The organism is Microbacterium sp. AC132, assembly GCF_979258525.1.
The window spans coordinates 2,146,476-2,202,406 of sequence record NZ_OZ409862.1 but is presented as its reverse complement, the minus strand read 5'-3'; the positions used below and the strand labels follow the sequence as shown (position 1 = coordinate 2,202,406).

General features: G+C 66.0%; 50 protein-coding genes, 1 tRNA gene and 3 pseudogenes (2 of these 54 cut by a window edge). 23 read left to right on the top strand and 31 right to left on the bottom strand.

Going from position 1 to position 55,931, the window contains the following annotated elements:
- A protein-coding gene (locus ACZZZQ_RS10425; protein WP_463499049.1) for an MFS transporter crosses the window boundary here: on the bottom strand, window positions 1–1,197 show its 5' portion. It extends 117 nt beyond the left edge of the window; 1,197 of the gene's 1,314 nt are visible here — the first part of the coding sequence; it begins with the start codon at window positions 1,195–1,197; its stop codon lies off the left edge, out of view.
- A 39-nt stretch (window positions 1,198–1,236) separates the two neighbouring features.
- Window positions 1,237–2,100 carry a nitrilase-related carbon-nitrogen hydrolase gene (locus ACZZZQ_RS10420; protein WP_463499047.1) on the bottom strand — a complete coding sequence of 288 codons (864 nt, stop codon included), beginning with the start codon at window positions 2,098–2,100 and terminating at the stop codon, window positions 1,237–1,239.
- A gap of 130 nt (window positions 2,101–2,230) precedes the next feature.
- On the opposite strand from ACZZZQ_RS10420, the gene ACZZZQ_RS10415 reads away from it, so the two are divergent.
- Window positions 2,231–3,310: a LacI family DNA-binding transcriptional regulator gene (locus ACZZZQ_RS10415; RefSeq protein ID WP_463507497.1), complete on the top strand. Its 1,080-nt coding sequence runs from the start codon at window positions 2,231–2,233 to the stop codon at window positions 3,308–3,310.
- Window positions 3,311–3,535: 225 nt separating this feature from the next.
- Here the strand turns inward: ACZZZQ_RS10415 and ACZZZQ_RS10410 are convergent, their stop codons facing one another.
- On the bottom strand, window positions 3,536–3,961 hold the full coding sequence (locus ACZZZQ_RS10410; protein WP_311258482.1) for a PAS domain-containing protein: 426 nt from the start codon (window positions 3,959–3,961) through the stop codon (window positions 3,536–3,538).
- Window positions 3,962–4,182: 221 nt separating this feature from the next.
- Here ACZZZQ_RS10410 and ACZZZQ_RS10405 point away from each other — a divergent pair, with 221 nt between their 5' ends.
- A complete protein-coding gene (locus ACZZZQ_RS10405) occupies window positions 4,183–4,986 on the top strand; it encodes an MBL fold metallo-hydrolase (protein ID WP_311258481.1) in 804 nt (267 codons plus the stop codon).
- Window positions 4,987–5,014: 28 nt separating this feature from the next.
- On the opposite strand, the gene ACZZZQ_RS10400 is transcribed toward ACZZZQ_RS10405, so the two are convergent.
- Both ACZZZQ_RS10400 and ACZZZQ_RS10395 read right to left on the bottom strand, forming a co-directional pair.
- The gene (locus ACZZZQ_RS10400; RefSeq protein WP_463508114.1) at window positions 5,015–5,194 is read right to left on the bottom strand and encodes a hypothetical protein; all 180 of its coding nucleotides are present in this window, start codon (window positions 5,192–5,194) and stop codon (window positions 5,015–5,017) included.
- Between the two features lie 192 nt (window positions 5,195–5,386).
- Window positions 5,387–5,731, bottom strand: a pseudogene (locus tag ACZZZQ_RS10395) (winged helix-turn-helix transcriptional regulator); the annotation flags it as partial.
- Window positions 5,732–5,897: 166 nt separating this feature from the next.
- Between ACZZZQ_RS10395 and ACZZZQ_RS10390 the strand changes: the two are divergent.
- Entirely contained in the window at window positions 5,898–7,676 is a 1,779-nt protein-coding gene (locus ACZZZQ_RS10390; RefSeq protein WP_463499044.1) for a helix-turn-helix domain-containing protein, read from the top strand.
- A 70-nt stretch (window positions 7,677–7,746) separates the two neighbouring features.
- On the opposite strand, the gene ACZZZQ_RS10385 is transcribed toward ACZZZQ_RS10390, so the two are convergent.
- Window positions 7,747–9,210 (bottom strand): APC family permease, encoded by a 1,464-nt coding sequence (locus ACZZZQ_RS10385; protein ID WP_463499947.1) that lies wholly within the window; start codon window positions 9,208–9,210, stop codon window positions 7,747–7,749.
- A gap of 247 nt (window positions 9,211–9,457) precedes the next feature.
- Window positions 9,458–10,192 carry a type 1 glutamine amidotransferase gene (locus tag ACZZZQ_RS10380; RefSeq protein WP_463499043.1) on the bottom strand — a complete coding sequence of 245 codons (735 nt, stop codon included), beginning with the start codon at window positions 10,190–10,192 and terminating at the stop codon, window positions 9,458–9,460.
- A gap of 192 nt (window positions 10,193–10,384) precedes the next feature.
- On the opposite strand from ACZZZQ_RS10380, the gene ACZZZQ_RS10375 reads away from it, so the two are divergent.
- The 5 genes and pseudogenes from ACZZZQ_RS10375 (at window position 10,385) to ACZZZQ_RS10355 (ending at window position 14,945) form a co-directional block, all read left to right on the top strand.
- Entirely contained in the window at window positions 10,385–10,891 is a 507-nt protein-coding gene (locus ACZZZQ_RS10375; RefSeq protein WP_463507496.1) for an alcohol dehydrogenase catalytic domain-containing protein, read from the top strand.
- Window positions 10,888–11,496 carry a zinc-binding dehydrogenase gene (locus tag ACZZZQ_RS10370; RefSeq protein WP_463507495.1) on the top strand — a complete coding sequence of 203 codons (609 nt, stop codon included), beginning with the start codon at window positions 10,888–10,890 and terminating at the stop codon, window positions 11,494–11,496. Before ACZZZQ_RS10375 ends, ACZZZQ_RS10370 begins: the two co-directional genes overlap by 4 nt.
- Complete coding sequence (locus ACZZZQ_RS10365) at window positions 11,496–12,962, top strand: aldehyde dehydrogenase family protein (RefSeq protein WP_311258806.1); 1,467 nt, start codon at window positions 11,496–11,498, stop codon at window positions 12,960–12,962. The genes ACZZZQ_RS10370 and ACZZZQ_RS10365 overlap by 1 nt, the downstream gene beginning before the upstream one ends.
- A 50-nt stretch (window positions 12,963–13,012) precedes the next feature.
- A pseudogene (locus ACZZZQ_RS10360) lies at window positions 13,013–13,375 on the top strand (HtaA domain-containing protein); the annotation flags it as partial.
- Window positions 13,376–13,589: 214 nt separating this feature from the next.
- The gene (locus ACZZZQ_RS10355) at window positions 13,590–14,945 is read left to right on the top strand and encodes an aminotransferase family protein (RefSeq protein WP_311258474.1); all 1,356 of its coding nucleotides are present in this window, start codon (window positions 13,590–13,592) and stop codon (window positions 14,943–14,945) included.
- On the opposite strand, the gene ACZZZQ_RS10350 is transcribed toward ACZZZQ_RS10355, so the two are convergent.
- On the bottom strand, window positions 14,935–16,023 hold the full coding sequence (locus ACZZZQ_RS10350; RefSeq protein WP_311258473.1) for a C45 family peptidase: 1,089 nt from the start codon (window positions 16,021–16,023) through the stop codon (window positions 14,935–14,937). The genes ACZZZQ_RS10355 and ACZZZQ_RS10350 overlap by 11 nt on opposite strands.
- Window positions 16,020–17,342: an MFS transporter gene (locus ACZZZQ_RS10345; RefSeq protein WP_311258472.1), complete on the bottom strand. Its 1,323-nt coding sequence runs from the start codon at window positions 17,340–17,342 to the stop codon at window positions 16,020–16,022. Before ACZZZQ_RS10345 ends, ACZZZQ_RS10350 begins: the two co-directional genes overlap by 4 nt.
- 111 nt (window positions 17,343–17,453) lie before the next feature.
- On the opposite strand from ACZZZQ_RS10345, the gene ACZZZQ_RS10340 reads away from it, so the two are divergent.
- From ACZZZQ_RS10340 to ppsA, 3 genes are all read left to right on the top strand, one after another.
- Window positions 17,454–18,323, top strand: coding sequence for a LysR family transcriptional regulator (locus tag ACZZZQ_RS10340; RefSeq protein ID WP_311258471.1), 870 nt, complete (start codon window positions 17,454–17,456; stop codon window positions 18,321–18,323).
- A 161-nt stretch (window positions 18,324–18,484) separates the two neighbouring features.
- Window positions 18,485–19,306, top strand: a complete 822-nt coding sequence (locus tag ACZZZQ_RS10335; RefSeq protein WP_311258470.1) for a pyruvate, water dikinase regulatory protein — start codon at window positions 18,485–18,487, stop codon at window positions 19,304–19,306.
- A gap of 20 nt (window positions 19,307–19,326) precedes the next feature.
- A complete protein-coding gene (ppsA, locus tag ACZZZQ_RS10330; protein ID WP_463499036.1) occupies window positions 19,327–21,708 on the top strand; it encodes a phosphoenolpyruvate synthase in 2,382 nt (793 codons plus the stop codon).
- 67 nt (window positions 21,709–21,775) lie between these two features.
- Here ppsA and ACZZZQ_RS10325 read toward each other — a convergent pair whose 3' ends face one another.
- The 9 genes and pseudogenes from ACZZZQ_RS10325 to ACZZZQ_RS10285 form a co-directional block, all read right to left on the bottom strand.
- Window positions 21,776–22,114 (bottom strand): hypothetical protein, encoded by a 339-nt coding sequence (locus tag ACZZZQ_RS10325; protein WP_463507494.1) that lies wholly within the window; start codon window positions 22,112–22,114, stop codon window positions 21,776–21,778.
- 188 nt (window positions 22,115–22,302) lie between these two features.
- Window positions 22,303–23,397: pseudogene (locus ACZZZQ_RS10320) on the bottom strand (flavodoxin domain-containing protein); the annotation flags it as partial.
- Window positions 23,398–23,432: 35 nt separating this feature from the next.
- A complete protein-coding gene (locus ACZZZQ_RS10315) occupies window positions 23,433–24,803 on the bottom strand; it encodes an aldehyde dehydrogenase family protein (RefSeq protein ID WP_311258467.1) in 1,371 nt (456 codons plus the stop codon).
- Window positions 24,804–24,954: 151 nt separating this feature from the next.
- Window positions 24,955–26,103 carry an NAD(P)/FAD-dependent oxidoreductase gene (locus ACZZZQ_RS10310; RefSeq protein ID WP_311258466.1) on the bottom strand — a complete coding sequence of 383 codons (1,149 nt, stop codon included), beginning with the start codon at window positions 26,101–26,103 and terminating at the stop codon, window positions 24,955–24,957.
- Window positions 26,100–26,306, bottom strand: a complete 207-nt coding sequence (locus ACZZZQ_RS10305; protein WP_311258465.1) for a ferredoxin — start codon at window positions 26,304–26,306, stop codon at window positions 26,100–26,102. Before ACZZZQ_RS10305 ends, ACZZZQ_RS10310 begins: the two co-directional genes overlap by 4 nt.
- Complete coding sequence (locus ACZZZQ_RS10300; RefSeq protein WP_311258464.1) at window positions 26,306–27,481, bottom strand: cytochrome P450; 1,176 nt, start codon at window positions 27,479–27,481, stop codon at window positions 26,306–26,308. The genes ACZZZQ_RS10305 and ACZZZQ_RS10300 overlap by 1 nt, the downstream gene beginning before the upstream one ends.
- Window positions 27,474–28,193 (bottom strand): gamma-glutamyl-gamma-aminobutyrate hydrolase family protein, encoded by a 720-nt coding sequence (locus ACZZZQ_RS10295; protein WP_311258463.1) that lies wholly within the window; start codon window positions 28,191–28,193, stop codon window positions 27,474–27,476. Before ACZZZQ_RS10295 ends, ACZZZQ_RS10300 begins: the two co-directional genes overlap by 8 nt.
- Window positions 28,193–28,957, bottom strand: coding sequence for an SDR family NAD(P)-dependent oxidoreductase (locus ACZZZQ_RS10290; protein ID WP_463499029.1), 765 nt, complete (start codon window positions 28,955–28,957; stop codon window positions 28,193–28,195). The genes ACZZZQ_RS10295 and ACZZZQ_RS10290 overlap by 1 nt, the downstream gene beginning before the upstream one ends.
- Window positions 28,958–29,004: 47 nt before the next feature.
- Window positions 29,005–30,393 carry a glutamine synthetase family protein gene (locus ACZZZQ_RS10285; protein ID WP_311258461.1) on the bottom strand — a complete coding sequence of 463 codons (1,389 nt, stop codon included), beginning with the start codon at window positions 30,391–30,393 and terminating at the stop codon, window positions 29,005–29,007.
- Between the two features lie 429 nt (window positions 30,394–30,822).
- On the opposite strand from ACZZZQ_RS10285, the gene ald reads away from it, so the two are divergent.
- A complete protein-coding gene (gene ald, locus ACZZZQ_RS10280) occupies window positions 30,823–31,941 on the top strand; it encodes an alanine dehydrogenase (protein ID WP_311258460.1) in 1,119 nt (372 codons plus the stop codon).
- 124 nt (window positions 31,942–32,065) lie between these two features.
- Here the strand turns inward: ald and ACZZZQ_RS10275 are convergent.
- Together ACZZZQ_RS10275 and ACZZZQ_RS10270 are read right to left on the bottom strand one after the other, a co-directional pair.
- Window positions 32,066–32,156: transfer RNA gene (locus ACZZZQ_RS10275), tRNA-Ser, on the bottom strand.
- 57 nt (window positions 32,157–32,213) lie between these two features.
- The gene (locus ACZZZQ_RS10270) at window positions 32,214–33,260 is read right to left on the bottom strand and encodes a hypothetical protein (protein ID WP_463507493.1); all 1,047 of its coding nucleotides are present in this window, start codon (window positions 33,258–33,260) and stop codon (window positions 32,214–32,216) included.
- Between the two features lie 127 nt (window positions 33,261–33,387).
- On the opposite strand from ACZZZQ_RS10270, the gene ACZZZQ_RS10265 reads away from it, so the two are divergent.
- Window positions 33,388–34,164, top strand: a complete 777-nt coding sequence (locus tag ACZZZQ_RS10265) for a hypothetical protein (protein ID WP_463507492.1) — start codon at window positions 33,388–33,390, stop codon at window positions 34,162–34,164.
- 332 nt (window positions 34,165–34,496) lie between these two features.
- On the opposite strand, the gene cydC is transcribed toward ACZZZQ_RS10265, so the two are convergent.
- The 5 genes from cydC to ACZZZQ_RS10240 form a co-directional block, all read right to left on the bottom strand.
- Entirely contained in the window at window positions 34,497–36,170 is a 1,674-nt protein-coding gene (cydC, locus tag ACZZZQ_RS10260; RefSeq protein WP_463507491.1) for a thiol reductant ABC exporter subunit CydC, read from the bottom strand.
- On the bottom strand, window positions 36,167–37,834 hold the full coding sequence (cydD, locus tag ACZZZQ_RS10255) for a thiol reductant ABC exporter subunit CydD (RefSeq protein WP_463507490.1): 1,668 nt from the start codon (window positions 37,832–37,834) through the stop codon (window positions 36,167–36,169). The genes cydC and cydD overlap by 4 nt, the downstream gene beginning before the upstream one ends.
- Window positions 37,835–37,897: 63 nt before the next feature.
- On the bottom strand, window positions 37,898–38,962 hold the full coding sequence (gene cydB / locus ACZZZQ_RS10250; RefSeq protein WP_463507489.1) for a cytochrome d ubiquinol oxidase subunit II: 1,065 nt from the start codon (window positions 38,960–38,962) through the stop codon (window positions 37,898–37,900).
- Between the two features lie 14 nt (window positions 38,963–38,976).
- Window positions 38,977–40,392: a cytochrome ubiquinol oxidase subunit I gene (locus tag ACZZZQ_RS10245; protein ID WP_053097727.1), complete on the bottom strand. Its 1,416-nt coding sequence runs from the start codon at window positions 40,390–40,392 to the stop codon at window positions 38,977–38,979.
- Between the two features lie 92 nt (window positions 40,393–40,484).
- Window positions 40,485–41,165 (bottom strand): ArsR family transcriptional regulator, encoded by a 681-nt coding sequence (locus tag ACZZZQ_RS10240; protein WP_053097728.1) that lies wholly within the window; start codon window positions 41,163–41,165, stop codon window positions 40,485–40,487.
- A gap of 100 nt (window positions 41,166–41,265) precedes the next feature.
- Here ACZZZQ_RS10240 and radA point away from each other — a divergent pair, with 100 nt between their 5' ends.
- On the top strand, window positions 41,266–42,633 hold the full coding sequence (radA, locus tag ACZZZQ_RS10235) for a DNA repair protein RadA (RefSeq protein WP_463507488.1): 1,368 nt from the start codon (window positions 41,266–41,268) through the stop codon (window positions 42,631–42,633).
- A 280-nt stretch (window positions 42,634–42,913) separates the two neighbouring features.
- On the opposite strand, the gene ACZZZQ_RS10230 is transcribed toward radA, so the two are convergent.
- The 4 genes from ACZZZQ_RS10230 to ACZZZQ_RS10215 form a co-directional block, all read right to left on the bottom strand.
- The gene (locus tag ACZZZQ_RS10230; RefSeq protein ID WP_053097730.1) at window positions 42,914–43,324 is read right to left on the bottom strand and encodes a hypothetical protein; all 411 of its coding nucleotides are present in this window, start codon (window positions 43,322–43,324) and stop codon (window positions 42,914–42,916) included.
- A gap of 279 nt (window positions 43,325–43,603) precedes the next feature.
- The gene (locus ACZZZQ_RS10225; protein ID WP_463507487.1) at window positions 43,604–44,263 is read right to left on the bottom strand and encodes a hypothetical protein; all 660 of its coding nucleotides are present in this window, start codon (window positions 44,261–44,263) and stop codon (window positions 43,604–43,606) included.
- A gap of 9 nt (window positions 44,264–44,272) precedes the next feature.
- On the bottom strand, window positions 44,273–44,776 hold the full coding sequence (locus ACZZZQ_RS10220) for an amino-acid N-acetyltransferase (RefSeq protein WP_042539928.1): 504 nt from the start codon (window positions 44,774–44,776) through the stop codon (window positions 44,273–44,275).
- A gap of 124 nt (window positions 44,777–44,900) precedes the next feature.
- Window positions 44,901–47,426: an ATP-dependent Clp protease ATP-binding subunit gene (locus ACZZZQ_RS10215; protein WP_053097733.1), complete on the bottom strand. Its 2,526-nt coding sequence runs from the start codon at window positions 47,424–47,426 to the stop codon at window positions 44,901–44,903.
- Window positions 47,427–47,652: 226 nt separating this feature from the next.
- On the opposite strand from ACZZZQ_RS10215, the gene ACZZZQ_RS10210 reads away from it, so the two are divergent.
- From ACZZZQ_RS10210 to ACZZZQ_RS10190, 5 genes are all read left to right on the top strand, one after another.
- The gene (locus ACZZZQ_RS10210) at window positions 47,653–48,273 is read left to right on the top strand and encodes a DUF2975 domain-containing protein (RefSeq protein ID WP_053097734.1); all 621 of its coding nucleotides are present in this window, start codon (window positions 47,653–47,655) and stop codon (window positions 48,271–48,273) included.
- 2 nt (window positions 48,274–48,275) lie between these two features.
- Window positions 48,276–48,911, top strand: a complete 636-nt coding sequence (locus tag ACZZZQ_RS10205) for a hypothetical protein (protein WP_463507486.1) — start codon at window positions 48,276–48,278, stop codon at window positions 48,909–48,911.
- Window positions 48,908–49,138 carry a helix-turn-helix domain-containing protein gene (locus tag ACZZZQ_RS10200; protein WP_400341424.1) on the top strand — a complete coding sequence of 77 codons (231 nt, stop codon included), beginning with the start codon at window positions 48,908–48,910 and terminating at the stop codon, window positions 49,136–49,138. Before ACZZZQ_RS10205 ends, ACZZZQ_RS10200 begins: the two co-directional genes overlap by 4 nt.
- A 129-nt stretch (window positions 49,139–49,267) precedes the next feature.
- Entirely contained in the window at window positions 49,268–49,606 is a 339-nt protein-coding gene (locus tag ACZZZQ_RS10195) for a hypothetical protein (RefSeq protein ID WP_053097737.1), read from the top strand.
- Window positions 49,607–49,747: 141 nt separating this feature from the next.
- Window positions 49,748–51,175 carry a dicarboxylate/amino acid:cation symporter gene (locus tag ACZZZQ_RS10190; protein ID WP_053097738.1) on the top strand — a complete coding sequence of 476 codons (1,428 nt, stop codon included), beginning with the start codon at window positions 49,748–49,750 and terminating at the stop codon, window positions 51,173–51,175.
- A gap of 63 nt (window positions 51,176–51,238) precedes the next feature.
- On the opposite strand, the gene ACZZZQ_RS10185 is transcribed toward ACZZZQ_RS10190, so the two are convergent.
- Together ACZZZQ_RS10185 and ACZZZQ_RS10180 are read right to left on the bottom strand one after the other, a co-directional pair.
- Window positions 51,239–52,969 (bottom strand): cation:proton antiporter, encoded by a 1,731-nt coding sequence (locus ACZZZQ_RS10185; RefSeq protein ID WP_463507485.1) that lies wholly within the window; start codon window positions 52,967–52,969, stop codon window positions 51,239–51,241.
- 75 nt (window positions 52,970–53,044) lie between these two features.
- On the bottom strand, window positions 53,045–53,329 hold the full coding sequence (locus ACZZZQ_RS10180; protein WP_053097740.1) for a MerR family transcriptional regulator: 285 nt from the start codon (window positions 53,327–53,329) through the stop codon (window positions 53,045–53,047).
- 123 nt (window positions 53,330–53,452) lie between these two features.
- Between ACZZZQ_RS10180 and ACZZZQ_RS10175 the strand changes: the two genes are divergently transcribed.
- The 4 genes from ACZZZQ_RS10175 to ACZZZQ_RS10160 all read left to right on the top strand — a co-directional run.
- Window positions 53,453–53,875 carry an Hsp20/alpha crystallin family protein gene (locus ACZZZQ_RS10175; protein WP_053097741.1) on the top strand — a complete coding sequence of 141 codons (423 nt, stop codon included), beginning with the start codon at window positions 53,453–53,455 and terminating at the stop codon, window positions 53,873–53,875.
- 64 nt (window positions 53,876–53,939) lie between these two features.
- Window positions 53,940–54,176 (top strand): DUF2795 domain-containing protein, encoded by a 237-nt coding sequence (locus tag ACZZZQ_RS10170; protein WP_072591882.1) that lies wholly within the window; start codon window positions 53,940–53,942, stop codon window positions 54,174–54,176.
- Between the two features lie 63 nt (window positions 54,177–54,239).
- A complete protein-coding gene (locus ACZZZQ_RS10165; RefSeq protein WP_157538247.1) occupies window positions 54,240–55,280 on the top strand; it encodes an LLM class flavin-dependent oxidoreductase in 1,041 nt (346 codons plus the stop codon).
- A gap of 438 nt (window positions 55,281–55,718) precedes the next feature.
- On the top strand, window positions 55,719–55,931 hold the 5' portion of the coding sequence (locus ACZZZQ_RS10160) for a hypothetical protein (protein ID WP_463507484.1). It continues 708 nt past the right edge of the window; 213 of the gene's 921 nt are visible here — the first part of the coding sequence; its start codon is at window positions 55,719–55,721; its stop codon lies off the right edge, out of view.

The following is a 55,931-nucleotide window of genomic DNA, read 5'->3' as shown; positions in this document are numbered from 1 at the left end:
ATACGGAGCGGTTCCACCGAACAGGACATAGCCCGCGTTGTAGCCGATGCCAGCGCCGCTGAGCCGATTCTTCACAGGGAACAACTCGATGAACGCGACGCCGAAGGGGCCGAAGAACACGCTGATCGCAAGGGCCAGGAGGAGCTGCCCTGAGATGGCCCCGACAGCTGTGCCATTGCTCGCGAGCAGATAGGCCGGGACAGCGACGATTGCGGAGAGTGCCGCGCCCGTGATCAGGACGGGCTTACGACCGATCCGATCGGACAGCAGTCCCGTGAGCGGCATCGCGAAGAAGACTGCGAGCAGGGCGATCGCGTTGGACGCCAGAGAGACGCCCTGATCGAGGTTGACCGTTTCGCTGAGATACGTCGGCAGGTACCCGGTCAAGGTGTAGAAGCCGAGGCTGGAGAGCGATGCCAGCGCGAATGCGTAGAAGACAGCACGAGGAGATTCTTTGATCGCCGTCCACAGGGGGAAGCTTCGTTTGCCGCCCAGCGCCGGAGATTCGCCCCTGCGCGTGGCCTGGAACTCGGGGGACTCGTCGACCTTCTGTCGGATGTAGAGCCCGACGAGAGCGAAGACGCCACCCAGTAGGAACGGAACCCTCCACCCCCACTCACCGTACGCGTCACTCCCCAACCCGCTCGAAAGAAGGAGGATGAGCAGTGAAGCGAACACAGCGGGAACAGTCGAAAACGACAGAGTGAATGCGACCGCCAAGCCACGACGGTGAGCAGGTGCATGCTCGGCCACCAAGGTGTTCGAGCCTGTCGTCTCCGCCCCTGCGGAGAGACCCTGCGCCAATCGGCACACAACCAGAAGAACGGTGGCGATGACTCCGACCTGGCCGTACGTCGGGAGCAGACCGATTGCGACCGTCGCTCCACCCATGATCAGAATCACCGCGGCGAGTACATTGCGCCGCCCGACGGTGTCCCCGATATGACCGAAGATGATCGCGCCCAGGGGACGCATGACGAATCCGGCTGCGTACACCGCGAACACCGCGAGCAGGGAAGCCACACGGTCCTCCGCCGGGAAGAACAGAGTTGCAATGACCGTGGCAGAGTACGCATAGACGACGAAGTCGTACCATTCGACGAACTGCCCAATGGCAGCTGAAGCGAGGACTCTACGCAGTTGCGTTCGATCCGGGGTTTTCGATGCCGACAGCTCATCAATGTTCTTGGACGTCATTATCCGAGTACTCCTTCTAACTTGTGCGAGGGGGAGATATCAGCGCGAATGACCTGTCAGTCGATAGCGCTGATTCGTTTCCACGGGCTGAGCGATTCGAGCTCGCCGCAGAACGTCTGGATCGAGCGTGGCGATGGCGAGCCCCTGGTCCGTGAGCACTTCTGCCATGCGCTGGCCATGTGGGTTGATGACAGCGCTCTCGCCCGTCGAGGCTGCGCCGGCCTGATTGCTCAGCAAGAAGTACGAGGTCGTTTCGATCGCCCTGGCCGAAGCCAGAGTACGCAGTTGGAACGCCTTACTCGGCCCCTCGGCCCACGCGGAGCTCATCGAGATGACGTCGACTCCTCTCTGGAAGAGCCCGAGGCTCAACTCAGGAAAGCGGAGGTCGTAGCAATTCAACAGACCTACGCGCCAGCCGGCGATTTCGACAACCGAGAGTTCTGAGAAGTCCCCCAGTACAGGCCCAGGTGAGATGTACTCCGATTCGCGATACTCGAACGCATCGTAGAGATGAACCTTGTCGTATGACGCCGACACCTCACCGTCGGGGGTTACGGCGAGCAACCGGTTGTACGGCCGCTCGTGCGCGGCGTCCGGCGCGTACGTACCGAAGATGATGTGGATCTCGTGCCGGACAGCTATGGAGCGCATCCGATCGACGAACGACTCCGAGTGCTGAGCGGCGACGAGTCGAATCTCGGCAGGATCCGACGTCCACTCGATAATCGACGACTCCGGCAATGTGAGCAAAGACGCACCTTCCGCAGACGCTCTCATGGCGAGGAGATCGATCGCCCTGAGATTCTCTGCAACATCGGACGTCGAAGTGAACTGACCGGCGGCAACCGTGATCGATGTGGTCGGCATCTTGTTCTTCATGCCAGTCAAATCGTTGTGGCCCATGATGGAAAGCTAGATCAACTGGCCATCCGTGTCAATATGGAAACGTGAAGCCCCTGCGGGCCATGGCGATCGCTTGGCTCACCACAAGTTCGGAGCTCCTCTAAAGCGATCAGCGAAGGAGTTGCAGGAGATGGCGGGATCATCGCCCGCGCGGGACCGCCTCGGCCGCCAAGTCACCATCAAAGATGTCGCAGCGCTGGCTGGCGTCTCACCGGCCACCGTGTCGCACGCGCTATCAGGGCGTCGAAAGATCTCAGAGTCCACGACTCAGAGAATCAGGGAGGCCATCGACGCCCTGGGGTACGCGGCAGACCCCGTCGCGACGGCCCTGCGACGCGGCTCGACCCGCCTCATCGGCCTGGTGTTACGACCCCGCGATGCAGTGCAAGGCTCGCTCCAAGGCGCTGCGGGGTTCCTGGAGCTCATGGGGACAGCAGCCATCGCATCACTCGAGCAGGGATGGGGACTCGTCCACGTGCCCAACACAGCGAGCGAGTGCGACCTGTCCCTACCGGTTGACGGCTATATCGTTGCCCACCCCTTTCGGGACGATCCCGTCCTCGCTCAGTTGCATCGAGCTCGAAAGCCGGTCGTGACCATCGACGGGTTCGACGATCAGGACGACCAGTTCGACGTGCGGATCGATCACGCTCACGGAGTGCTGGAGCTTCTGGGCGGTCTGGACCATCGCGCCCGCACTCACACGGCGCTCGTCACCGGCACGGAACCGAATCGGTGGAACGAAGAGGTCAAGAAGAGCGTCATCGAAGTTTTCCACGAAGAGGGCAGCCCGCTCGATGTCATCTCCCTGTACGAGGGCGAGGGAGTTCAGGGAGCGCGAAAGTTGATAGAGGGATTGATCCGCGATGGGGCGCGCCGAATCCTGGTCGGGCCGAGCCGCTTCGCTCTCGGCGCGTTGGACGCTTCGCGCTCACTCGGCTTCGCCGTTCCCGAGGAGGTCGAGGTGGCCGCCTTCACGGACAGCCCTCTGGCAGCCCACGCGCAGCCGGGGATCACCGCGATGGATGTGCAGGCCGCGGAGGCCGGCAAGAGAGCTGTCGAAAACCTCCTCGGACAGTTGAGCGGGTCAGCGCACGAAGGCCGGAAGATCGTCCCTGCGGTTCGCTGGCGTGGATCAACAAGAGGTCAGGCCCCGGAATCAGGGTCGCAGGCGACGAAGCCGGGGATGAGCGCTCCGACCTCGTCCTAGACGCCGCTGGTTCTGCGCACTCGTGAACGCGTCGAGTTGCGTAGCAACCGTGAGAACGCAGCCTCTTGCGCCAGATGAGCGGGGAGAAGAGACTGCGTTCGTCACCGGAACCGGGCGCTCCGGCCAGTACTCGTACGAGATGGTTCCCGTGCATGCACTGGTCTGCACGTGACGGCGCGCGGGCGTGAGGCCCCGATTCCACGGCACTTCACCACTGCGCGCAGCTCACACCTGATCGGCGAGGATCTGCGCCGTCACGTCATTCGCACCATGCAGGACGAACTCCACACTCCCGTCGGCGGCGACCACCGGGAGGAATGTCGGCTGCCAGTAGCGGATGTCGAAGGAACCGTCCGGCTGCTCCATGTCATATCGCACCGGCGGCACGATGGCCTCCTGCCCTGTCTCAATCACCGTGCTGATCGCGCCGTGGAGCACCTCAGTCCCCTTCGCGTCCGGGTCATCGGGGTTGTCGGGGAACACCAGCAGAATGTCGACGCCCAGAGCGCGCTCACGGGAAGAGCCGGTCGCGGCGAAGAACGAGTCGGTCGCCGCCACGATCACCCCCTCGCGATCAACCACGACGTAGGACTCCGGAAGCGCGTTGAAGATGCGCCCGAGCTGGGCGGTGTCGACGGTGGTCGGTTCCATGTTCTTCTCCTTCTCAATGGGGATGCAGTGCTTCCAGACTCCACCCGATCGTCACAGCGCAACCAGTCGCGAATCTGTACTGCGTGATTCAGCGGGAAGAGGTACAGATCATGCACTGCCGTGAACGCATAGCGAGGAGTGGAATGACCTTGAACATCCGATCGCCGCGGGCTCCGATAGAAGGCCGCGGCACATGACGGCAACAGCAGAAGGAGTACGCAATGAAGATCCGCCAGATCCGCAACGCCACACTGGTCCTGGACATCGGTGACGCCCGTATCCTCGTGGATCCGTGGCTGTCCGTCGAGGCCACCACCGTGTTCCCCGGTCCGACCGTCTCGTTGGTCGTCCCGATGGAGGAGATCGTCAACGTCGATGCCGTCATCCTCACCCACCTACACCCCGACCACTGGGACCCGACGGCGATCGAGAATCTCGCGAGCGAGGTTCCGATCTTCACTCAGCACGCTGCCGACCGCGATCGAGTTCACGACGGGCAGGCGATGATCGTGGAAGCTACCGGAGAGGTCTGGTACACGCACGTCGAAGGCAAGAGGTTCGAGAATGCCACGGTCCTCACGGGCAACCCCGAGTTCAAGGGCGTGAAGATGAAGAAGGTTCCCGGCCAGCATGGTTCTGACTTCGCCGTGCAAGCCGCGTACCAGATCCTCGCCGAGGTGATGGGTGTCGTCCTCTCCTCCCCCGGCGAGAAGACCCTGTACATCGCAGGCGACACCACGTGGAACCAATACGTCGAGGCGAACATCGCCGAGTACAAGCCGGACATCATCGTGGTCAATGCCGGCAACGCGAAGCTCCCGGGCATCGACGACTCGATCATCATGTCGCCGGAAGACGTCGTCAAGGTCTGCGAGGCGGCCCCGGGTGCGATCATCATCGCGAGCCATCTGGATGCCGTCGCCCACGCGACGACCTCCCGCGCTGAGCTTCGCGCCCACCTCGAAGCAATGGGCCTCGCACACCGCGTCCTTATCCCCGCCGACGGCGAGACCATGACGCTCTGATTCCGAACGCAACCTGAAAGGGTGTGAGTCAGGCCGTGAGTGTTGCGGGGCGGAACCAGCCGGTGTACGACGCGGCCAGATCAGGTGCGCCTTCGAACCCGACATCGCCGCGCGCGATCGCGTCCGCGCAGGCGCGCTTGCCCCACCACAGCTCATTGAGCACGCCCGCGTCGACGATCACCGTCAGATCGGGCTGCCGCTCCGGCACTCCGACAGACGCCCGCGAGCCCTCCCGGCCCACATGAATCCAGGCGCTGGAGAGTCGCGAGTCAGGAAACCGGAACGCGAGCGTGAGCTCACTCAGAGGCAGAACCTCTGGGACGATGCCCTGGTACATCTGCCAGATCAACGTCGCGACGTTAACCTCACCGACGGACGTCGGAGGGAGGTGCCAGTCGCGCGCCCATACACCCAGAGCCTCCAGGACCGGACGCAATGCAAGTCCTGACTGCGTCAACCTGTACTCACTCCGACTCCCGGGTGATGTCGCGCCCAGGTGCGAGATCACCCCGATACGCTCGAGGTATCGGAGCCGCGATGACAGCAGCGTTCGCGACAGGGCCGGCAGTCCTCGATGGATCGCGTTGAATCCGGTCGCACCGACGAGAATCTCCCGGATGATGAGGACCGTCCATCGATCGGCGATGAGTCGCGCGCCAAGCGAGACAGGATAGTACTCAGTCGGCGGGAACCAGCCATCAGGGCCACCCTCGGAGTTCGGAACCGCACCACTCGACTCGACCATGAGGAGCCCTCTCTCGGCAATCGCCGCGACGGCGCATCCGGGCCAGAGGCGATCTTATGAGAATCTCACGATCGACCTCGGATAAGATGTGCATCGCGCACACATTGGAGTCGTTGCAAGTGTCAGTCGCACATGTCCGAGACATATCGACGACGTAGATTCTCCGATGGGCCTCGACCTCGGAGGCGCTAGATCAGAAGGTGACACCGTGCCCGAAGCAGAACGCGGAACCCTCGCCGAGCGCCGAGCCGCCGTCCTTTCGCAGCTCGTGGTGTTGCTCACGCAAGGGCGCAGTCCCGCCGAACTCGCCGACGAAGCCGTTCGCCTGGTCGCCGCAGCAACCGACACCGCAGCTGTGTTCCTCTATCTTTGGGACGAGGAGCAAGAGCGGCTCGTGCTCCGCGTCGCAGGGGCGGTTCCGCAGCAGATCGGGGTCAACGAGGTTCGACTCCGACTCGGCGAAGGCATCGCCGGTTGGGCTGCCCTGAGACAGAAGTCTGTGATCATCAACGAACGGCCAGAGGATGACCCGCGTTATGTCGGTGTCGATTGGATCGACGAAGAGGAGTTCAGTTCGGTCCTCGCTGCGCCGATCGCCGATGAGCAGAGTCAGCTCCGCGGTGTTTTCGCCCTCTACTCGCGGAACGAGAATGCCTTCGGTGATGACGAGCTCGCCATTGCCGTTGAGGTCGGGAGGCTCCTCGCCTCAGGGTTGGTGCGTGCCGAGACCGTGACGAGCCTCGCCCGGCAGTCGGCGAGCTCCCACTTCCTTCTGGACTTCCCTACGGCCTCGCGCACATCTCTCGTCCCTGCCCTGGAGTTCGCGGCCGGCCGGCTGCTCGAGCTCCTGAGCGCGGATGTATGTGTGCTCGAGTACATGAGCAGGCGGGAAAGCGGGGCCGCGCCGATCATGTTCGCCTTCCGCTCAGAAGACGGCTCGCATCGCCTGTGGTCTACCCATGCGCGCGCCACTGCGCAGGCGAGTATCGACGAGCATTGCGCCAGCATGGAACGCGCATCTGTCGCACTCGGGATGGGGGCGTCGAGGGGCGTCCTCTCCTTTTACAGGACTTCTCGCTTCCGCGCAGACGACTTCGACCGGCTCGGCGCCCTCGCGATGCAGCTGAGCGTGCTTCTCGAAGCAGTCGACCTCAACTCGGTCGGATCGACTCTGGCGACGCGCCTGCGGTTCACCCAGGATGACGTGGAAGCCGGGAGCATCATCGGCGAGTTGGGGATCGAGGGCTCGATCTGTCCGATTCTGGTTCGCGTCCACTCGGTGCGTGGCGATTGGGGCACTGCGAGCCGCACCCTCAAAGATTCACTCGTGGTCGCGGCGGGGAGCAGATCGGTCGTGCTGCTGGACTCGACCTGGGGTTTGGTGCTCGCCGACGCTCCCGGCGGACGCATCGCGCCCGAGCTCTCCGCCCGCATCCTTCAGACGACACGCCGTGTGGCAGCCGAGGCGGGTCTCGTCGCTTCAATCGGCGTAGGCAGCGTTGCACACTCGTCTGGTCATATCCGTCAATCCCTCACGCACGCACGCGAGGCCCTCGATTGGACCGAGGCATACGACTCCGATGAGGCAGTGACACTCGCTGTCTACGAGGAGGTCAAAGATGCCCTTCCTCTGACGCGCATCGTCGGAAAACTCGCCCCCTCGCTGCTGGACAGACTGAGGACGCTGGAGCCGTTGACGAGGTACGACATCGATCAAGGCTCGCAGCTCGTTCGCACTCTTTCTGTGCTGGCGGGGTGCGGCGGATCCGTGAACGAGACGGCATCACAGTTGGTGATACACCGCAATACGCTACGTCAGCGCTTGCAGCGCATCGAGCAGATTCTCGGGACACCCATCGATCCAGCGATCGACTGGACGGTACTTTCACTCGCGACTCTCGTCGCTGCGGATCGTGTAGACGCGATGCGTGCTCAGCGACACTAGCCGTAAAAGCGCGCATCCCCTGCTCCACCCACAATGAAGGGCAGATCAGGGGACGCGCCTGGCGTGCGGATCAGGCTTCGACGTCTGGACCGCGAGTCGGAACGTCCATCGCGTCCGGCATCTCGTTCTCGTCGTAGATCTGACCGATGCGTTCGTATCGCGAAGGGCTTCGCTTGCGCAGGTAGAGCGCGAATCCGACCCCTGCGAGAACGATCGCGGCGACATACACGGGGATCAAGTTGACGACGACCTCATCAGCACCGGCGAGGAACGGAATGTACGTCACAAGCAGGATCAGCACGATGGCCTGCGCGACCGCCCCGACGACGGGCGCGACCAGCGTCTTCCAGATATCGCCGGCCCCGCTGCGCCCGACCCGGTTGAAGTAGGCGATCACTGCCAGCGATACGAGGAACTGCACGAACACCACACCCGCGGTGCTGAAGATGGGCAGCCACGTGCCCAGTTGCAGAAGCGGGTCCGCACCAACCAGCGCGAACAGCGCGACCACGACCATCGCCACGACAGCCTGCACGCCGTTGGCGACGTAGGGCGACTTGTGCTGTGGGTGCGTGCGCCCCAGCCGTTCGGTCAGGATCCCGTCACGACCCATCGAGAAAAGGTACCTCGACGCGTTGTTGTGGAAGGCGAAAGCGCAGGCGAAGAAGCTGGTGATCACGAGGAAGTCGAGCATGATCCGGATCGGGTGCCAGGTGTACGCATCAGCCAGAACGAAGAAGTAGTCACCCAGCAGGCTTTCGGCCTGACTCATCGACTCATCTCCGAACCCCACGAGCCCGGCATACGCGACGAACGTGTAGAACACGCCCAGCGTGATCACCGCGATGTACGTCGCACGAGGGACCGCCTTCTTCGGATCGGTGGTCTCCTCGCCGTAGATCGCCGTCGTCTCGAAACCGATCCACGACCAGAACGCGAAGAAGAACCCGATGCCGATCGCCGGAGCGACGAGGAACCCGGACGGGTCGAAGACTTCGGGCATCTGCCCCTGGGCACCGCCTTGAACGATGATGGAGGTGGCCAGGATGAAGATCACGAAGATCTCCAACGAGAGCGCGATTCCGAGAACGCGGCCTGCCACGGTCACCTTGAAGTACGAGATGAGCCACATCAGCCCGATGCCGAGGATGCTGCAGATCCACCAGGGCACGTCCCAACCGAGGTAGGTCTTCATCGTCAGGGCAGTGAAGTAGCCGAAGCCTCCGCTGATCGCCGGCACGATCATGCTGTACGCGGCCATCACCGTCCAGCCGGCGCCCAGACCGAGGGGCTTACCCAGGCCCTGCGTGGTGAAGTTATAGAACGCTCCGGCGGCCGTGATCCGCTTGGCCATCTGAGCGAAGCCGACGGAGAACACGAGGAGGATCAACGTCGCGGCGACGTACGTAAGCGCTGTTGCGAATCCCGACCCGTAGGCATACGAGATCGGAATGTAGGTGGAGACGACGACCAGCGGCGCTGCCGCCGCCGTAACCATGAGCACGATAGTCAGGAATCGAATCGACCCTTTCATGAGGTCGGTCGACGACTCGGCGGAACTCCGCTTCGTGGCGTGTGTGGACATTCGGGTTACCTCTCAGTGCGTAAAGCCTGATGTGCGGTCAGCCCCGCTGATGAGTGGGGATCGGGCCCCAGGAGCTCAACTCGTTCTCGGGATTGGAGGCAACGTAGCGACCTTCCCTGAGGTCACCGATGTGATCGGTGACCATCATCGCGCCCCAAAGTGTGCATATCGCATACTTTGGGGCGGCATCCCTCGTTCAGCGTGCCTTCGCGGATGCGACACGGTCACGTACCACGCTCACGAACCGCTGCGCGAGATTCTTGGCGTCGGCACTGATCGTCTCGTCTGCCTCCGTGAACTCGTGGGCCTGCTCATCGATCAGCGACAGCATCGCCTCCGGCACCTCATCGCGCCACTCAAGGAAGCGCTCCGGAGATATCTCTGCGTGAAACTGCACGCCCCATGCGGAGCCGACGCGAAAGACCTGGTTCGGGTACCGGTCCCCGGTGCCGAGGAGAACTGCCCCCTCGGGTAGCCGAGTAACCGCGTCGAAATGTAGAGCCGGCATGTGGAATTCAGCCGGCATATCCTGCATCAGCGGATCGTTTGCGGATGCTTCGAGCATGGAGACTTTCACGACCCCGCTTTCGAGTCCGCGGGCACCGACCGCCACCTCGCCCCCGAGCGCGTCTGCGAGCATCTGTGCGCCTAGGCAGACACCCAGCACGGGGATCTGTGCGGAGACTGAAGTGCGCAGCAGCGACTTGATGTCTGCAAGGTACGGGAACTCACCTTCGTCGCGCGCTCCCATAGCCCCACCCAGAACGATCAGCCCGTCGCCCTCGACCGAGCGGGGGACAAGGTCGCCGTCGAATGGCCGCACGATGCGAAGAATGATGCCTTCGTCGCTGAGCCACCGCCCCATCCGATCGATGTCCCCCTTCACATCGGGTTGGATCACGGTAATCCGGATCGGCTGATCATCACCCATGTCGAAATCCTCCATATTCAGGCCTTCGGCGCCTGTAACCTGAACGCCGTCCACAACGTTCCCAGCATGCGGAGCCGACCGGCTCATTCCATGTCGCTCGCGCACACCGCAGCGGTCCACTACGTGCATCCTGCACGTGAGTGACTCGAGCGTTCACGCAAGTATTCCCTGAGTGAACTTGAAGGGGATGACATGCCACGCATACCGGTGAAGGCGGCGGTACTGAGGGAGCCGGGCGAGCAGCTCGCGCTCGAGACCGTGTACCTGGACGAGCCCGGGTCCGGTGAGGTGCTGGTGCGAACCACGGCGGCCGGCCTGTGCCACAGCGATCTCCACTATCTCAAGGGGACGATGGGCATCTCACTTCCCGCGGTTCTCGGTCATGAGGTTGCGGGAGTCATCGAGCGTTGCGGCCCCGGCGTGAATCGCATCACTCCCGGCGACCGGGTCGTCGTCACCATCACGCCGAGCTGCGGCCAGTGCCCGGCGTGCGTATCGGGAACGCCCACTCGCTGCTCACGCGTCAGTCAGATGCGCGAGCGTGCGGAGCCCCTCCTCGTCGATGAGGCCGGCGAAACGATTACGTCGCTCGGCTCCATCGGGGCGTTCGCCGAGGCGATCGTGGTTCCCGAATCCGCGCTCGCCGTCGTCGGCGCAGACCTCCCCCTTCGGTCGCGGCCCTGCTGGGATGCTGCGTGAGCACTGGCGTGGGAGCCGTGATTCACGGCGCCCACGTCGGTCCCAACGACACCGTCGCGGTCATCGGATGCGGTGGAGTCGGCATGGCGGCGATCCAGGGAGCCCGACTCAGCGGCGCGCGACGCATCATCGCCATCGATCTGCATGACGAGAAGCTCGCGCTGGCGACCCGACTCGGTGCCACGGATGTCGTGAACTCCTCAGACGAGGATGTGCGGAATGCGGTGCTGAACCTCATACCGGGAGGAGTCACCCACGCGTTCGAAGCGGTCGGACGACCGGCGACCGCCGAGCTGGCGTTCTCACTGCTGGCTTCGGGCGGCGTCGCGACGATCCTCGGCCTCATGCCCTCCGGCAGCCAGATCACGATCGAAGCCTCTGAACTCATCGAAGGAGATCGACGAATGCAAGGCGCATACATGGGCGGCAACCGCTTCCTCGCCGACATCGACACGCTCACCGACCACTACCGCTCGGGTCGCCTCGACCTGGACGCGATGGTGACCGGCTCCGTGTCGCTCGCGGGGATCAATGACGGATTCACCGCCATGGCGAGTCGTTCGTCCATTCGAAATGTCGTGGCGCTCGGAGAAGGGACCTGGTGATGTACGAGATCCCGATCGTCGAGACCCGCCTCTACATCGACGGCCAGTGGCGCGTGGCCGCCGACCGGCTCGGCATGCTGCACGACCCGAACTCCGGCGCCGAGCGCACATCCCAGTTGGGCGCCACCGCGCGGGACGTGGACGATGCGCTGCGCGCCGCCGATGCTCTCCACACCTCCCAGGTACTCGACCGCATTCCCGCGGCCATCCGCGCCGCAGCCCTCGAGGCGTGGGCGGATGCGCTCGATGCCCACGTCGAAGACATCGCCGTGCAGGATGCGATCTCCACAGGCAATCCGATCGCGACGACGCGCACGCTCGCGTCTTTCCTCGGTGCACGTGTGCGCTCCACGGCACGACAGACCAATGAGATCGGCGATGGTCACTCGCTCGAAGCGGGAGGGCGTGCCGTTCGGCTGCTGCACCGAGCACTCGGGCCGACGCTGGTGCTCGCACCGTGGAACGCTCCGACGTTCGTTGCGGTCTCGAAGGTCAGCGGGGCGATCGGCGCGGCTTCTCCTGTGATCCTGAAGCCGTCAGAGTGGACACCCAGCGGGGCTCAGATCGCTTTCGAACTGCTGCAGTCCGTGCTGCACGAACACGACTTCCCCCGGGCGACCGCACAGCTCGTCCATGGCGCGGGCGCCGTCGGCAGCGGTTTGGCGAGCGACCCGCGGGTTCGAGCCATCAGCTTCACCGGCGGACTCCCCGCCGGTCGGGCGGTGGCTCGCGCCGCCGCCGAGACACTGGCAGTCGTGCAGCTGGAGTTGGGATCGAACAATCCTGCGATCGTTCAGCCGGATGCCGACATCGAACGCACGGCAGCGCTGCTGATCGCGGGCACAACGCGCCTGAACGGACAGTGGTGCGAGGCGCCGGGCAAGGTGCTCGTTCCGAAGGAGCTCCGAGACGACCTCGTGGAAGCTCTCGTATTGCAGGCCGCCGCGTTGCGTATCGACCACTCGTTCGCGGGCGACAGCCAACTCGGACCGCTCGCCTATCGGGTCCACCACGATCGGCTCGAAGCCCAGCTCGCAGAATACGCCGCCGGCGGTGCGACGGTTCTGCGTGCAGGCACTCTGCCCGATCTGGGCGGATGGTTCTTCCAGCCCGCGATCGTGACCGATATTGATGCCACTGCGGCTCGGACCGAACTGTTCGGTCCGGCGCTCTCGGTGCACGCGGTGGAGTCCGTCGATGAGGCCGTCGAGATCGCGAATCTCCCCGGTGGAGGCCTCGATGGATACGTGTTCGGCGAAGACGAGGAAGCTGCTCTGCAGACGGGTTCGCGGATACGCGCCGGTGAAGTCCGGATCAACGGCACCTTCATGGCCGACCTCGCCGATGGCTCAGAGCAGACTTTCTGGGGCAGCGCGGGCGTCGGCGGTCATGACCCCGCACACGGGGTGGCATTCTCCCAGGGACGCCGCGTCGTCGGAGTGGATGCGATCGACCTTCCCGTCTGATCCGGGATGAGCATCCGCACAAGCAATCAGCGCAGGAAAGCAGGAGCAGCATGAGCATCGACGGAACGTCTCGCGCCTCGGCGCCGGCCGACGAAGGATCACCCGCGGCATCCCCTTTCACGGCCAGAGCAGACCTGGGTTTCGCGTGGAGCGTGAAGGACAGCTTCCTGCAGTACATCCGCGGAATGCGCGACGGAGACATCGGCTGGAATGCGGGAGCGGCGGTCACGAGCACCGGCGAGTTCTTCTTTCCCTTGGCGGGCGTCGCGCACGTCGGGGAAACGATGATTCTGTCGTTCCGCGGCACCGTGAGCTTCACGGCACACCACGGCCTCCTGTCCGTCTCCGTGAGCCGACCTCGGATCACCGTCGGCGATGGGCTGGCCCGCCTCACCACCGAGGTGGGGGAGTCGAGCAGCAGATCGCCGCGATCGACCTGCCTCCGCGCATCCACGACGGAGACGTCACCATGTGGCTCAACTGCGCTGTGCGCCTCAGTGGGGTGGGACCTGAACACTTCGGCGGATCGTACGCAGAGGGAGAGCAACTCGCCCCTCTCACCGTCCGCATCCCCACTCGTTCATTCGCCAACGCCGCCACGACCACCGAAAGCGAGAAGCACGACTGATGATCGAGCTGCCCTCCAGCGCACTGCTCAAGCAGAACATCCGCGAGCACTACCCCGAAGTGACTCACGGCAGTGGCGTGTACCTCTACGACACGGACGGCAAGGTGTATCTCGACGGGTCCAGTGGTGCGATGACGGCCAGCATCGGACACGGCGTCGCCGAGATCGGCGACGCGATCCGCGCCCAGGCCAGCGGCGTCGCTTTCACGTACCGCACGCAGTTCACGAACGGGCCTGCGGAACAGCTCGCAGAGCGTCTCACCGCTCATGCTCCGGGCGACCTGGACTTCGCGTTCTTCGTCAACAGCGGGTCCGAAGCCTCCGAATACGCCATCCGCACAGCCGTGGGGTACTGGCGGGAGAAGGGTCTTCCGCGGAAGACCAAGATCCTGGGCCGTGGAACCAGCTACCACGGCATGACGATGGGTGCGCTGTCCATGTCTGGTCACGCTGCCCGTCGTCCCGACTACGGTGATCTGCTGCATCCGTTCGCCGTCGCGCCCCCCGCCCACGCCTGGCGTTTCGCCGCTGACGGCGAAACGGAGGAAGCGTACGGACGCCGCGTGGTCGCAGAGTTCGAGTCCGCCGTGCGCGCCGAAGATGTTGACACGGTTGCTGCGGTGATCGTCGAGCCCATCGTGGGAGCCGCAGGCGGAGTACTCGTCCCACCTGTCGGCTATCTCGCCGCGCTGCGTGAGATGTGCGACCGCCTCGGTGTGCTGCTGATCGTCGATGAAGTGATCACGGGTATCGGGCGCGCTGGAGAGTGGTTCGCGTGTGGCGGCGAAGGAGTCGTGCCCGACCTCCTGCTCCTGGGAAAGGGCATGAGCGGTGGCTATGCAGCGGTGGCGGGAGTGCTCCTGCGCCGGCCGATCGTCGAGGCTTTCGCGATCGGCAGCGGCGTCGCCCCGTTCGGACATACCTTCTCGGGAAATCCGCTCGGCGCCGCCACGTGCCTGGCTGTGCTCGACATCCTGGAACGCGAAGACGCGTTCGACAACGCTCGACAGCGCGGACGGCAGCTCGAGTCTGGGCTGCGCGAACTCCAGGCCGTGCACCCACGCATGGCAGACATCCGCGGTCGGGGCCTCCTCTGGGGCTTCGAGTTCGTGACGGATGCCGAATCACTGCGCACCCCTGATGTTTCCCGGAATGCGGCGGGGGCGTTCGTGCGGCTCTGCAGAGAGCACGGACTGATCGTGTACCCCGCGGGGATCGCTCCGTACAACAACGCCATCATGATCTGCCCTCCGCTCACCATCACGGAGGAAGAGATCGTCGACCTCCTCGATCGCCTGTCCGCCGCGCTTCCGGCGATGGATGCGCTTCTCGATGAGTGGACGTTCAGCGACTGATCGCTTGCGGGCGACGTGGGAACAAGTCGCGCCAGGGCAGGTCACCCGCCACGGCCGGGGCTCCGTCCAAGATGCTTATCAGAGGGCCCAACGGGTCGATGGTCGCCGTTGCCAGCGTTCGCCATCTCAATCCGAATCGTGCATCCGATTCTGGGACGCAACACAGGTGCGGTTCGCCGGGGCCGGACAGCAACAGCGGAACCAGCTCGCTCGGGCTGAACGGCGACTCCGTTTCGTCAGCCCGCTCGTCGATCAACTGCAATCGCGCATAGGTGTCGTCGCCGAAGCTGCCGGGATTCTCGCCGGATACGAGCCCATCGCTCAGAAAGTGGTTCGTGTGCGCGAGATGGCGCTGTGCCCCCATCTCGATGACGGCGATACCCACCGGGCTGAGTTCCACGGTGACGGCTCGGTGCGGATCGATCAGGGTGATCGCACTCGAGCTGGCGATCGGAGCGGAGCGAAGCAGGTCGATCGCGTCTGAGACAGTCGCCGCGGTTTCCAGGATCGCTGCGAGCAGAAGGTGAACCGGCACCCCGCTCACCTCGTCACTCGCGCTCGAGAGGATGTTCAGGAACACACCCAGCCCGGCATCGTTCACACCGATCTTGGCGAGGATTCCATGCTCGGTCAGCCCCACGAAACTCCGGGCACTGCCATGAACCGTCTGGGTATGCCAGAACGAGGAGAACTCGTCCTGCCAATCCCACGTTTGAATCCCGACGGGACCCCGAGCGCCCCGCTCACGGACCAGCACGGAGCACTCGGCCGGCGACATGGCGGTGGACTGGGAGATGATCTCGGTCCGACCGTTCAACGCGATCACCTGCCATGCTGGGATGCCTGCTCCCGCCGCGATACCGTGCATCTCGTCGACGTACCGGGAGTCCCACTGCGCCGTGTTCTTTTCGATCCGCGAAGCCAGTTCACGCACACGGTCGGTGTCGAGCCCCCCGATCGCGAACAGCGACAGGTATCCCCCCACGACGTCACCCAGCCGTGTGCTCAGCGCGAGCCCGCGACTGCTACCGCGCGCGTAGGAGGGCCCGCCCGAGACCTCGAGATGCTCTCGTGTCACTTGCCGGACACCCCTTCGTGTGCCGCCTCCGCGACGAGCGAAGCCTGGCGCCGGTAACCGACGCGGTAGAGACCGATGACGCCACCTGTCGTCGCCAGCAGCAGCGCGACGTAGTAGGCCATCACAGCCCACGGGTTGTTGCCGGAGGCGTTCAGGATCCACTGGGCGACCAGCGGCGTCGATCCCCCGATCACCGACGAGCACAGTTGATAGGCGAGTGAGACTCCGGAGTACCGCAGCTCCGGCGGGAACGCGTAGGCGAGGAAGCTCGCGTACACGGCGAAGTAGATGGTGACGCCGGCGAACGAGACGTACAGCATCACAGCGATGAGTACGACGTTCGCGCTGTCGATGGCCGCGAAGAACGGCACCGCGAAGACCAGTGACAGCCCGAGCCCGATCAAGATCACCCGCAGTCGACCGAACCTCTGTGCCGCATGGCCCGCGAGCCACTGTGCGATGAACTGCACGACCGTGGCGCCGACGAGAACGTTCAGTATGACCTGACGCTCGATACCCAGGGGGCCGGTCGCCCAGGCCAGTAGGAACGTGTTGGTGAAGTAGGCCATTGCAATCGCGATGACCGATGCCGCGATTCCCAGCACGAGCACGAGAGGGGCACGACGAAGCACGGCAAGCGCCGGAGCCTTCTCGACGTTTCCTTCGGCCTTCGCCGTGACGAACTCCTCTGACTCTTGAAGCCGGAGCCGCAGAACGATGCCGACGACGACTAGGATCGTCGAGGCGAGGAAAGGGATCCGCCACCCCCACTCGAAGAACTGCTCATCGGGCAGCATCCCCACGAGCGCGAACGATCCGGTGGCCAGCAGGGACCCGACGGGACTCCCCTGCTGCACCCATGCGGCCGCGATCGTCTTGCGATCCGGAGCTGCGTTCTCGGTGGCGATGAGGACAGCGCCACCCCATTCGCCTCCGACGGCCAGCCCCTGTGCTGCGCGCAGGACGACCAGCAGAATCGGCGCAAGGATTCCGATCTGCGCGTATCCCGGGAGCACTCCGATCAACGCCGTCGCCGTGCCCATGAGCAGCAGGGTCACGAGAAGCACATTCTTGCGACCGACTCGGTCGCCGAAGTGTCCGAAGATCAACGCCCCCAGCGGCCGAGTGAGAAAACCGACCCACAGCGTGGCGAAGGAAGCCAGCAGCGCGGCGCCCGCATCTATCTCAGGGAAGAACACGCGGCCGAAAACGAGCGCACTGGCCGTGCCGAACACGAAGAAGTCGAACCACTCGAGCGAGTTGCCGATGAACGCGCCGATGACCGATGTTCGTTCGCGGCTGGTCGAGCGTCCTTGCATAACCGTTCCCCTTCGAATGCGCACGCGTGTCGGTGCGATGTTGATGAGTCTCGGGGAGAGCAGGCCATTACGTCCAATGAATAATAGGACGGTTGGCGATAACCTGCGGGAATGGATAGTCAAAGCCTCACCTACTTCGTCGCGGTCGCGCGGCTCGGCTCGGTGACTGCAGCAGCGAATTCCCTGCACATCACACAGCCCGCTGTGTCGAAGAAGATCGCTCAACTCGAGCACTCCCTCGGAGCCGCCCTCTTTCGGCGGATGCACACGGGAATGGCGCTCACCGCGTCCGGTGCGACCCTCTTCAGCATCAGCACGAGCGTCCTCGAGGCGCTCCGACGAGGCGAAGCCCTCATGCGCTCGAAGCACGGTCAATCCTCATTCGTGATCGCGTGCCCACCCACCACGGCAGACCTGGTGATCGCCCCGTACATGGCCGACCTCAACCCACCGGTGGTCGACCTGCGACTCACCGAAGCCCCCGATATCAACCATGCGATCGAACGTGACGCCGACCTCGGCGTGAGCTCGATGCGACCCCCGAACGATCGAGCCTCGCTCTGCGTCGCTGACATTCCGATCACTGTTCAGCGGCCCGGCAGTTGGGGCGATGCGAATCCAGTGGATCTCGACTCCCTCCACGATCAATGGCTCATCGTTCCCCGCACCGGCGTGCAGCCCGCAGTGCGCGAACGCCTGTCGACACCATCACGTTCGTGGCTCATGCGAGATGCCGCGACCGGCACCGTCGCCCAAGCGCTCGCGGCAGCCGGGCATGGTTGGGCTCTCGTGACGGAACCGGCTCGTTTCGGCCTCCAGTCCGCCCCCGCGCATGCGGCAGGTCAGCCGCTGCAGATCTCGCTTTACGCCTCCTGGGACAGGAATCACTACGCTGCCCCGCAACTAGAGGAGCTGGCCGTCCAACTACGCGGGCACATTCAAGACCATGTGCCGTGGCAGGCTCCGCACCCGCGGACCTGAACCCGGCAGGGTCGCCGTCGCACGAGCGCCACGTCGACCGAGTCTCGCCACGCGGCGCCCTCCACCTGTGGAGCCGATGCACAAGCAGGTGAGGAACGCAGTGCGCCGCGCACACATCCGAAACATTCGCTTCCACGAGGGTGGTGGCGAGGTGATAGCCGATGACGACTCCTTCCCGACCACGCATGGTGTTCTTCGTATCCGACAGCACTGGCATCACGGCGGAGACCCTCGGAGACGCGTTGCTGGCGAACTTCCCCGACTTCGACTTCGTGCGCCGAACGATGTCGTTCGTCCAGAGCGTGAAGGAAGCGCACCAAGTCGTCGAGACGATCCGTCGCGTCGCGGCAGAACAGGAACCACCGATCGTCTTCTTCACCGTGAAGGATGCCGAGATCAGCCGCGCCTTCGCCGACGTGCCCGCGGTGCGGATCGACCTGTTGCGAGGTCATCTCACTGATCTCGAGGCCGCCCTCGACGCAACCTCATCAGAGGGCTTCGGACGCTACCACTCACTCGCCGATGCCGAACGGTACTTCCGCCGCATGAAGGCGATCGAGTACACCATCGAGCACGACGACGGACAGAGCTACCGGGCTCTCGAGCACGCCGAGGTGATCATCATCGCGCCGAGCAGATGCGGCAAGACCCCCACGTCGATGTACCTCGCGCTGCAGTACGGCCTTCGCGTCGCCAACTACCCGCTGACAGACGACGACCTCCCTCACGAGGACCTGCCTGGCCGCATAGCTCCGTACGCCGATCGCTGTTTCGGGCTGACCACGACTCCTCTACGTCTGAGCCAGATCCGGCACGAGCGACGACCCAATTCGCACTATGCCAGCCTGCCCCAGTGCACCGCTGAGCTGCGGCGTGCGGAGAACCTCTATCGCAGCACGGGCATCCCCTTCCTCAACTCCGCCACGAAAAGCGTGGAAGAGATGTCCGCTGTCGTGATGCAAACCCTGAATCTGCGCAAGTGACCCCGTCGAAGGAGACCACCATGACCAACATCCTCTGGTTCGAGCAACTGGGTATGGCCGATCTGCCTCAGGTCGGAGGCAAGAACGCCTCATTGGGCGAGATGGTGTCCCATTTGAGCGCACTCGGCGTACGGGTGCCGCGTGGCTTCGCGACGACAGCATCGGCCTACCGGGACTTCTTGGCGCACGACTCTCTCGCCGGCACCATCGACGGCATGCTCGCCGGAGTGGACATCGAGAACATCCGCGAGCTCACCCGTATCGGTGCAGAGATCCGGCGCCTCATCATGGAGCATCCGCTGCCGCAGTCACTCGAGAGCGAGATCCGCGACTCATACCAGCGGCTCGTGGAGTCGGATCCGGAGCCGGACTCGGTCACGTGGGCTGTCCGTTCCAGCGCGACCGCGGAAGACCTTCCTGACGCCTCATTCGCCGGGCAACAGGAGACCTTCCTGAACGTCGGAGGGATCGAGAACATCCTGATCGCAGTGCGATCGGTGTTCGCCTCCCTCTACAACGATCGCGCGATTGCCTACCGGGTGCACCAGGGCTTCGACCAGGAGGAGGTTGCGCTCTCCGTGGGAGTGCAACGAATGGTTCGTTCCGATGTCGGATCCTCAGGGGTCATGTTTACCGTCGACACCGAGTCGGGTTTCGATCAGGCGGTCTTCATCACCAGCGCCTACGGACTCGGCGAGGCCGTCGTGCAGGGCGCGGTCAACCCCGATGAGTTCTACGTCTCCAAGCCGGGGCTCCGCGCCGGGAGACCCGCGATCCTGAAGCGGACTGTGGGCGACAAGGCGATCGCGATGCGATACACCGACAGTCGCGAGCCTGGCGCCAGCACGGTCTTCACAGACGTCCGCGATTCCGACAGAAGGCGGTTCTCGCTCACCGATGCTGAAGTCGAAGAACTTGGCCGCCAGGCGTTGACGATCGAACAGCACTATGACAGGCCGATGGACATCGAGTGGGCCAAGGATGGCGTGGATGGCGAGCTCTACATCCTGCAAGCGCGCCCTGAAACTGTTGTCTCCCGAGCCACGCAGAACACGATCTCTCGATTCCGGTTGATAACGGCGGGCTCTGTCGTCGCGGAAGGAAGGGCGATCGGTCAGCGGATCGGGTCAGGACCCGTGAAGGTGTTGAACGACATCGCAGACATGGACCAGTTCCGCACGGGGGACGTCCTCGTCGCAGATATGACGGACCCCGACTGGGAGCCGATCATGAAGCGTGCCTCCGCGATCGTGACGAATCGCGGAGGGCGCACCTGCCACGCCGCCATCATCGCACGAGAACTCGGTATCCCTGCTGTCGTCGGCGTGAGAGACGCGACTGACATCCTCACGGACGGCATCGATGTCACGGTCAGCTGCGCAGAGGGCGACGTCGGCCGAATCTACGCCGGTCTCCTCGATTTCGTCGAGGAGACGACTCACCTCGATGAGATGCCCGACCCGCCCGTGCGAATCATGATGAACGTCGGCACACCGGACCAGGCATTCGCCTTCTCCCGACTCCCTCACCACGGTGTCGGCCTCGCAAGGCTCGAGTTCATCATCAATCGGCAGATCGGCATCCATCCGAAGGCGCTCCTCGAGCTGTCATCACTTCCGCATACGCTTCGCGAGGAGATCGAGCAGCGCACATCCGCGTATGCCGGTCCGCGTCAATACTTCGTGCAGCGCGTCGCTGAAGGCGTGTCGACGATCGCGGCCGCCTTCGCTCCCGCGCCGGTGATCGTCCGCCTCTCGGATTTCAAGTCGAACGAGTACGCGAACCTCCTCGGCGGCGAACGGTATGAGCCCCGCGAAGAGAACCCGATGCTCGGCTACCGCGGTGCGTCTCGGTACATATCCGAAGGCTTCCGCGGGTGCTTCGAGATGGAGTGCGAAGCCATCCGGTTCGTCCGGGATGAGATGGGGCTGGAAAACGTCGCGGTGATGGTGCCGTTCGTGCGCACAGTGGAGGAAGCGTCCGCGGTGACGGAGCTTCTCGGCGAGCACGGACTTCGTCGAGGAGAGAACGGGCTCAAGATCATGATGATGTGCGAGCTCCCCGCGAATGCGTTGCTCGCGGACGAGTTCCTCGCGTACTTCGATGGGTTCTCGATCGGCTCGAATGACATGACCCAGCTCACCCTCGGGCTGGACCGCGACAGTGCGATCGTCGCGGACCTCTTCGACGAGCGAAATCCAGCCGTGTTGAAGCTCCTGTCGCTGGCGATCGACGCGTGCGCACGCAACGACAAGTACATCGGAATCTGCGGGCAGGGCCCGAGTGATCATCCGGAGTTCGCCGAGTGGCTGGTCCGTCAGGGAATCCAGTCGGTGTCGCTGAACCCGGACACCGTGGTCCAGACTTGGCTCGCACTCTCCACGTCGGAGCGTCCTGCCTGAACACCGAAGGGGTGGCGGTCTGGACAGGACCGCCACCCCTTCGCTCGCAAGCGGCACCTTCAGACGCTCAGTAGACGTCCTTGACGTACCGCTCGGCACGCTTGAGCTCGGCGACCAACGTGTCCCCCGCCACCGCGTCTCCGGCCCCCAGGATCTCCGCGAGCGCTCGATCGACATCGGCAGCCATCCGGGCCTTGTCACCACAGACGAAGATGTACGCCCCCGCGTCCACCCACTTGCGAAGCTCCCGCGCGTTCTCGCGCATCGCGTGCTGAACGTAGCGTTTGGCGGCCTGGTCGCGCGAGAAGGCGAGATCGACGCGGCTGAGGATGCCCCGCAGCTGCAGATCACCGAACTCATCCTCATACAACCAGTCGAACGCGCGGTGCTGATCTCCGAAGAACAACCAATTGTCGCCGGCAGCCCCCGCGCGTCTCGTTCACGGAGGAACGCGCGGAACGGCGCGACGCCCACACCCGGACCGATCATGATCACGGGGACGTCATCGGCGGGGAGGCGGAATTCGTGAGCCGGGACGCGCCTCACCTCGAACTCTCGCCCGTCTTCCGCCCGGGCTCGAAGATAGTCCGTCGCAGCACCCGCGTGGCGGCCGTACGGGCTCTCGTACTCCACACCGGCGACCGTGAGATGCACCTGCCCGTCATCTCGGAGCGGACTCGATGAGATCGAGTAGTCCCGATGCTGCAGGGGGCGGAGTTCCTGCATGATCTCCACAACGGACAGGTCCGCGCACCCGAGGTCGATCACCACATCCAGAACGTCTCGCCCCCAGAGCCATGCATCGAGCGCCTCCCGATCGCCCGATTGAAGGAGCGCCACGATCGCTGCCGCCTGGGAACTCTCCGGGCACCGGCGTGCCAGCCCGACCACGAGACCGGGATGCGGAAGTCGCAGTTCGACTTCGTGAGTGAGTACCTGCCTCAAGGAGCCTCCGGCGAGCTCCTGGTCCCCGAAGTGTCCGATCCACCGGTCGACAAGCGCATCGCTGTTCTGGACGAATACGGAAAGGGAGTCGCCCGGCGCGTAGTCGAAGCCGCCAGCATCGAAACTCAGCTCGTAATGGGTGACGCGCTTCGTCGATCCCGGCGCCGAGAGCACGCGCGATGCAGTGATACGTGCTGTGCACGCCTGATCGCCGATCGCACTCTGGCTCTGCTTTTCGTCAGCCTCGTGCGGCAACTCCGTCGGCAGCGACCCATCCCATGCGGTTGCGTCGATGAGCGACTGTACAGCCGGTGTCGCCCATCGCTCCGCGCTGAACTCGAAGTCGATGTCACAGTCGATGCTCTCCACGATGCGAACGGCACCGAGTTCTTCCAGACGCTGATCGATGTCATGGCCCGCCTTGCAGAAGTCCTCGTACATCGAATCACCGATCGACAGCACCGCATAGGGCAAGCCGTCCAGCGCGCCGCCCTCGAGCGTCTGCAACCAGGACCAGAACTCCGCGGCGTTGTCCGGCATGTGGCCGTTGTCGTGAGTGGAGGTCACAACGAGCAGTCTCTTGACTCCGCTCGCCCTGTCGGCAAGCCAGTCATTCAGAGATGCGTAACCTGCATCCAGGCCATTCTTCACGGACTTCGCATGGATCTGGTAGGCGAGGTACTCGGCATTGCCCGTCTGGCTTCCGAACAGGATGCTCAGCTCAGCCGTCTCGCTATCGGTCATCGTGCGTCCCCCCTCGTCGATGCCCAGATCGATCGTCATGATCCCGTCGAGATGAAGACCGACTTGGGCTCTGTGAATCCCCTGACGCCCTCCATTCCCAGTTCGCGACCGATACCGGACTGCTTGAACCCACCGAACGGCACCTGCACGCGGATCGAGGAGTTCGAGTTGACCGAGATCGTGCCACTCTCGATGCCACGAGCGACGCGGAACGCACGTCCAACATCCTGCGTCCAGACCGAGCCGCTCAGCCCGTAGATCGTGTTGTTCGCCAGACGGATCGCATCCTCCTCCGTGTCGAAGGGGATGACGACCGCGACCGGGCCGAAGATCTCTTCTGAAGCCGCTCGGGTGGTTGCATTTTCGTCGATGGCGATATGAGGTGCCATCCAGTAACCGGGTCCAGTCGGCGTCTCACCGCGGTAGACGAGATCCAGCCGATCATCGACGAAAGATGAGACGGTCTGCCGATGCTCGGCCGAGACCAGCGGCCCGAGATCCGTGGAAAGGTCGGATGGGTCTCCGATGCGGAGCGCCCGGGTTGCTTCTACGAAGCCCTCCATGAAGCGCTCGAGGGCCGGCCTCTGCACCAGGATCCTGCTTCGGGCGCAGCAATCCTGACCGGTGTTGTCGAAGACTGCCCAGGGAGCGGCGGCGGCTGCCTGGTCGATATCGGCGTCCGCGAAGACGACGTTGGCAGACTTGCCCCCCAGCTCGAGCGTCACCCGCTTCATGGTGTCGGCACTGGATCGTAGTATCGAACGTCCCACCTCTGTCGATCCCGTGAAGCTGATCTTGCCGACGCGGGGGTCATCGATCAACGTCCCTCCGACCTCGGCGCCGCTGCCGGTGACCACCTGGAGCAGGTCCGGGATCGGCGAGACCTCTGCCGCGAGCTCTCCGAGCCTTCTGGTCGACATCGGCGTCATGCTGGCGGGCTTGACGATGACGGCGTTGCCAGCGGCGAGCGCCGGCGCGATGCTCCAGCTCGCGATCGGAAGCGGGAAGTTCCAAGGGGTGATCACACCGACGACGCCGACTGCCTCACGGAAGGTCATGGCGACGCCCCCGTCGACGGGGATCGTCTCTCCCGTGAGTTTGTCGATCACGCCTGCGTAGTAGCGGAAGACCGCGGCCACGCTGTCTGCTTCGGCGAGCGCAGCTCTGAGGGGCTTGCCGACGTCGCGCGACTCCAACGAGGCGAGCTCATCGCGATGCGCGGAGATGGAGTCCGCGAGGTCGTAGAGGAACTGCTGCCGGCCGGAGATAGGCAGACGCGCCCACGCCTTCTGCGCTTCGACTGCCCGCGCGATCGCATCATCGACTTCATCGCGGCTGAATGAACGAACGGAATCGAACTGCAGTTCGGTTGCAGGATTCCATACGGGAATAGCCAGGTTCGTCATCGATCCTCTTCTCACCGGGGAGCGGTAGTCCTCCGCACCATCACAGATCAACCCTCCCCGACGCGGGCCCGCGAGCGGCGTGCAGGAAGTACCCAAAGAAACGGGGGCATGTGCGTGATGCACATGCCCCGTTTCTTCCCTCCGCTTCGATCTACACGCCCATGAGGAGCTTCGCGATCCGAGGTTGGGCGTTCACCCCGATCCAGGCTGGCTCCGCCCCCTCGTCCCCCACACGATAGAGCGCCGCGCGGCGGTCGGGGTTCTCCATCTCGAGCGACGTGACCGCACCCATGCGGAGGGTTCCGACCACCTGAAGTTTCCGCCCGGCGATCTCGGTCCAGAAGTATGGCAAGGGCGCAGCTTGAGGTTCGCTCCCGCTGATGTTCTCTGCGAGTCGTGTGCCGTGTTGTCGTGCTTCCGCCCAGCTCTCGGTGCGGCACAGCGCACCGTCGAGCCCTCGGAAACTGATCGCGTCGCCGATCCCGAAGACGTTCGGGAGGGCGGTGCCATCCGCGATGACGCGCCCTTCATCGTCGACGACCAGCGCCCCTCCGGTGAGGAGCCCACTCTCCCGCAACCATTCGACTGCCGGCCTCGCACCGACTGCGCTGATCAGAACGTCTCCGCAGAGCTCGGCGCCGTCTGCAAGCTCGACCACCCATCCACCTTCTACGGCGCTGATGCGCGAGATGTCGGCCTCCCAGTGACAGTCAATCCCCGCCTCGCTGAGCCACCTTGAGGTTTCCTCTTTCAAGTGGCCGGCGAGCAGTCGCTCGAGTGGACCGGATGCGCGATCGAGCAGCGACACGCGAGAGCCGCGCGCGGCCAGGGACGACGCGAGCTCGACGCCGATCGCACCTGCCCCGATGACCACCACCGACTCCCCTGCCGACGTCCTCGCTCGGAGGCTCCTGGCGTCAGCGGCGCTGCGCAGCACAGTCGTCTCCTCCGGCTCGATCGGCAGACGCACCGGTAGAGCCCCTGTGGCGAGGACGAGTCGACCGAAGGGTACGACCTCCTCGGTGCCGTCCGGATGCTCGACCGTGACGGTCGCTCCGACGGCATCGACGCCGGTCGCCCGCCCTCGGGTGAGCTCCACGTCAAGATCGGTCCAGTCGACGGCGATGTCCTCAACCTCGCCGTCGATCAAGTAGTGCTTCGACAGCGGTGGTCGGTCGTAAGGAGCATCCGGGTCGCTGTCGATCACCCTCACCGGATCAGTCCAGGAAAGCTCACGGAGCCGTTCGATGAAGGCGGTCGTCGCGACCGAAGCCCCGACGACCACGAGAGGCCCCGTCACGATGCTCCCGACTCCACTAGCTTGATAGCGCGCTCAGGGCAGTTGCGGATGGCTTTACGGACGTTCTCCTCTTCGTAGGAGCCTTCGCGCCCCTCAATCACGTGCCCGTATCCTTCGTCATCGATGTAGAACGTCTCCGGTGCCAACATGTAACACCGGGCATGCCCCTGACAGCGCGCTGGATCGACCCATACCTCAGTCATCACTCACCTCCGGTCAGTCGCAGGCGAAGGGGACCGACGCCATGCCAGGGTGCATCTTCAGCGAGTTCGAACTCCGGAATCGTCGCGAGGAAATGCTGCATCGAGATGTTCACTTCCTTGCGCCCGAGATTGGAACCCAGACAACGGTGGATGCCCCCACCGAACGCCAGATGGCGATTGTTCTCCCGCGTGATGTCGATCTCGTTCGGGTTCTCATAGGTCTCCGGGTCGCGGTTGCCCGCTCCGAAGACGAGGATCGCCCGCTCGCCCGCCTTGATCTCCTGCCCGCGAACGGTCGTGTCGCGCAAGGCAGTCCGCGCCATAGCCTGAACCGGAGACAGGGTGCGGAGGAACTCCTCTGTCGCATCGGGTATGCGCTCCGGCTCCCGACGCAACAGCGCCTGTGCTTCCTTGTTCCCCGCGAGATACCACAGCGACGAACGGATCGCCCACGCCGTGGTATCCAGCCCCGCGAGGAAGAGCAGGTAGCCGTAGGAGGTGAGCTCGTCATCGGTGAGAGGGCGACCGTCGATGGTCGCCCGAAGCAGTTCTCCGCTGATGCCCTGCAACTCGGTTCCCGAACGGCCGTCATCGATAAGTCGCTGCACGTAGGCGATCAGGTCGTTCGACGCCGCGGCCGCTGTCTCCGGAGACACCGTGCGCTCGTAGATGATGTCGTCGACCCACTGATCGAAGAGCGGCCAATCCGCTTCCGGATACCCCGCGAGCCGACTGAAGATGATCGTCGGGTACGGTCGCGCGAACGCCGAGGAGACATCGACCACACCGTCTGACTGGAACGCTGCATTCACCTGGTTCGAGAGCTCGACCGCGGTGGCATGCATCCCCGGCTCCAGCTTCGCGATCGCCATCGGGGTGAACATCGGAAGCAGCAGCTTTCGGAACCCCCCATGGGTGGGAGGATCGATATCGATCGGGATGAGCGGCATGTCGGTGCCGAACGAGGGGAGGAGCATCGACGGGCCAACCGACCACGTCTCCGGATCCTGCTCGGCGTCGAAGATGTCATCGCTCTTGGAGATGTACCAGAAGCCGCCGTACTTGGAGCTGTGTCCCACCGGCTTCGCCTCGTGCATCTTCGCGTATTCGTCGAAGATGGTGTCGAGAGCCTTCCCGTGGAAGTCGAACTCGGCGAGGGTTTCGTTGTCAGACATGAGCCGGTTTCCTTTCCCTGCACACGCTGGCGCGGCGAACCAGGTCGTCGAAGAGCGCGTGATTGTTGATCGATGTGCGGAACAGATGTTCTGGATGCCACTGCACCGCGACGAGGTCGGCCGTCGGATCCTCGACGGCTTCGACCACCTCACCGGCGCGGGCTGTCACGACGAGGCCTGCACCCAGGCGGTCGATGGCCTGGTGATGGTAGCTGTTGACGCCCATTGATGTGCCGCCCACAATCTGGGCCAATCGTGACCCCTGCTCGATCTCCACGTCGTGATCCGCCTCATCGGAGGCGCGCGACTGCCAGTGCCCGTCGAGGTGCTGAACGAGCGTGCCCCCGCGCAAGACGTTGACCAGCTGAAGGCCACGGCAGATGGCCAGGATCGGGATTCCGCGCTCCTGCGCTTCGCGCACGAGCGCGGTTTCGAAACGATCTCGGATCGGGCTGATGCCGTAAGCGGCGTCAGCCGCCTCCTGCCCGTACATCTCAGGCGACAGGTCTCCCCCTCCCGTGAGCATGAGACCGTCGAAGCCGTCGAGAAGGTCCTCAGGAATGACCTCGGTCGCGGGAAGGAGTGCAGGCCGCCCACCGGCCGAGACGATCGCCTCGGAGTAGTTGAGCACCTGCAGGGTCGAGTCCCGCGGGCCGAAGGCCGACGGCTGAGAACTCCGGTCTGCGGTGACGGCGATGAGAGGACGAGACATCAGTAGATCGTCCAACCACCGTCGACAAACAGCGTCGTTCCCGTTACCCAGCTCGCGTCATCCGAGGCGAGGAAGGCTACACCGTTTGCCACATCCTCCGGCTTGCCGATACGTCCCATCGGAGTGCGCTCGAGAAGCCAGTTGCGCACCTCTTCGTTCCCCAGAGTCTCGGCGGTGAACGGCGTCTCGATGAATCCGGGAGCGACCGCGTTCACGCGGATTCCCGATGAGGCAGCCTCGACAGCAAGAGCACGCGTCAGCTGAAGCAGGGCACCCTTGGACGCGTTGTAGTGGATCTGAGGATGTCCGCTCGAAGAGATCACGATATGCGCCTCGACGGACGTGATGTTCACGATCGCACGGGTGTGATCCCCGTCGCCCGCCTTCAGCAGCGGGTACGCCTCGCGGGAGACGATGAACGGGCCAGTCGAGTTGACGGCGAAGACCTGATCCCATTCCGCGACCGAGAGATCTTCGAACGTGCCGAACTTTACGATACCGGCGTTGTTGACGAGGACGTCCAGACGACCGAACTCCTCACCGATCTTCGCGAACCCTGCCCTCACGCTGACCTCATCGGCGACGTTCGCCTGGATGTTGATGACGTCGTCCCTGCCCCCGAACACCTTTTCGAGCGCGTCCAGGTTGAGGTCGATGGCGGCGAGCTTCGCGCCGTCCGCCAAGAGCTTCTCCGCGATCGCACGTCCATTACCGCTGGCGGCGCCGGTGACTGCGGCGAAACGTCCTTCAAGTCGGTTTCCCATGATTCTACTTTTCTGCTTTCTTTCGAGAACGGTGGTGTGGGATGGATCTAGATGTGCTCGAGGTAGCGCGCCGTCTCCCACTCGGTGACGGTCTTCTGGAACTGTCGTACTTCCCACCTGCGCGTTTCGGCGAAGTGCTGCACGAAGTCCTCCCCGAAGTACTCCTTCGCGAGCGCGCTCTCAGCGAAGACCTCCGTGGCGGCTTCCAGAGAATGCGGCAGTCGCGGCGACGCGTCGTCGTCCTGCTCGTACGCATTGCCGGTGACGGCCGGAGGCGGAGTCAACTTCCGTTCGATCCCGCTGAGCCCGGCAGCGACGTTCGCCGCGAGAACCAGATACGGATTGGCGTCGGCACCCGGGACCCTGTTCTCCACACGCGCCGCCGGTCCGGCAGACGGGATGCTGCGAATGGCGACCGTCCGGTTGTCGAGACCCCACGTGGCGCTCGAGCCGGCCCACTGACCGCCCTCAACGCGCTTGTACGAGTTGATCGTCGGAAGGTAAAGCGCCGTGAAGTCTCTGGCGCCGGCTACAAGTCCGGCGAGATACGCCTGACCGATCTCGCTCAGCTCGATGGGGTTCTCCGGATTGGCGAAGAGTGCATCACCATCCTCGACACTGACGAGGCTCTGATGCACATGTCCCGATGAGCCGGCCTGATCCGGCCGAATCTTCGCCATGAACGACGCAGTCAGTCCGTGAGCTGCCGCGATCTCTTTGACCGTATGCTTCAGGATCAGCGCACTGTCCGCGGCCCGCAACGTATCGCCGTAGTGGATGTTCACCTCGAACTGTCCTGCGCCATGTTCGCTGTTGCTCGCCTCGATGAAGACGCCCTGCTCCGCCAGGCGATCGCGAATGAGTCCGATCACATACTCAGTGCCGGAATCGCGATACATGTTGTAGGTGTGGTTCCCGCTCGAGATCGGCTCGAGATCGCGCCAGCCACGACGCGCAAGCTCCCGCGGCGTTCCCTCGAAGAGATAGAACTCGAACTCGTAGGCGCACACCGGTTCATAGCCGAGTGACTTGGCCCGGTCGAGCACCCGCCGGAGCACGCCTCGTGGAGACAATGCCAGCGGCGTTCCATCGGGCTGGTAGATGTCACAGATCACCGACGCCACTCCCGGCTCCCCGGGAACCGTACGGAGCGTCGTGAGATCCGGGCGGAGGTTCACGTCGGGATATCCGCTGTGCCAGCCGGTGAACGTCAGGTTCGGGATACTCGCGTCCTGGATATCCCATCCGAAGAGAATGTTGCAGATATTCGTGCCTGCCTGGAACGCTGACTCCACGAAGTACTGCGCCGACAAGCGCTTCCCTCGCCACAGACCGTCGATGTCGGGCGCACCGATCTTGATCACCTTGATCCCGTGCTCGGCGACGAACTCTTCGACGTAGCGTTTCGGATCCTCGATCAGAACCTCATCGTTCATGTGCCCTGCCTTTCAGCTGTGTCTTGTGACGTGAATGAATCTCTAGAGCGTGCAGCGAGACTATATTTGCTCGGGAATCGCCGTCATGTGCATGACGCACATGGTTTCACTGCCTGCGGTGCAACGCGTACCGATCACTCGGTCGCTTGCTTCGACGCGTCGACGCGAAGCAGTGCGTGGCCACATCCACCTCACCGCTTAGCGCGACGCAACACGTGTGCGTGAAGCACATCCCTCTCGACATCACCGTGCCGCGCGCACCTCTGCCCGGGGGATGCGCCGCGCATGATCTCGGGAGACGACACTGCGCTCGATGCGGTGCCGTGCGCCCACAGCTCGGTGGCAGACCTGCCGCAGAGTCGACCTCCGGGTGCAGCGCTGCGCCTGCGCATCGTCAGACCACGAACAACACCAAGAAAGCAGGACGAGATGATCGTCGGTGTCCCCACGGAAATCAAGAACAACGAGAATCGGATCGCGGTGACACCAGCGGGGGTCGCCGAATTCGTCGACCACGGCCACTTCGTCATCGTGCAATCCGGCGCAGGATTGGGAAGCGCCTTCTCCGACGACGAGTACGAGCAGGCGGGGGCGACGCTCGCCGCTGACCCCTCGGCCGTCTGGGCCGCTGCCGACATGATTCTCAAGGTCAAGGAGCCGATCGGCAGCGAGTACCCCCTGATGCGGGACGGGCAGATCCTCTTCACCTATCTGCATCTCGCAGCGGACGCACCCCTGACACAGGCTCTGCTGAACAGCAGGACGACGGCGATCGCCTACGAGACGGTGCAGCTGCCTGATCGCAGCCTGCCCCTCCTCTCTCCCATGTCAGAGGTCGCAGGGCGCTTGTCTGCCCAGGTCGGCGCGAACCAGCTGATGCGCACCCAAGGCGGTCGAGGTCTTCTTCTGGGTGGAGTGCCCGGCACCCCCAAGGGCAAGGTCGTCGTTATCGGCGGTGGCGTCGCCGGCGAGCACGCCGCGGCGATGGCGGTCGGGCTCGGGGCTGAGGTCACGATTCTCGACGTGAACCTCTCCCGGCTCCGTGCCCTCGAAGCGCGTTTTGATGGTCGAGTCACGACTCTTCGCTCCAATCCCTACACGATCGCAGAGAACCTCGCGGATGCCGATCTCGTCATCGGGTCGGTTCTCATCCCGGGCGCAGCCGCCCCCAAGCTGGTCACCGACGCCATGGTCGCGCGCATGCGGCCCGGATCGGTCCTCGTCGACATCGCCATCGATCAGGGCGGTTGCTTCGAAGGGTCACGTCCGACGACTCACGATAACCCCACCTTCCCGGTACATGACGCCATCTACTACTGCGTGGCGAACATGCCCGGAGCGGTTCCGCGCACGTCGACGATCTCGCTCACGAATGCCACCCTGCCGTATGCAGTCGCTCTGGCCGACCGAGGTTGGCACGAGGCGGTGCGGGCCGATGCGGCACTCGCCAAGGGGCTCAGCACCCACGCGGGTCACCTCACGAATGCCTTCGTGGGCGAAGCTCTCGGCATGGCAACGACCACTCTCGAGGCGGCACTCGCGGCCTGAACCGCCGGGGATGAGCCCTAGGCGTTCGCATAAGTCCGTTACCGCTGCGTTACCGAAACCGAGACTCCAGGCATGACGAAGGCCCCGCATCCCAGTGTTTCCAGGGGATGCGGGGCCTTCGTGGTGGCGGTGACGGTGGGATTTGAACCCACGGTAGGGGGTTACCCTACACAACTTTTCGAGAGTTGCACCTTCGGCCGCTCGGACACGTCACCGCGGACTAGCTTACGACAACCCGCGCCACGGCGCGAATCGAGTGGGTCAGCACCGGATCACCAGGCGGCGGCGACTTCCGCGTGCGTGCGCAGGATGCCGTCGGTCGTCCCCTCGGGGGCCCGGCCGATGCCGCACTCCGTCGCGACGCCGAACTGCGGAGCGAAGCGCTGGGCCACGGCGATCCGCCGCTCCGCTCCCTCCGCGCCATCTTCGCGATGAACGAGCCCCAGGTACAGCTCACCGTCGTACGCGAGGTCGGCGAGGGGCGCGAAGTACGCCTCGTCATCGCGTTCGATCGGCACGGGCAGATGCAGCCAGGTCAGCGGGCGGGCCGATGCGGCGATCACGGCGTTCGCGTAGCGGACGAGGTTCGCCGCATCCGTCGGCTCGAAGAAGTGCTTCTCGGCGACGTCTCCGTAGCAGAGGTGCACTCCGACCTCGACGTCGGCCGGCACGGCGTCGATCAGTCCTGCGAGGCGCGAGACGAGACCGGGCAACGGGTCGCCCTCCCACCACACGTCCATGACCCGCCCGAACGCCGGCGCGGCCTCGATGATCCCCATCTCGCTCGCCACGTCCCACTGGATCGCGAGGTCGTCATGCGGGATCGCCGCGAGGATGCTGTCGACCTCGCGCCGCAGCGCGGCGGTGTAGACCGGATCGATGGCGGCGCGGTCATCGCCGAAGAAGAATGACGAGACGACCGCGACCGTCGTCGGAAGTGAGACTTGGAAGCGGGTCGCGGCAGGTACGACGCCCTCGTCTCGCAGGCGCGAGAAGATCGCATACGACTCGATCGCGGCATCCGCATATCCCAGCGGCGGGAGCTGGATGCTCGCCGCATCCACCCCGTCGGCGATGCGCAGCGGTCGAGCGTCGATGCCGGCCCTGAACGGGATGGGCTCGTCGCCGATGCGCTCGATGCCGTCGGCCTCGCCGAGCACGTCGGGCTGGAACATGATCCAGTGGAATCGCTTGCCGACCTCACCGTCGGGGATGCGGCGGAGTCGCGGACCCAGCAGTTCGGCGGCGATGCGCATCGTGGTCTCGGCGTCGTCGAAGTTCACACTGCCCACGAGGAGGGCACCCTGCGGCTGAGTCATGCATCCAGGGTATCGGCGCGTGTTTTCTCCGGCACCCTCTCGGGCGAACGCCGCGCCTCCAAGTTAGGCTGTCCTAAAGGCATCCGTCGCAGGGTGCTCCGCGGAGTCGAGGCACGGAGGGGACGCAATGGGCTTCATCACATCGGAGGCACTGGCAGAGACCGGCTACGTCGTGCTCGACGACCACGATCAGGCATCCGATCCCGCGGAGTGGCTCGACCTCGAGTACATCGGCTGGCGCTCGTCGGGCGTCACCCGCTTCGCGCCGCTCGCCAGCTACGCCGGCGCGATCGAATGCAATGGCTTCTGGAACCAGACCCCTCCCCGCACCGACAAGGACGGCGTGTGGGTCGAGTCGCAGGTCGCGATCGCCCCGACCCTGCAGCGACGCGCCCTCGAGCCGGGCGCCGGAGTCGGCCGCTGCCGCGTCATCGAACTGCAGCCCAACGACTACGCGGATGCCGTCTACAACCTGCACCAGGACGACAACAACCGCCTCAACGAAGACGGCACCGGCTGGGTCGTGCGCGGCTACTACAACCTGTCCGATGACACGAATTCGCTGCTTCTCCTGCGCTCCGACCGCTTCGACCCGGCGACCGAGATCCGCCTCCCGTTGCGCGAGGGATCCCGCATCATCGTCGACACCCAGCGCTTCTGGCACGCGGTCTGGCATCGCGGCACGACCCCGCGGTACGCCCTCATCACCTCGTGGACGTCGGGTCCCGAGCTCGACGCCTACATCGAGGCGAACCACGGCGACCCGCACCCGGCGACCGTCGACCTCGACCCGCAGCTCGTCGACGACGCACAGGTCGAACTCCACCGTCGCATCGAAGAGCGCCGCCGCGTCTTCGAGGCGCAGGGCATCGTGATGGAACCGCGCGCCGACCTCAGCGTCTGACCTCCGCGCTTCCTCGGTCGCGCATGATGACGGAGCCCCGCCCCGATAGGTCCGGCATCTGACCTCGGCCGGGCTGGCGTCCGTCTGCAGGACCGATGCACGTATGCAGGACCAGAACGCGGTTCTGAACCGACATCGGTGCTTCCGTCCTGCACACGGTCGCCGACACGACACCGGGCGGCCTGTCATTCGCGAACCCCGGCACGACGTCGGACTCCACCCCCGACACACCGAACGGACGAACGGATGCCAGGGCACGCCGCCCTAGACGTCCGACACTGTGCCCGGGGCTAGCGGCGAGAAGTCGCCCCTGAACCCCGACAGCCGCCGGACTACTCCGCGACCGTGCGCCCGTCGTCCAACCGCACGACCCGGTCGACGGCGCCCGCGGGCGGGGCGACGTGCGAGATCAGCAACACCGACTGCTCCCCCGCCGCGTGCAGCAGGTCGCGCAGCAGCGCATCGGATGCATCGGGGTCGACACCCGCGGTCGGCTCGTCGAGCACCAGCACCGGGAAGCCCCTGAGCAGCGCGCGAGCCAGAGCGATCCGCTGCGCCTGCCCGCCGGACACGAGTCCGCCGCGGTCGCCGACCCGCGCATCCAGTCCGCCCCGCTCGCGCACCCAGGCGCCGAGGCCGACGCGGTCGAGCACCGCGAGCAGCTCATCGTCGGTCGCGGAGTCTCGGGCGAACAGCAGGTTCTGGCGGATGTCTTCGTCGAACAGCTGTGGACTCTGCTCGCACAGCCCGATCGTGCGTCGCAACGCGGGACCGGAGAGTTCCGCCGCATTCATGCCTCCGACGGAATACTCCCCCTCGATCCGCAGGAACCCCACGAGCGCGGCAGCGAGCGAGCTCTTGCCCGCCCCGCTCGGACCGGCCACCAGCACACGCTCTCCCGGACGCAGGTCCAGGTCGACTCCTCGGAGCGCCGGCGTCCCCCCGGGCCACCACGCGCGCACATCACGGAGTCGCAGCGCGGGAACTCCGACGATCTCCACATCCTCGCCGTCGTCCGACCTCAGCTCGGCCGGCATCTCCGCCGGCAGCACGTCGACGATGCGCTCGGCGCTCGAACGCACGCTGCGCCAGGATGCCGCGGCGATCGGCACGGCGCCGAAGACCTCGAACACGACCATGGGAACGAGCACGGCCACGGCGAGCCAGGGTCCGTCGATCGCCCCGGTCGTCAGCCCGGGAGCCGCGACAGCCAGCGCCCAGACCGACGCCGCGCCCGCGACCGCCGACACGACGCCGGCTGCGATCGCCTGCGCCAGGGATGCCGTGCTCACGGCGCGGCGCAGCTCGGCATCCGCCTGCCGCACCCGCTCGCGGGCCTGCGGCTCGGCTCCATAGGCGAGCAGCACATCGAGCGTGCCGAAGTAGTCGGTGAGCGCCGCCGACAGGTCGCCTCGACGACGCGAGACAGCGGCCTCGGCGCGCGACCCGAACAGCCACCCGAGTCCGATCGCCGCGGCTGCGGCGATCACCAGACAGGCGGCCAGGGTCAGGGCAGCCGGTAGCGACACGAACGCGAGGAACCCCACTGCACCGAGCGCCACGAGCCCCGCCACCGCGAGCGGCTGAACCACGCGCAGCGGCAGGTTCTGCAGATTCTCGACGTCGTCGACCAGAGCCGACAGCACCCGCCCGCGGTCGGTGCGTCCGAGTCCGGCAGGCGACAGCGGAGTCAGCCGCCGCACCATGTCGGCGCGGGTCGAGGCGAGCTGACGCAGAGCCGCATCGTGTCCGCTCAGCCGTTCGAGATAGCGGGTGACAGCACGGGACACCGCGAAGAACCGCACACCCACGACGGCGATCGACAGCGGCACGAGCGAGTCGACGATCGAGGCGCTGACGATCAGCCAGCCGCTCACCGCGAGAAGGCTCACCGCAGCGCCCGCCGAGAGGAAGCCCCAGATCGCGCCGGGCAGGAAGCGACGCAGCGGCGGCTGCGCGAGACGCAGGATGCCGCGCACACGCGCGGCGGAGCTGGCGCCGCTCACACGCCCACCCCCAGTTCGACGACCTGATCGGCCACGTCCCGTGCCGACCGGCGGTGCGAGACGAGCAGCACCGTCGCCCCGGCATCCGCCCTCGCACGCAGTGAGTTCCACAGACGCTGCTCGGTCTCCGGGTCCAAGGCACTGGACGGTTCATCGAGCGCCAGCACGGCGTCGGGGCGCTGCGCCTGGCGATACAGCGCCCGCGCGACCGCGACCCGCTGCGCCTGTCCGCCCGAGAGCCCGCTGCCCTGCACACCCAGCTCGAGCGCAGGGTCGAGGTCGTTCGCGCACGCCTCATCCAGGGCACGGCGGATGCCGTCGGCATCCGGTGCCGGATCCCCCAGCGCCACATTCGCGGCGATCGTGCCGCGACTCAGCTGAGGGCGCTGTCCGCTCCAGGCCAGCCACTCCGACGGCGCGCGACCTCGCACATCGACTCCGGCGACCGCAGCCGAGCCTTCGAACTCGACGGCACCGCGCAGAGCCGCGAGCAGACTCGACTTGCCTGCGCCGCTCGGCCCCTCGATCAGCGTGATGGTTCCCGGCTCGGCTGTGAACGAGACCGGCGGCAGATCGCGCACGCGCAGACCGGAGACGACGAGGTCTCGCGCGTCGCCCGTTCGCAATTCAGCATGAACACGGCCAAAACCAGCGCTCAGCTCTTCTCCCGACACCGTGCCACGGTTCCGTGCTGAATTGTGAACGCCGACCTCCCGAGCCCCGGCCGCATCGAGCACCTCGAACACATCCTCGGTCGCCGCGACCCCCTCGGACGCGGCGTGGAACTGCACGCCCACCTGGCGGATCGGCAGGAACGTCTCGGGCGCGAGCAGCAGCACGAACAGCCCGACCTCGAGCGACAGGTCACCCGACAGCAGCCGGAAGCCCACCGCCACGGCGATCAGCGCCACCGCGAGCGAGGCCAGCAGCTCCATCGCGAACCCCGACAGGAACGAGAACCGCAGCACCTTCATGGTCTCGCGACGGTACTGGTCGGCCGTGTGCTCGATCTGCGCAGCGGCCCGGCGCTCGCGCCCGAACAGACGCAGCGTCGAGAGCCCCTGCACGGTGTCGGCGAACCGTGCCGCGAGTCGCTGCAGCGTCTGCCACTGCGTGCGCTGCACCGTGCGGGTCGCGATGCCGATGAGGATCAGGAACAACGGGATCAGCGGCAGCGTGATGAGCGCCGTCAGTCCACTCGGCCAGTCCTGCCACCACATGACCGCGAGAAGCACCGGCGTCGCGATGACGGTGAGCACGAGCTGCGGGATGTACCGGGCGAAGTACGCGTCGAGCGCCTCCAGCCCGTGCCCTGCGGTGACGGCGAGGCCAGCCTGATTGCGCTGCGCGAGCCATCCGGGTCCGAGGCGGCCGACGGCGGCGATCAGAGCGGCACGCAGCTGCATGCCCGTCTTCGCCGCGGCGCGGGTCCCGGCGGCATCCGAGGCCGCGATCAGCACGCCCCGCAGGGCCGCGAGTCCGAGCAGCCAGAGCAGGGATGCCGTGACATCGCGCCCGGCGAGCGCGCCGGTGACGGCATCCGTCAGCATCCACGCGAACGCGATGGTCACCGCGGTCTGCACGACCCCGATCGCGCCGGAGAGCAGCAGGAATCCGCGGGCGGCGCTCGCATACCGCAGCAGGCGGATGTCGACCGGCTTCACCGCGCCATCCGCTCAGCCGTGGTCAGACAGGTCGCTCCGGTCGCAGTTCGTGCCGCTCCCCGATCAGAGAGGCGGCGCGAACTGCGACCGGAGCAGAAGTCGTGTCTCACGCGTGCGCCGGAGCCCCTCGATCGAGCTGCGGGTAACGCGCTTGCGGAAGATCCAGTACGTCCAGGTCTGGTACGCGAGCACCAGCGGCAGGGCGATCAGGGCGGTCCAGCTCATGATCGTCAGCGTATACGGCGTGCTCGAGGCGTTCTCGATCGTGAGGCTGAAGGCCGGGTCGATCGTCGACGGCATCACGTAGGGGAACAGCGCCGCGAACAGCATCACGACAGCGGATGCCACGGTGACGGCGCCCGCCGTGAATGCCCGTCCGTCACGTCCGCGCATCGAGAAGAGCACCGACGCGATCAGGGCGAGCGCGGCGACGAGACCGCATCCGATGACCATCAGCATGAGCGGAGACTCGCGATCCCAGGCGATGCCGATCGTCCAGAGCACGGTGCCCGCGGCGGCGAGCACCGTCGGCCCGGCGGCGAGCTTGACCAGACGACGAGCGTCCGCGTGCACCTGGCCGTCGGTCTTGAGCGAGACGAACAGCACGCCGTGCAGGAAGAACAGCAGCAGCGTCGTGATGCCGACGAGCAGCGAATACGGGTTCAGCAGTGCGAAGAACCCGCCCACGTAGATGTGGTTCTCGTCGATCGCCACGCCCTGCACGATGTTGCCGAACGCGACACCCCACAGCAGCGCGGGCACGGCCGAGCCGATCACGATCATCCGGTCGAAGCCGCGCTTCCACTGAGCGCCCTCACGCTGGTGCCGGTACTCGAACGACACCCCGCGCAGGATCAGCGCGAGCAGGATCAGCAGCAGCGGCAGGTAGAACCCGCTGAACAGTGTCGCGTACCACTCGGGGAACGACGCGAACAGGCAGGCGCCGGCGACGATCACCCAGGTCTCATTGAGATCCCAGATGGGGCCGATCGTGTTGATGACCTGGCGACGCGAGACGTCGTTCTTGCCGAGGAACGGCAGCGACATGCCCACGCCGAAGTCGAACCCGTCGAGCACGAAGTAGCCGACGAAGAGGAAGGCGACGATCCAGAACCACATGTATTCCATGACTGATCCCTTTCTCAGTACACGACGGACGGCAGCTGGGCCGTCTCCTCGTGGGGCTGCTCTTCGGTGTCCGGACCCTTCTGGGCCGCACGGATGATGAGGCGGATCTCGACCACGGCGAGCGCGGCGTAGATCGCCGTGAAGGCGATCAGCGAGATCAGCACCTCGACGCCGCTGACGCCCGGCGAGACGCCGTCCTGCGTGGTCATGAGTCCGAAGACGATCCAGGGCTGCCTGCCCATCTCGGTGAAGACCCAGCCCATGATGTTGGCGACGAGCGCGAGCGGGAACGACCAGATCGCGAGCTTCCACATCCACGGCGCCGGCGGGTTCTTGGCGCCCTTGCGGGTGACCCAGAGGCCGACCACGGCGACGAGGGCGGCGGCCATGCCGAGGCCGATCATCCAGCGGAACGCCCAGTACGTGACCCAGAGGATCGGAGCGAACTCGGTGAGTCCGGTGTCGGCGAAGGTGGTGGCGTACTCGGCGTTGAGGTCGTTGATGCCGTGCACGCACGCGTCGAACGTGTGGGTCGACAGCAGCGACAGCAGGTACGGCACGCGGATCGAGAACAGCTCGGAGCTGCCGTCTGGGGTGCCCAGCGTGAAGAGGCTGAAGGAGGCATCCGGCCCGCACACCGTGTTGAAGGTCGCCTCGGCGGCTGCCATCTTCATCGGCTGAGCGGCATACATCGCGAGGCCCAGCTGGTCACCCGTGAGCACGACCCCGGCGGTCGAGAAGATCATCGCCCACAGGCCGAACTTCAGCGAGATGCGCATGGTGTCGAAGTGCTGTCCGCGTGCCAGGTGCCAGGCCGAGACCGAGATCACGACGCCGGCGGCGAACATCAGCGCGCCGAAGATGGTATGCGGGAAGGCGGCGAGCGCGACCGGGTTGGTCAGCAGCGCCCAGAAGTCGGTGAGCTCGGCACGGTTGGTCTCGGGGTTGAAGACGTACCCGACCGGGTTCTGCATGAAGGCGTTCGCGGCGATGATGAAGTACGCCGACAGGATGCTGCCGATCGAGACGCACCAGATCGTGGCGAGGTGCAGCTTCTGCGGCAGCTTGTCCCATCCGAAGATCCAGAGGCCGATGAACGTGGCCTCGAAGAAGAAGGCGAGCAGCCCCTCGAACGCGAGCGGAGCGCCGAAGACGTCGCCGACGAAGCGCGAGTAGTCCGACCAGTTCATGCCGAACTGGAACTCCTGCACGATGCCCGTCACGACGCCCATGGCGAAGTTGATGAGGAAGATCTTGCCGAAGAACCGGGTGAGGTGCAGGTACTGCACCTTGCCGGTGCGCACCCACGCGGTCTGGAAGATCGCGGCGACGAGCGCCATGCCGATCGTCAGCGGCACGAACAGGTAGTGATAGACGGTCGTGAGACCGAACTGCCATCGAGACAGGACCAGCGGGTCCAACCATTCCATGAGCCACTCCTTCTTCCGTGCCCTGGGTGCCACGCTAACGACGGGCCTGCCGCCCCGATGGGCCGCCGACCGTGAATAAGGCAGATGCGCGCCTAGGCGGCGGACATCTCCGTCAGACGCAGCTGCACGGTGCAGTCCGCCGGCAGGGCGGAGGTGCGAACGGCCTCGGCGGCGAGCGGCCCACCGGCTTCGGTGAGCACCCCCTGCATGAGGCCGAGGTGCACGGAGCACAGCATCGGACGGTCTTCGGCGCGACCCGCGGCATGGGGGCACGGGCTGAGATCGACGGTGAGCTGCTCGTCATCGACGACGGGCTCGAAGCCGCTCTCCTCCAAGTGTTCGATCAGGGCGTCAAGCTGGTAGGTCGCATCGCGACCGAGAGAGGATGCCGACGCAGGCAGGACCCGACGCAGCAGATCGCCGCGGACGGCGGCCGCCTTCGCTTTGTCGCGGGCGATGGGACTCGAGGCATCCGCCGCACCGGTCACTGCGCTGTACAGCGTGCGCGGACGACCGCGAGTGGTGCGGCGCTCACTGGCCTGGATGACGTAGCCGCCTTCGATGAGGCGCTGCAGGTGCTCGCGGACCGTGTTGGGATGCAGGCCGGTGGCCTCGCACAGCTCGCCGATCGTGCGCTCCCCGCGGGTCCGGACGGGTCCGCCGTCGTGCTCGGCGTCGCCATCGATGCGGGGGCCGCCTTCGAACAGCGCGTGCAGGATCTGCACTCGCGAGAAGGTCGAGATCGGCCCGCAGACGGGCCCGCCGTTGGCCATGGATCCAGTATCCCGCGGGGGCTCGGCGCCATGGGGTGGTTCGGCCGTGAATAATGCCCCAGGCGATAGGGATGTCTGATCTCGGCGATAGCCTGGCTGCATGGCCACCCGAAAACCCGCCCCTCCTGCGTACGTCTGCACCGAATGCGGGTGGACGACCGCCAAGTGGGTGGGTCGCTGCGCCGAGTGCCAGCAGTGGGGAACGGTGCAGGAGCAGGGCACCCAGACGGGCATCCTGAGCCGGATCACGCCGCTCGCGCCGACCGCGGCGAAGGCCGCGCGACCCATCACGCAGATCACCACCGAAGACGCTCCACGTCGCACCAGCGGGGTCGGCGAGTTCGACCGCGTGCTCGGCGGGGGCATCGTTCCCGGCGCGGCGATCCTGCTCAGCGGAGAACCGGGTGTGGGCAAGTCGACGCTGCTGCTCGAGGTCGCCGCTCAAGCCGCCCGCTCCGGCCGGCGGGTGCTCTATGCGAGCGCCGAGGAGTCTCCGGCACAGGTGCGCCTGCGCGCCGAGCGCACGGGGGCGCTGCACGACGAGCTCTACCTGGCGAGCGAGACCGACCTCGCGACGATCCTCGGCCACATCGACGAGGTCGCCCCGCAGCTCGTGATCGTCGACTCGGTGCAGACCGTGTCGTCGTCGCTCATCGACGGCGCGGCCGGTCAGCCGAGCCAGGTCCGAGAAGTGGCGGCCACGCTGATCCGCGTCGCGAAGGACCGCGGGCTGCCCGTCATCCTCGTCGGGCACGTGACGAAAGACGGCACCGTCGCCGGGCCGCGCGTGCTCGAGCATCTCGTCGACGTCGTCTGCCACTTCGAGGGCGACCGTCAGACATCGCTGCGTTTCATCCGCGCGCTGAAGAACCGCTTCGGTCCGACCGACGAGGTCGGCTGCTTCGAGATGACGGGTGCGGGCATCTCCGAGGTGCCCGACCCGTCCGGTCTCTTCCTCTCACAGGGTGCCACCGAGCCGGGAACCTGCGTCGCGATCTCGCTCGAGGGCCGCAGGGCGCTGCCGGTCGAGGTGCAGGCGCTGACGATCACCACCACCGCACCGAATCCCCGTCGAGTGGTGCACGGACTCGACTCGTCGCGTGTGGCGATGGTGCTCGCGATCCTCGAACGCCGCGCCGGCATCAAGACGAGCAACCTCGACGTCTACGTCTCGACCGTCGGCGGGGTGCGTTTCACCGAGCCTGCGGCCGACCTCGCGATCGCGATCGCCGTGGCGGGGTCGATCCAGCAGATCTCGGTGCCTCGCACGGTCGCCGCCGTCGGAGAGCTCAGCCTCGCCGGCGAGATCCGCCCCGTCACCCAGTCGGCGCAGCGTCGGTCCGAGGCGTCGCGGCTCGGCTACGACCAGGTGGTCGACGACCGCTCGAAGACGCTGCGTGCGGCGCTCAACGACGTGCGTGCGCGGAACACGAGCAGGCGCAGCGACGCCGACATCCCGCCGTTCTGAGCTCGCGGCGATGAGCGCCTGTCCCGCGCTCAGCCGGGTCGAACACCGTCAGCGGGGCCACTTCCGCACCACACCGCCAAGCGGGGCCACTTCCGCACCGCACCGCACCGCACCGCGGGGCCACTTCCGCACCGCACCGTCAAGCGGGGCCACTTCCACACCCCAAACGGGCGATCGGGATGCGAAACTGACCCCGCACAGACCATCCGATGCGAAAGTGACCCCGCACGGGCCGCGGGGCCTGCGCCGGTCGCGAGAGCACGCGAGCTCGCGCCGCTACTCAGGCGTCGAGGGCCTTGAGCAGTTCCTCGGGAGAGGCCTGCATCGGGTGCGGTCCCGCGATGTCGAGGAACACCGTGGTGATCGGGTGCGCGCCGAGGAACTTCCGCAGCCACTCCGCACTGTAGATGCCGACCCCCGGCGGGAGGTTGGCCGGCTTGTTCTTGGCATCGCTGAACAGCAGCAGCGCCAGATCGCCCGAGTTGGGGTCGCGATAGGTCCAGACCTCGCCACTGTCGAGAGGATTGTCGCGGGCGCCGGGCTTCACGAGCGGCACGACCGTGGTGCCGTGGCGCAGTGCGAGAGCGACCGCCGCGATGTCCTGCTTCTCCAACGCCTGGGCGAGGGCATCCGACCGGAAATCCTCAGGTGCGGGCTTGCTCTTCGCGGATTTCGACTTCTTCGCTGCCATGCATCCAGCATATTCAGCGGATGCCGCAGCGCGGTCCGAAACCGAGCCCGGAGAAGAAAGGGGCCCTCTCGAGTCATCCATTGGGGACTGGGGTACTCGAGAGGGCCCACGGACCCTCGGGCGGCATGTCGAAGCGCTGGGGACGCTGTGCTCGACGCCACTGGGGATGGCATGCGCCGCAAGTCTGCGAGGGTCACTCCAATGGTATCCCAAAGAAACAGCAGTGTCACCCGAAACTGAGTGCAGGACTGTATTCAAGACCTTTGGCTAGTTCTTGCCTCAGTACAGGAGGATCTGCTTCGTCGTCGTGCCCTTGAAGCCGCCGATCTCGACAGCGACGTGATACGACGCTCCGCCGCCGGGAGCTCGCGGCCGATTCTCGTCCGCGCAGGTCTCGACGCTCGACCGCGTGCGGTCCCAGGTGACCGGCACCTTGCTCGTCACGGTCGCGCCGGCGGTGAGCGTGGCGACCATGCTGCTCGGGTTCTCCTGGCAGTCGGTCGACGTCCACCAGACATCGGTGCCGCTCGACACCGTCATCCGCTGAGTCGTCGACCCCACGTCGATCGCGCAGTCGGTCGACCCGCGGTTCGTCAGCGATATCGACAGCTGCGGCAGCACCCCGGGATCGTACGAATCGGCATCCGTCACGGCAGCCACCTCGACGTCCGTGGCCTCGCACGCGACGATCCCGGGCGTCTCATCGGCCGACGGCTCAGGAGACGGCGACTCGGCTGCGGGCGACTCGGAGGTCGTGGCATCCGGCGACGGGGATCCCGAGGCCGAGGCACTCGGCGAGGGCATCGCCTCGGCGGCGCTGGCCCACGGGCGTGCCAGGAGCAGCCACACCGCGGCGCCGATGACGGCGACGAGCAGGATCGCCGCGACGAGGGTCACCAATCGTCGGCGACGATAGACGGCGGCGGAGTGGCGAGGCATTGATTCAGGTTAGTTGAGGCTCTTCAGCATCCTGGTGTTGCCGAGCGTGTTCGGCTTGACATGCGCGAGATCGAGGAACTCCTCGACACCCGCATCGCCGCTGCGCAGCAGCTGAGAGTAGACGTCGGGGTCGACGACCTGTTCGCCGATGATCGAGTATCCGCGGCGGCCGAAGAAGTCGACCTCGAAGGTCAGGCAGAACAGTCGGCTGAGCCCGAGCTCGCGAGCCTGCTCTTCGAGCGCGCCGACGATCGCGCCGCCGACGCCGTGGTGCAGCCAGTCCCCGCGGACCATGAGGGTGCGCACCTCGCCGAGGTCCTCCCAGAAGACGTGCAGCGCACCGCATCCGATCAGCTCGCCGTCGGCTTCGGCCACGACGAACTCCTGCACGGCGCCGTAGAGCACAGCGAGATCCTTGCCGAGCAGGATGCGCTGCTCGACCATCGGCTGCAGGAGGTTCCGGATGCCGATGATGTCGGCGCTGCGCGCAGGCCGGACGATGTACTCGCTCACACCGTCAAGCCTAGAACCCGTCACCTCCCCAGACCCTGAGCGAGCCCGGAATGCCGGAGTGCTGGAGTCCCCCGTACACGCAGAAGGGGCGGATGCCGCAGCATCCGCCCCTTCTGTGATCAGGTCACTCCCCGCTGGCGACCGCCAGGTCGGGGGTGCCGGAGATCGCTCCACCGGTGTTGACGCCGACCGCGACCTTCTCACCACGGGGACCGTGCTCGAAGAGGAACTCGCCGTCCTTCGCGTCGACCTTCACGTGGTCGCCGGGGTTCAGCTCGCCGTGCAGGATCTTCTCCGACAGACGGTCCTCGACCTCGTGCTGCATCGCGCGACGCAGCGGACGGGCACCGAGCGCCGGGTCGAACCCGATCTCGATGAGACGCTCCTTGGCGGCCTGCGAGAGCTCGATCGTCATGTCGCGGTCGAGCAGACGCTCGCCGAGGCGCTTCGTGAACAGATCGACGATCTGCACCAGCTCTTCCTTCGACAGCTGCGGGAACACGATGATGTCGTCGACACGGTTGAGGAACTCGGGCTTGAAGTTGCGCTTGAGCTCTTCGTTGACCTTGCCCTTCATCCGCTCGTAGTTCGTCGAGTTGACGCCCTCGATCTGGAATCCGACCGGACCACCGGCGATGTCACGCGCACCGAGGTTGGTGGTCATGATGATGACGGTGTTCTTGAAGTCGATCACGCGGCCCTGACCATCGGTCAGGCGACCCTCTTCGAGGATCTGCAGCAGCGAGTTGAAGATGTCCGGGTGGGCCTTCTCGATCTCGTCGAACAGCACCACGCTGAACGGCTTGCGGCGCACCTTCTCGGTGAGCTGGCCACCCTCTTCGAATCCGACGAACCCGGGAGGGGCACCGAACAGACGCGAGACGGTGTGCTTCTCACCGAACTCGCTCATGTCGAGCGAGATGAGAGCCGCTTCGTCGTCGAACAGGAACTCGGCGAGCGCCTTGGCGAGCTCGGTCTTTCCGACACCCGTGGGGCCGGCGAAGATGAACGAGCCCGAGGGACGCTTCGGGTCCTTGAGGCCGGCGCGCTGACGGCGGATCGTCTTGGAGAGCGCCGCGATGGCCTCTTCCTGACCGATGACGCGCTGGTGCAACGCCTTCTCCATGAAGACGAGTCGCGAGGACTCCTCTTCCGTCAGCTTGAAGACCGGGATGCCGGTGGCCTGTGCGAGCACCTCGGCGATCAGACCCTCGTCGACGACCGCAGCGGTCGCGACGTCACCCGAACGCCACTGCTTCTCGAGGCGCAGGCGCTCGGCGAGGAGGCTCTTCTCCTCGTCGCGCAGCGATGCGGCCTTCTCGAAGTCCTGGTCCTCGGATGCGACTTCCTTCTGCTCGCGAACCTTGGCGATCTTCTCGTCGAATTCGCGCAGCTCGGGCGGGCTCGACAGGATGCTGAGGCGCAGGCGTGCGCCGGCCTCGTCGATCAGGTCGATGGCCTTGTCGGGCAGGAAGCGGTCCGACACGTAGCGGTCGGCGAGGTTCGATGCCGCGACGATCGCGCCGTCGGTGATCTGCACCTTGTGGTGCGCCTCGTACCGGTCGCGCAGCCCCTTGAGGATGTTGATCGTGTGAGGGAGGCTCGGCTCGTTCACCTGGATCGACTGGAAGCGGCGCTCGAGAGCGGCATCCTTCTCGAAGTGCTTGCGGTACTCGTCGAGGGTGGTGGCGCCGATGGTCTGGAGCTCGCCACGAGCGAGGAGCGGCTTGAGGATGCTGGCCGCGTCGATCGCACCCTCGGCGGCACCCGCACCCACGAGGGTGTGGATCTCGTCGATGAAGACGATGATGTCGCCGCGCGTGCGGATCTCCTTGGTGACCTTCTTGAGACGCTCTTCGAAGTCACCGCGGTAGCGGGAACCGGCGATGAGCGAGCCGAGGTCGAGCGAGTAGAGCTGCTTGTCCTTCAGCGTCTCGGGCACATCGCCCTTGACGATCGCCTGGGCGAGGCCCTCGACGACGGCGGTCTTGCCGACGCCGGGCTCACCGATCAGGACGGGGTTGTTCTTGGAGCGGCGAGACAGGATCTGCATGACCCGCTCGATCTCCTTCTCGCGCCCGATGACCGGGTCGAGCTTGTTGTCGCGCGCGGCCTGCGTGAGGTTGCGGCCGAACTGGTCGAGCACCTGCGAGCCGCCCTGGGCGCTCGGGGTGTCGTTCGACTGCGCGCCGACGGCTGCCGGCTCGCGTCCGGGGGCACCCGAGAGCAGCTGGATGACCTGCTGGCGGACCTTGTTCAGGTCGGCGCCGAGCTTGACGAGGACCTGCGCTGCGACACCCTCGCCCTCGCGGATGAGGCCGAGCAGGATGTGCTCGGTTCCGATGTAGTTGTGACCGAGCTGCAGGGCCTCGCGGAGGCTGAGCTCGAGCACCTTCTTGGCGCGCGGCGTGAACGGGATGTGACCGGTGGGCTGCTGCTGGCCCTGACCGATGATGTCCTGCACCTGCTCGCGGACGGCGTCAAGGGAGATGCCGAGGCTTTCGAGCGCCTTGGCTGCGACACCCTCACCCTCGTGGATGAGGCCGAGCAGGATGTGCTCAGTGCCGATGTAGTTGTGGTTGAGCATCTTCGCCTCTTCTTGGGCGAGGACGACCACTCGACGGGCTCGGTCCGTGAATCTCTCGAACATGCTGTGACTCCTTATTCGCACGTGTTGTTCGACACTGGCGAAGACGCGTGAAGCGCTTGTACATCGAGAGTAACCACCGTGCGCAGGCAGTATGCCCGTGTTCGCCGTCGGCATAGTGCCGTGACCGCCGGTGACGCGTCTCCTGGACCACCGGGGTTGACGGACTTATCGACAGTCGTTATGTTAACGATTATCGGTAATAACGACTCTCGATAAGGAGTGGACGATGACCTCGACGAAGGACCGCACGATCTCTCGCGGCGATTCCGGAGCCCTGATCGGCTTCTGCATCGCAGGAGCACTGATCGCCGCCTACATCACGGTGTTCTCGATCATCCGCATCATCGAACTGGCTCGCGGGGTCGACGTGCCCGTGCTGGTCGAGTTCGTCGGCTCGACGGCGCCTGTCGAGCTGCCCCTCAGCACCGGCGACTCCATCACGGTCGGTCTCGACAGTGCGATCATCACCGCCCCGCAGCTTCCGGCGATCGCCGCCGTGCCCGGCATCATCGGGCAGGTCGCGCAGATCCTCACGATCGTCCTCGTCATCGGATGCCTGATCCTGCTGGCGCGGAGCGTGCTGACCGGCCGTGTGTTCAGCCGCCGCAACACCGCTCTCGTCGCGACCGCCGGGATCGCCGGCCTCGTCGGGTTCGCCACCGTGCGCTTCTTCGACAACATGCTGGCCAACGCGACGGTCGCCAGGATCACCGACAACGGGGTGGACAACGCCGTGATCAGCGTCGAGCCGTTCACGTTCGTCCTCGGGGCGTTCGTCATCGCCCTCATCAGCACGGTCTTCGTGATCGGCGACCGGCTGCAGCGCGACACGGACGGGCTCGTCTGATGATGAGCACGACCACCGCGACACGTTCGCAGACCGCGGATGCGATCACCGTGATCCTCTTCGGCGCAGCCGCTCTGCTGGTCACGTCGATCAGCACCGTGTTCCGGGTGCTCGGGACCTTCCGAGATCAAGGTATCGCGTGGTCCATTCCGATCGACGAGCAGCCGATCGACGCGACCGTCGGCTCAGGAGCCGCGTCGGTCGAGGGGATCGCTCAGGAGGCGATGGTGTTCGCCACCGGGGTGGACGCCGCTTCGACCGCAGCGATCATCGGCTCTCTCGTCCTCTGGGCGCTCGCCCCGCTGATCGTCATCGTCGGCGTGATGCTCGTCGCCTGGAACTTCCTCCGCGGACGCTTCTTCGTGCGGAGCAACGCACGGGCCTTCGACGCGATCGGCTGGACCCTCGTGCTCGCTCCGATGTTCATCGTGCTGCTCGAGAAACTGGGGCTGAACGGGGTGTCCGCCGCGGTGGGCATCGGCTCGGGCGAGCCGGTGCATCCGATCGAGTTCTGGTCCATCGTCCCGATCTTCGCGACCGGCGTCGCGGTGGGCCTCATCGCAGCAGCGTTCCGTCAGGGCATCCGCCTGCAGCGCACGAACGCGGCCCTCGAGGATGAGACTCGGGGCCTCGTATGAGCCCGGCGGAGAACGACGACGAGCTCACCGGCATCCACTGCCGGCTCGACGAGCTGCTCGCCGAGCGAGGGCTGACGCTGACCGAGCTGAGCGCACGCGTCGGGGTGAGCATCGTCAACCTGTCGGTGCTCAAGAACGACCGCGCGCGGGCGATCCGGTACTCGACCCTGCGCGCGATCTGCGACGCGCTCGACTGCGAGGTCGGCGACCTGCTGGTGCTCGCGTAGGGGGACCGCGATGCGCGGGCTCCTGTTTCGATGACCGCCCTCGGGTGACGGCCGCGGGACAGCATCACTGACGGCATGCTCAGCGCAACCCCTTCTATGAATCTCCTGTGGGTCGATAGCGTTGACCGCATGAAGCTCAACGACCGGAACCTGCGCACACCCTCCCGCATCCTCATGGCTCTGCCCATCGCCGCACTCGCCTTCTCGCTGGCCGCCTGCGGGGGAACTTCCCGCCCCGCGGTCGACGACGTCGCCGACGGCATCCAGAAGGTCTACGAAGAGCAGGGACTCGGTGACGTCGTGACGGACGACGTCGCGACCTGCTTCGCCGACGCCCTCGTCGACTCCGACCTGAGCAATGAGACCCTCACCTACATCGCCAACGGCGAGGACAAGCAGTCCAGCGAAGAGGACAAGGCACTCACCACGCAGATCCTCACCGACAACCTGGAGAAGTGCGCGGGCTGACCCCCGGGCCGACCACGAAGGATGACGGATGCTGCGGCATCCGTCATCCTTCGTCATCTCCGCCTCCGGTCGCGGGCGCGGCTCCTAGCGTGGACGGATAGCGCGCACACGGCGCGCACCGATTCTGGAGTCCCCGATCCAATGAGCACCACCGTCCGCGCCACGAAGGCGCCAGACACCCGCGGTCCCGTCCGGAAGCTGCTGACGTCGTTCGGCTTCCAGATCCTCGCCGCACTCGTCCTCGGCATCGCCGCCGGCCTGATCGCCCGTCAGCTCGGAGCGACCGGCGACGAGCCGAACGGCCTCTCGGCCACCCTCGACACGATCGGCAGCTCGTACGTCACGCTGCTGCGCACGGCCGTCGTGCCGCTGATCTTCACCGCGATCGTGGCGAGCATCTCGAACCTGCGGCGCGTCCAGAACGCCGCACGACTGGCCGGTCAGACGCTGCTGTGGTTCGCGATCACCGCGTTCATCGCCGTGAGCATCGGCATCGTGCTCGGACTCGTGATCCAGCCCGGGTCGCGCGCCGGCGACGACCTCGCCCCGAGCGCGCCCTACACCGTGGGCACCTGGTGGAACTTCCTGCTCGGTCTGATCCCGCAGAACTTCCTCGGCCTCAGCGTCAGCACCAACCCCGGCGCGACCGAGGGCACGTTCTCCTCGAGCGTCAACTTCAACATCCTGCAGGTCATCGTGATCGCGGTCGCCGTCGGCATCGCGGCGCTCAAGGCCGGCAAGAAGGCCGAGCCCTTCCTCGCGTTCACGGAGTCGCTGCTCAAGGTCATCCAGCGCGTGCTGTGGTGGATCATCCGCATCGCCCCCATCGGCACCTTCGGCCTGATCGGCGCCGCGGTCGTCGAGTACGGCTGGGAGAAGCTCGCCTCGCTCGGCTGGTTCGCGATCGCCGTGTACATCGGTCTCGCTCTGGTGCTCTTCGTCGTCTACCCGGTGCTCGTGAAGACCAACGGCCTGTCGATCAGGCAGTACTTCTCGGGCGTCTGGCCCGCCGTGCAGCTGGCGTTCGTCAGCCGCTCGTCGATCGGCACCCTGCCCCTCACCGAGCGCGTGACCGAGCGCAACCTCGGCGTTCCCCGCTCGTACGCCTCCTTCGCCGTGCCGTTCGGCGCGACCACCAAGATGGACGGCTGCGCCGCCATCTATCCGGCCATCGCCGCGATCTTCGTCGCGCAGTTCTTCGGCATCGAACTCACCCTCGTGCAGTACCTGCTGATCGTGCTCGTCTCGGTCGTCGGCTCGGCGGCCACCGCGGGCACCACGGGAGCGACCGTGATGCTCACCCTGACGCTGTCGACGCTCGGCCTGCCGCTCGAGGGCGTCGGCCTGCTGCTCGCGATCGACCCGATCCTCGACATGGGCCGCACCGCGGTCAACGTCGCGGGCCAGGCGCTCGTGCCCACCATCGTCGCCAAGCGCGAGGGGATCCTCGACGAGGAGCTCTACAACGCGCCCCGCGAGGGCCTGCCGTTCGCCGACGACTCGGCCGACGACGACGCACCCGAGGCGGATGCCGCGGCATCCGAGACCGAGCCGGCCAGCACCCGCTGACCTCTCTCCGTCACCGCCCGAGCGCCTCGTCCCTTCCGGGGCGGGGCGCTCGTCCGTCTCCCGCTATGCGCGACCCTGCTGGCGGGTGGCACCGCGGGTGTCGAGCGCGAGCTCCTCGGCATCCATCGCCGTCATCAGCTCGCGCATGAGCTCTTCATCGAGGTTGCCCGCGTCCCTCTCCGCGAGAAGGATGTCGCGGCGCACCTGCAGCCATCCCCGGCTCAGGGCAGCCAGGTCGTCGAAGGACGGGCGAGCTGCGGCATCCTCGACCTGCTGCGCGTCTTCGGTGTCCTTCTCGACGCGGGTCATGCGCTTCGTGAACGCATCGAACACTCCCAGGTCGACCTCACCGTACTTGGCCTCCCACTCGACGCGCTTCTCGGCCAGGAACGCCTTGCCGGCCTCTCGGCTCTTCTCCCGCACCGCGGCGAGCGCACGCTGATCGTCGTCGTGATCGACGTCTCCCTCGATGCCGAGGCGGCGGATCAGCATCGGCAGCGTGAGCCCCTGCAGCAGCAGCGTGCCCACGGTCACCACGAACGCCACCACGACGATCGCGTGCGAGGCCTCCTCGTCGAGCGTCGCGAGATCGGCGGCCGCGAGAGCGATCGCGAGCGTCACGACGCCGCGCATACCGGCCCACGAGATCACCGCGCTGTCCTTCCAGGTCAGCTGCAGCCCGGCCATCTGGTCGCGCACGATGTGCGTGCGCAGCTCGTCGGCCGTGAACTGCCCCCACCGCCGGGACTTCTCGTGACGTTTCTCGAACTCCCCGTTCTCGACGCCGCGATCCCAGCGCTGAAGGCGCTTGCGGTCCTGGAAGTTCGCCCACGCGCTCGTCGGATAGATGTACAGCGGACGCACCACGAGCACGACGAGCAGCACGATGCCCGACAGCACGAGGATCTGCTCGACGGACTCGCTGCCGAGGTCGCGGAGCACCCGGGGGAACTGCAGACCGATGTACGCGAACACGAAGCTCTCGAGCAGCAGATCGGCCGACAGCCAGAGCGGCTTCTCCTGCTGGCGGGTCGTGTAGTCGGTGCGGGGCGAGTTGTATCCGACGTACAGGCCCATCGCGACGACCGCGAGCACTCCGGAACCCAGCAGGTGCTCGGCGATCGCATAGGCGCCGAACGGTGCGAGCAGGCCGAAGGTCCCGATCACGACCGCATCGTTGATCCGCATGCGGAGCTGATGCAGCAGGATGCCGAAGACGAGTCCGATCGCGACACCCACGGCGACGGCCAACAGGAACTGCCCCACGCCGCCCCACACCGACACGGTCGCGCCCGCGAGGATCGCCGCGAACACGCGGTACAGCGTCAGCGAGGTCGCATCGTTGATCAGACTCTCGCCCGAGAGCACCGTCATGATGCGGCGCGGCAGACCGAGCTTGCGGCCGATCGCGGCGGCCGACACCGCATCCGGCGGCGCCACGATCGCGCCGAGCAGCAGGGCGCCCGGCAGGGTCAGCGACGGCATGATCCACCAGGCCACGAACCCCACCGCGAGTGCCGTGAGCAGCACGAGCCAGATGCCGAGCCGGCGGATCTGCGGGAGGCTGCGCTTGAAGCCGACGAACGAGACGTCCAGGGCCGCCGAATAGAGCAGCGGCGGCAGCACGAGGTTCAGCAGCAGATGGCCGTCGATCTCGACATCCGGCACGAAGGGCAGGAAGGATGCCGCGAGCGCCACGACAGTGACGAGGAGCGGCGCCGGCCAGCCGCGCCATCGGGCGATCGCGGCCACCACGACAGCACCGACGAGCACGTAGAAGATCTCGGCATCCATGCCCCTAAAGTACTGCCCTCCCGCGTCGGTCGCGGGGCGCAGCCGCGTCGGTCACGGGGCGCAGCGGGCCGCGGATCAGGGGCGATCGTCGGCGAGCTCGTCGCGGAGGCCGGCGTTCTCGTCCTCCAGATCGAGCACGCGACGGATGCCGACGATGTTGATGCCCTCGACGCGGAGCCCGGTCACCCGGCGGATGCGCTCGAGGTCGTCATCGCTGTAGCGGCGCGTGCCTCCCTCGCTGCGCGCTGGCGTGACCAGCCCCTTCGCCTCGAAGAGTCGGAGGCTGGCCTCGGGGACCCCGCTGAGCTGCGCGGCGACGGCGATGCCGTAGACCGGCATGCTCGGATCACGATCACCCATGGGCACCTCCCTCTCGACGCACTTGCATTCTATCTCGCGTTGTTCTATAAAAAATCTATAGCAACGGTTGCAGATAATCTGCACCGGAGAACGCCCGCTCGGGCCACACGAAAGGAGACACTCATGGCCATGTCCTTCGATCCGTTCAGTCAGCTCGACCGCTTCGCTGCGAGCGTGCTGGACTCCGTCCGCGCACCGCGTCTCATGCCGGTGGACCTCTACCGCGACGGCGACAGGTACATCCTGCACGCCGACCTCCCCGGCATCGATCCGGGCTCGATCGACGTCGACCTCGACGGCGGACAGCTCACGATCCGCGCGCAGCGCACGGCCGACGGTCGCGAAGGCGTCCGCTGGCTCGCACGCGAACGCGGCGCTGGCTCGTTCCTCCGCCAGTTCTCGCTCGGCGACGGCGTCGACCTCGACGCGATCAGCGCCTCGTACGAGAGCGGCGTGCTCTCGGTGATCATCCCGGTCAGCGAGCGCGCGAAGCCCCGCAAGATCGAGGTCGAGTCGAGCGACAACCGACAGTCGATCACCGCCTGACCCTTCGGTGGGCCGGGGCGCACACCCCGGCCCACCCCGCTCTCCCTTCGGAAAGGACGATCCCATGCGCCCCTCTTCTGCTCTCGACCGGTTCCTCCGCGGCATGGAGTACCCGGCGACACGAGACGACCTGCTCCGCGAAGCAGCCCGCGACGGCCTCGGCCCCGATGACCGAACGGCCCTCGCCCAGCTTCCCGAGCAGAGCTTCAGCGCCGCCTGGCACATCCGCTATCACCTCACGCGACGCGCGCTCACCGAGGAGTTCGCGCCCTCGGCATCCGCAGGTCTCGTCGCTGTCTGAGACGCACCGGCGACGATGGGGCGGACGGGAATGCCCCGCCCGCCCCCGCCGTTGCATTCGGGGATGACTTCCACCGCGCTCTCCGTCCTCGACCTCGTCCCGGTTCGCACCGGCCAGACCAGTGCCGAGGCGATCTCCTCCTCCCTCGATCTCGCCGCGACCGCCGACCGGCTCGGCTACCGCCGCTACTGGTTCGCCGAGCACCACAACATGCCGGCCGTGGCATCCACCACTCCTCCGGTGCTGATCGCCGCCGCCGCGATGCGCACGACGCAGATCCGTCTCGGATCCGGCGGAGTGATGCTCCCCAACCATGCACCGCTCATCGTCGCCGAGCAGTTCGCCGCCCTCGAGGCCATCGCGCCCGGACGCATCGACCTCGGCCTCGGTCGCGCCCCCGGCAGCGACCCCGTCATCACCCAGCTGCTGCGTGGATCGGGCACGACCAGCGACGTCGAGCAGTTCCCGCGCAACGTGCAGGACATCGCCGCACTCATCTCGGGCGAGGGCGCCACCGTGCGCTTCACCTCGGGTGGCGAGTACACGGTGCACGCGACCCCGGCCGCCACCGGAAGCCCCGAGGTGTGGCTGCTCGGATCGAGCGACTACTCGGCGCAGCTCGCGGCATCCCACGGCCTGCCCTACGTCTTCGCCAACCACTTCTCGGGACAGGGCCTCGAACGCGCACTCGACCTCTACCGCACCGGCTACCAGCCGAGCGAAGAGCACCCCGAGCCGCGGACGTTCCTCACGGTCAACGTCGTCGCCGCGCCGACGCAGGAAGAGGCCGAGGCGCGCGCCCTTCCGCAGCTGCGCATGATGTCGCGCCTGCGCCTCAACAAGCCGCTCATCGCACTCGAGACCGTCGAAGAGGCCCTCGCCGCAGAATCGGATGCCGCGACCGACCAGGTCGTCGAAGCCGCCCGCTCGCGCTGGTTCGTCGGCACCGGCGAGTCGGTCGCCGCCGAGGTGCGCGCGTTCGCCGAGAAGTACGGCGTCGACGAGGTCATGCTGTCGCCCGTCGCCGGTGCATACGAGTCCGAGCCTCGTGACGCCGCCGCCGGCCGCGCCCAGACGCTCGAGCTCATCGCCGCCGCCCTGTAGGCGCCGCGGGCGCCGCGCTATAGGCGCCGGGCTGTAGGCGAAGGGGGCGCCGCGTGCCGTCGCGCGCTGGGCCGTCGCGCGCTCGTCGCCGGGCGCTGGTCGCCGCGCTGGTCGCCGCACGCTGGTCGCCGCGCGCGCTCGCGCACGCGAGCGGGGCCACTTCCGCATCCCGCCGCCAGGCGGGGCCACTTGTGCATCCGAAACGCCGGTTTCAGATGCAGAAGTGGCCCCGCTCGCGGCACCCGATGCAGAACTGGCCCCGCTCGCGGCACCCGATGCAGAACTGGCCCCGCTCGCGGCACCGGATACAGAAGTGGCCCCGCCCCACGCCGGAAGAACGCGGCGCTCAATCTGTCCACAGGCGCGACTTGTCCACATCTCTCGGGATCTCGCGGTCATCAGGCCAGGAAGACACATCCGACCAGCGAGCCTGATGGGATGCGCCATCGGATACTCCTGCCCGACGAACTCGGGCACCATTTCTCCGTGCGGCAGGCCGCGGCCGCCGGTGTTGGTCGGGGTCGCGCATCCGCGCGCGATATCGACCGGCCCTTCCGCGGGGTGCGTTCGGTCACGGCCGCGGACACACCACTCGATCGCGTCGTCGCCCTCACGCCCCTCCTGCACCGTGGTCAGCTCATCGGTGGGGAG

Excerpts from the sequence above, each read along its gene's own strand:
- ACZZZQ_RS10295 (WP_311258463.1), bottom strand. The coding sequence starts at position 28,193 with ATGTCTCGTCCTCTCATCGCCGTCACCGCAGACCGGAGTTCTCAGCCG.
- ACZZZQ_RS10215 (WP_053097733.1), bottom strand. The coding sequence starts at position 47,426 with ATGTTCGAGAGATTCACGGACCGAGCCCGTCGAGTGGTCGTCCTCGCC.
- cydB (WP_463507489.1), bottom strand. The coding sequence starts at position 38,962 with ATGGAATACATGTGGTTCTGGATCGTCGCCTTCCTCTTCGTCGGCTAC.
- ACZZZQ_RS10345 (WP_311258472.1), bottom strand. The coding sequence starts at position 17,342 with ATGCAAGGACGCTCGACCAGCCGCGAACGAACATCGGTCATCGGCGCG.
- ACZZZQ_RS10405 (WP_311258481.1), top strand. The coding sequence starts at position 4,183 with ATGAAGATCCGCCAGATCCGCAACGCCACACTGGTCCTGGACATCGGT.
- ACZZZQ_RS10375 (WP_463507496.1), top strand. The coding sequence starts at position 10,385 with ATGCCACGCATACCGGTGAAGGCGGCGGTACTGAGGGAGCCGGGCGAG.
- ACZZZQ_RS10170 (WP_072591882.1), top strand. The coding sequence starts at position 53,940 with ATGCGCCCCTCTTCTGCTCTCGACCGGTTCCTCCGCGGCATGGAGTAC.
- ACZZZQ_RS10315 (WP_311258467.1), bottom strand. The coding sequence starts at position 24,803 with ATGACGAACCTGGCTATTCCCGTATGGAATCCTGCAACCGAACTGCAG.
- ACZZZQ_RS10355 (WP_311258474.1), top strand. The coding sequence starts at position 13,590 with ATGATCGAGCTGCCCTCCAGCGCACTGCTCAAGCAGAACATCCGCGAG.
- ACZZZQ_RS10300 (WP_311258464.1), bottom strand. The coding sequence starts at position 27,481 with ATGTCTGACAACGAAACCCTCGCCGAGTTCGACTTCCACGGGAAGGCT.
- ACZZZQ_RS10190 (WP_053097738.1), top strand. The coding sequence starts at position 49,748 with ATGAGCACCACCGTCCGCGCCACGAAGGCGCCAGACACCCGCGGTCCC.
- ACZZZQ_RS10210 (WP_053097734.1), top strand. The coding sequence starts at position 47,653 with ATGACCTCGACGAAGGACCGCACGATCTCTCGCGGCGATTCCGGAGCC.
- ACZZZQ_RS10205 (WP_463507486.1), top strand. The coding sequence starts at position 48,276 with ATGAGCACGACCACCGCGACACGTTCGCAGACCGCGGATGCGATCACC.
- ACZZZQ_RS10340 (WP_311258471.1), top strand. The coding sequence starts at position 17,454 with ATGGATAGTCAAAGCCTCACCTACTTCGTCGCGGTCGCGCGGCTCGGC.
- ACZZZQ_RS10285 (WP_311258461.1), bottom strand. The coding sequence starts at position 30,393 with ATGAACGATGAGGTTCTGATCGAGGATCCGAAACGCTACGTCGAAGAG.
- ACZZZQ_RS10305 (WP_311258465.1), bottom strand. The coding sequence starts at position 26,306 with ATGACTGAGGTATGGGTCGATCCAGCGCGCTGTCAGGGGCATGCCCGG.
- ACZZZQ_RS10380 (WP_463499043.1), bottom strand. The coding sequence starts at position 10,192 with ATGGGTGATGATCAGCCGATCCGGATTACCGTGATCCAACCCGATGTG.
- ACZZZQ_RS10385 (WP_463499947.1), bottom strand. The coding sequence starts at position 9,210 with ATGAAAGGGTCGATTCGATTCCTGACTATCGTGCTCATGGTTACGGCG.
- ACZZZQ_RS10335 (WP_311258470.1), top strand. The coding sequence starts at position 18,485 with ATGACGACTCCTTCCCGACCACGCATGGTGTTCTTCGTATCCGACAGC.
- ACZZZQ_RS10195 (WP_053097737.1), top strand. The coding sequence starts at position 49,268 with ATGAAGCTCAACGACCGGAACCTGCGCACACCCTCCCGCATCCTCATG.
- radA (WP_463507488.1), top strand. The coding sequence starts at position 41,266 with ATGGCCACCCGAAAACCCGCCCCTCCTGCGTACGTCTGCACCGAATGC.
- ACZZZQ_RS10265 (WP_463507492.1), top strand. The coding sequence starts at position 33,388 with ATGGGCTTCATCACATCGGAGGCACTGGCAGAGACCGGCTACGTCGTG.
- ACZZZQ_RS10165 (WP_157538247.1), top strand. The coding sequence starts at position 54,240 with ATGACTTCCACCGCGCTCTCCGTCCTCGACCTCGTCCCGGTTCGCACC.
- ACZZZQ_RS10415 (WP_463507497.1), top strand. The coding sequence starts at position 2,231 with ATGGCGGGATCATCGCCCGCGCGGGACCGCCTCGGCCGCCAAGTCACC.
- ACZZZQ_RS10200 (WP_400341424.1), top strand. The coding sequence starts at position 48,908 with ATGAGCCCGGCGGAGAACGACGACGAGCTCACCGGCATCCACTGCCGG.
- ACZZZQ_RS10270 (WP_463507493.1), bottom strand. The coding sequence starts at position 33,260 with ATGACTCAGCCGCAGGGTGCCCTCCTCGTGGGCAGTGTGAACTTCGAC.
- ACZZZQ_RS10410 (WP_311258482.1), bottom strand. The coding sequence starts at position 3,961 with ATGGAACCGACCACCGTCGACACCGCCCAGCTCGGGCGCATCTTCAAC.
- ppsA (WP_463499036.1), top strand. The coding sequence starts at position 19,327 with ATGACCAACATCCTCTGGTTCGAGCAACTGGGTATGGCCGATCTGCCT.
- ACZZZQ_RS10185 (WP_463507485.1), bottom strand. The coding sequence starts at position 52,969 with ATGGATGCCGAGATCTTCTACGTGCTCGTCGGTGCTGTCGTGGTGGCC.
- ACZZZQ_RS10225 (WP_463507487.1), bottom strand. The coding sequence starts at position 44,263 with ATGCCTCGCCACTCCGCCGCCGTCTATCGTCGCCGACGATTGGTGACC.
- ACZZZQ_RS10290 (WP_463499029.1), bottom strand. The coding sequence starts at position 28,957 with ATGGGAAACCGACTTGAAGGACGTTTCGCCGCAGTCACCGGCGCCGCC.
- ald (WP_311258460.1), top strand. The coding sequence starts at position 30,823 with ATGATCGTCGGTGTCCCCACGGAAATCAAGAACAACGAGAATCGGATC.
- ACZZZQ_RS10240 (WP_053097728.1), bottom strand. The coding sequence starts at position 41,165 with ATGGCCAACGGCGGGCCCGTCTGCGGGCCGATCTCGACCTTCTCGCGA.
- ACZZZQ_RS10245 (WP_053097727.1), bottom strand. The coding sequence starts at position 40,392 with ATGGAATGGTTGGACCCGCTGGTCCTGTCTCGATGGCAGTTCGGTCTC.
- ACZZZQ_RS10390 (WP_463499044.1), top strand. The coding sequence starts at position 5,898 with ATGGGCCTCGACCTCGGAGGCGCTAGATCAGAAGGTGACACCGTGCCC.
- ACZZZQ_RS10420 (WP_463499047.1), bottom strand. The coding sequence starts at position 2,100 with ATGGGCCACAACGATTTGACTGGCATGAAGAACAAGATGCCGACCACA.
- ACZZZQ_RS10365 (WP_311258806.1), top strand. The coding sequence starts at position 11,496 with ATGTACGAGATCCCGATCGTCGAGACCCGCCTCTACATCGACGGCCAG.
- ACZZZQ_RS10175 (WP_053097741.1), top strand. The coding sequence starts at position 53,453 with ATGGCCATGTCCTTCGATCCGTTCAGTCAGCTCGACCGCTTCGCTGCG.
- ACZZZQ_RS10180 (WP_053097740.1), bottom strand. The coding sequence starts at position 53,329 with ATGGGTGATCGTGATCCGAGCATGCCGGTCTACGGCATCGCCGTCGCC.
- ACZZZQ_RS10230 (WP_053097730.1), bottom strand. The coding sequence starts at position 43,324 with ATGGCAGCGAAGAAGTCGAAATCCGCGAAGAGCAAGCCCGCACCTGAG.